Below are 57671 nucleotides of genomic sequence, written 5' to 3' on the forward strand. Positions count from 1 at the left end.
AGGTACATCCGACCGCCTTGCTGCCGCTAAACCTACTTTTTCAACAGAATCGGCCGTCAGCAGTCCGTCCCATGGTGTAGGCCTTGGATTGGCGGCAGGTCCAGGGCGATATCGCGGGCCGCCTGACGCACGGCGTCGCGCGCCGCTTCCAGCGTCGGGTTGTCGTTGTCATCGCGCCAGGCCAGGTGCAGCTCGGCGCAGATCCCCGCTGGCAGCGGCAGTTCGCGAAAGCACACATGCTGGAAGCGGATCGCGCTGGCTCCGCGCGGCACCAGCGCCAGGCCGAGGCCGGAATTCACCAGCGAGAGGATGGTCAGCGTCGAGCCCAGCGACTGGACGAATTCGGGCTGGATGCCGCTGGCGCGGAACAAACCGGTGTGCAGCTCGTTGAACGGCTGCCAGGCACCATGGGCATAGAGGATGAACGGCTCGCCGTGGAGCATTTCCAGGGTCGGCGCCGGATGCTGCGCCAGCGGGTGCCCGACCGGCGTGGCCAGCACGAAGGGCTCGCGCAGCAGGCATTCACTGACCAGTCCCGGCTGCTGCAACGGCTCGCGCACCACCGCCAGGTCGACCCGGCGCGCGCGCAGTGCCTGCAACTGCTCGAAAGTGGTGGTCTCCAGCAGGTTGATGGCCACACCTGGCCGTTCCCGGCGCACCTGGGTGATGGCGCGCGGCAGGAAGTCGTATACCGCGCTGGCAACGAAGCTGATGGTCAACGCGCCGCTCTCGCCCAGTGCAGCCAGCCGGGCACCCTGTGCGGCGCGGTGGGCCTGGTCGAGCAGGGCCTGGGCCTCGACGAAGAAGGCGCGACCGGCGGCGGTGAGCGCCACAGAACGTGTGCTGCGAGTGAACAGCGCGACGCCGAGCTGGTGTTCCAGCAACTGGATCTGCCGGCTCAGCGGCGGCTGCGTCATGTTCAGGCGCTCGGCCGCGCGACGGAAATTCAGTTCGCTGGCCAAGGTGGTAAAGCTGCGCAGTTGGGCGAGTTCGAACATTGATCCGTTCCTGGTATCAATCGAAAGCGTTAATGAATTGGACCGTATCAATCAGCCGACGGATTATCCAGCGCATCCCCTGACTGGCGAGACGGCGGCACGAATGAGCGACCTGTACGAAGCGGACCGCATTAGCTGGATCGGCCTGCGCGCAGTGGAGTTGCCGCTGCTGCGGCCGGTCAGCGACGCCAAGGTACTCACCGGGCGACAGCTGCCCCTGGCGTCGGTCAGCCTGCTGTTCGTCGAGCTGCAGTCGCAGCAGGGGCATCACGGCCTCGGTTTCAGCTACAGCCTGCGCACCGGCGGCCCCGCGCAATATGCCCACGCGCGGGAACTGGCGCCGTTGCTGCTGGGCGAAGATCCCAACGACATCGCCCGCCTGTGGAGCCGGCTGAGCTGGGCCAGCGCCTCGATCGGGCGCAGCGGCCTGGCGGTGCAGAGCATTGCCGCCTTCGATACGGCGTTTTGGGACCTCAAGGCGCGTCGCGCCGGGCTGCCACTGGCCAAGCTGCTCGGCGCCCATCGCGACGCGGTGCCTTGCTACAACACCTCCGGCGGCTACCTTCAGGCGCCCATCGAGGAGGTCATCGAAAAGGCCGAGGCGTCTAGGGCGCGAGGCATTGGCGGAATCAAGCTGAAGGTCGGCCAGCCTGACCACCGCGCCGACCTGCGCCGGGTCGCGGCGCTGCGCAGGCACTTCGGTGACGAGGTGGCGCTGATGGTCGACGTCAACCAGCAATGGGATCGCACCACCGCGGCACGCATGGGCAGGGCGCTGGAGGAGTTCGAGCTGACCTGGATCGAGGAGCCGCTGGACGCCAACGATCTGGAAGGTCACGCCGCCCTGGCCGCTCAGCTCATCACCCCGGTTGGCACTGGCGAGATGCTCGGCAGCGCGGCCGAAGCCTGTGCCTTCATCGAGCGCGGGGCGGTGGATGTGATCATGCATGACGCGCCGCGCATCGGCGGCTTCACGCCGTTCCTGCAGGTGGCCGAGGCGGCGCGGCGGCGCGGCATCGTCATGGCGCCGCACTTCGTCATGGAATTGCATATCCACCTCGCTGCGGCCTACGAACACGCCACGTGGGTCGAGCATTTCGAATGGCTCGAGCCGCTGTTCCAGGAGCGACTCGAGATCCGCGATGGCTGCATGCAGGTGCCGACCCGACCCGGCCCGGGCTGGGGCTGAGCCTCAGCGAGCAGGTGGTGGGTTGGACGCTGGCGTGCGAGACGTTCGGCACCAAGCCGTGACGGCAGCCCCTCTGCTGGCGCAGAGGGGCGCAGGTTCAGGTGCGCAGCACCTGGCCGAGAACACCGCTCCGTGGCCGCATCGCGCTGTACAGCTGCCAGAGCACGAAGGCCAGGGCCAGCCCGAGAAAGGTCGCGGCGATGGGGTTGGTGAAGAACGAGGCGAAGTTGCCGTCGGAGAGCATCAGGCCGCGGCGCAGGTTGGTCTCCGCCATTGGTCCGAGGATAAAGCCGATGATGAATGGCGCGACCGGCATGCCCGCCTTGACGAAGCCGTAGCCGAGCAGCCCGAACAGCAGGATCGACCAGACATCGAACAGCCGGCTGGAGAGGCCGACCACACAGAGCACCAGGATGATCGGCAGCAGGATGTGCTTGGGCACGTCGAGCAGCTTGATGAACAGGCGCAGGCCGTAGAACTCCATGAACAGCATCATCACCGAGGCCACCAACAGCGCGGCGAAGATGGTGTAGACCAGCGGCCCCTGGCTGATGAACAGCAGCGGGCCGGGCTGGATGCCGTGGATCAGGAAGCCGCCAAGCAGGATTGCCGTGGTGGTGTCGCCGGGAATGCCCAGGGTCATCAGCGGCATCATGGCGCCGCCGATGCCGGCGTTGTTCGCTGTCTCGCTGGCGACCACGCCGCCGATGTTGCCCTTGCCGTAGGTTTCCGGCTGCTTGGCGCGCTTCTTGGCGACGATGTAGGAGAGCAGGTTAGAGGTGCCGGCACCGATCCCCGGGAGGATGCCCACCGCCAGGCCGATCAGGCCGGAACGGGTCGCGTTGGGCAGCTCCTGGCGGAATTCCTTCAGCGAAAAGCCGAAGCCCTTGATCTGTTTCATGCTCACCGAGCCGGCCTTGCTGCGCACGGCATGTCGGCCGGTTTCGGCGAGCTTGATGACCTCGGCCACGGCGAACATGCCGATCATCACCGTCAGCATGGAAAAGCCGCCGTTCAGCTCGCTGACGCCGAAGGTGAAGCGGCGTACTGCCTCGACCGGCGCGATGCCGACGGTGGATACGGCGATGCCCAGCGTGCCGGCGAACAGCCCCTTGACCATCGAGCCGGCGGAAAGGGTGGCGATCAGCGTCAGCGAGAACACGGCGATGGCGAAGTATTCGTGCGGGCCGAAGCTCAGCGCGACCTTGGCCAGCTGCGGAGCGATGAACATCAGCGCGATGATGCTGAAGATGGTGCCGAGAAAGGAGAACACGATGCCGACGCCGAGCGCCTTCACGCCCAGGCCCTGCTCCATCAGCGGGCCGCCGTCGAACACCGTGGCGATGGACGACGGTGTGCCGGGAATCTTCAGCAGGATCGCCGAGATCAGTCCGCCGGACGTGGCGCCGATGAACAGCGCGACAAGTAGCGACAGGCCGGCTTGCGGGCCCATGCTAAAGGTCAGTGGCAAGCACAGCGCCACGGCCATGGTCGCCGACAGGCCGGGCACGGCGCCAAAGACGATGCCGACCGCGACGCCGCCGAGCATCAGCAGCATGATGTTGAGCGAGAAGACGGCACCGAAGCCTTGCTGCAGTAATTCGAGCATGGTCGATTCCTCAGAAATTCAGCAGGCCAGCGGGCAGCAACAGATCGAAGGCCTCGCGGAACAGCAGGTAGATGACGGCCGACGTGACCACCGCGATGGCCGCGTAGGGCAGGTGGCGGACCTTGTGGTCAACGGGCGTCAGGACGATGAACTGCAGGTAGAGGTACAGCGCGGTCATGATCGGAAAACCCACCGGGCCGAGCAGCACCACATAGATCAGGATCAGCCCGAGGGTCTTCAGCACGGTCAGCGGCTCGACGACGCTGGTGCTGGTTTGCTCCGGTGCGTCGGCGTCGCTCTCGGCCGTGGGCCGCGCGCGGTTGCCGAAGGCGCTGAGTGTCTGCAGCGCCCCGAGCAGGCATAGCAGGATGGCCAGCAGGGTGGGGACGGTGGCGGCATCAATGCCGTCGTGGCCGGGTACGCGGTAGGCCATCACCAGATAGGCGATGCTGGCGCCGAGCATGGCCACGCCGATGATCAGTTCTTTCTTGTTCGCAGTGGTCATGGCAAACCTCCGTGCGCGAGGAGAGACAGCCAGCCGGCGTGGCCGGCTGGCGACACGTCAGGGATCAGTTCTTGGCCTGACGCAGTTCGTCCTTGAACTGCATGAAGTCCTCGCGGGTCTTGGCCAGGATCGCCTTGGCCTCTTCGGTGCCGTAGTAGGCCACCGGCTGCTTGAACTTCTTCAGTTCCTCGGCGTACTCGGGAATCTCGGTGATCTGCTTCATCACGTCGGCCATCTTCTTCACGATCGCCGGGTCGGTGCCCTTCGGGAAAGCGACCACGTAGGGCTTGTCCATGGTGATATCCAGGCCCTGCTCCTTGAGTGTCGGCACGTCGCCGAGCAGCGGGTTGCGCTCGTCGTTGGGCTGGCCGAGCGCGACCATTTGGCCGCCGCTGACGTAGTCCTGCACCGAGCCGTAGGTGATCGCGCCGAGGTCCAGGCGGCCGCCGAGCATGCCCACCACGCGGTCGGAAACGGTGCCGCCGTCGACCATCTTCAGCTTGGTGTCGGTCAGCTTCTCCAGCATCAGCCCCTGCACGTGGGAGAAGCTGCCCATCTCGGTGCCGTAGGTGATGCTGCCCGGCTCGGCCTTCGACTTGGCGATCAGGTCCTGCATGCTGGTCACGCCGGACTGCTTGGAGGCGACGAACACGGTGCTCTTGTCGACGCCGGCGATGCATGACACGTCGAAGGTTTCGTAGCTGTCCTCGGTGAGGCCGGCGACCTCGTTGACGATCAGCTGGCCGGGGTGGGTGAAGAGGATGGTGTTGCCATCCGCCGCCGCGCCCTTGACCTGCTCGGCGGCCAGGGTGCCGCCGCCGCCGGCGATGTTGGTCACCACCATGCTCTTGCCGGTGATCTGGTTGAAGTACTTGGCCATGGTGCGGGCGTTGAAATCGGTGTCGCCGCCAGGGTTGGCGATCACCACCACCTGTACGGGGCGGGTCGGCCATTTCACCTCGGCGGCCATCGTGGTGGAGGCGGCAGCGAGACCGGCGATGCCGACGAGGGCGGAAAGCAGGGAGGCGCGGAATATTGTTTTCATTGGAGTTCTCCGGGTTTGGGCTGCGGGTTCAGGTATTGCGGCCGAGGCTGGGTTTCTTCGGGTCGTAGGTCCAGCCAGGCACCAGGTAACGCATCGCCATGGCGTCGTCGCGGGCGCCGCTGGCGACCTTCTTGTACAACTCGTGGGCGGCCATGATCCGATCCATGTCCGGCTCGATGCCCAGGCCCGGGCGGTCGGGCACGCGGACCTGGCCGCCGACGATCTGCAGTGGCTCGCGGGTCAGGCGCTCCTGGCCCTCCTGCCAGATCCAATGGGTGTCGATGGCGGTGATGCGCCCCGGCGCGGCAGCTGCGGCGTGGGTGAACATCGCCAGCGAAACATCGAAGTGGTTGTTCGAGTGCGAGCCCCAGGTCAGGCCGAACTGCTCGCACATCTGTGCCAGGCGCACCGAGCCCTGCATGGTCCAGAAGTGCGGGTCGGCGAGCGGGATGTCGACCGACTCCAGGCGCAGCGAGTGGCCCATCTGCCGCCAGTCGGTGGCGACCATGTTGGTGGCGGTGGGAATGCCGGTGGCGCGCTTGAACTCGGCCATGATCTCGCGGCCGGAATAGCCGTTCTCCGGGCCGCAGGGGTCCTCGGCGTAGGCCAGCAGGTGACCCTGGCCCTTGCACAGGGCGATGGCCTCGTCCAGCGACCAGGCGCCGTTGGGGTCGAGGGTGACGCGGGCATCGGGGAAGCGTGCTTTGATCGCGGCGATCGCCTGCATCTCCTCCGCGCCATGCATCACGCCGCCCTTGAGCTTGAAGTCGGCGAAGCCGTAGCGCGCATGCGCGGCCTCGGCCAGGCGGGCGATGGCGTCAGGGGTCAGCGCCTTCTGATGGCGCAGGTGGTACCAGTCCTCACCGGTGCTGGCCAGGTAGGGCAGGTCGGTGCGCTGGCGATCACCTATATAGAAGAGGTAGGCGAGCATCGGCACCGCATCGCGCTGCTGGCCGCTACCGAGCAGCTCGGCCACCGGCACGTCGAGGTGCTGGCCGAGCAGGTCGAGCAGCGCGGCCTCGACCGCGGTGATCACGTTGTCCAGGCGCAGGTTGATCTCGTGGGGCTGGCGCAGCACGGCGGCCTCGGCTTCGGAGGTCACCTCGTGCCGGGTTGCTTGCGGCGTCCCGGCGGCGTTGCCGGCGATGGCGCTGCGCAGGCTGTTGAGCGTGCGGTTGTAAAGGCCGATCGGCTGGCCGATGACTAGCGGCCGGCAGCGCTCCAGCGCTTGGCGGATGCCTTCGCCACCCGGCACTTCGCCGATGCCGGTGTTGCCGGCATTGTCGGTGAGCAGCACCAGGTTGCGGGTGAAGTAGGGGGCGTGGGCGCCGCAGAGGTTGAGCAGCATGCTGTCGTGGCCGGCCACCGGGATGACCTGCATGCTCTGGACGCGGGGTGTTGCACTGGACGGCTGACTCATTGTGCGCGGCCTCCGCTGCAGGCGAGGCGAGCGACCGGGGTGGGCGCTGTGCGCGCATCTGCTGAGGCAGCGCGGCGGATGGCGTTATCGGCAGCCAGCGGCTGCGCAGGGGACGGGCAATTGCGGAACATGTCCGGGGTCTCGCTATTGTTATTGTGGTCATAGGTCGTCGTACGACTATGGAGGATTTTTTACAGTTCGCTACGTCACCTGTCAAACGAAATCATCAGTGCATTTAGCTGGGTCATCCGCAGCTGCTTATGCCTTTTAAGCTGCCGCCCTCATGGTGATTGACCTGGCCGTGCGAGTGAAAAGCAGAAAGCTTTCATTCAGCTTTCAGTGCTGAAGAAAATGCGCAGAAAAAACGGTTGGAGTATTATTAGTTGTACGATAACGTATCTCAAGGCTGATGCCCTTGTACCTCCTCAACATGCATTCAGGATGCTCGAATAATGAACCCACAAGAATTGAAGGCCATCCTCTCGTCCGGCCTGCTGTCGTTCCCGGTCACCGACTTCGACGCGCAGGGCGACTTCAATCGCGCCGGCTACGTCAAGCGTCTGGAATGGCTCGGCCCCTACGGTGCCTCGGCGCTGTTCGCCGCCGGTGGCACCGGTGAGTTCTTCTCGCTGGAGCCACGCGAGTACAGCGAGATCATCAAGACAGCCGTCGACACCTGCGCCGGCACGGTGCCGATTCTCGCCGGCGTCGGTGGTCCGACCCGCCTGGCTATCCAGATGGCGCAGGAAGCCGAGCGCCTGGGTGCCAAGGGCCTGCTGCTGCTGCCGCACTACCTGACCGAGGCCAGCCAGGAAGGCGTGGCGCTGCATGTCGAGCAGGTCTGCAAGTCGGTGAACATCGGCGTGGTGGTCTACAACCGCAACGTCTGCCGTCTGACCGCGACGCATCTGGAGCAGTTGGCTGAGCGCTGCCCGAACCTGATCGGCTACAAGGATGGCCTGGGCGATATCGAGCTGATGGTGTCGATCCGCCGCTGCCTCGGCGAGCGCTTCAGCTACCTCGGCGGCCTGCCGACCGCTGAAGTCTATGCCGCGGCCTACAAGGCGCTGGGCGTGCCTGTGTATTCCTCGGCGGTGTTCAACTTCATCCCGAAGACCGCCATGGACTTCTACAAGGCTATCGCCCGCGAGGATCACGAAACTGTCGGCAAGCTGATCGACGATTTCTTCCTGCCGTACCTGGACATTCGCAATCGCTGCAAGGGCTATGCGGTCAGCATCGTCAAGGCCGGCGCACGCATTTCCGGCTACGACGCCGGCCCGGTGCGCGCGCCGCTGACCGAGCTGAAGCCCGACGAATACGAGCGCCTGGCAGTGCTGATCGAGAAGCAGGGCGCCCAGTAAGCCTTTCCGGAATCGCCCCGGCGCCGCCCTGCCGAATGGCCGCGCCGGGCATCATCAGAGGACACTTTGCATGGCTGACGTACAACGCTACGACAACTACATCGACGGCCAGTGGGTCGGCTCGGATCGCTACCAGGCCAACACCAACCCGTCCGACCTCTCTGACGTGATCGGCGAATACGCCCAGGCCGATGCCGCGCAGGTCGAGCAGGCCATCGCCGCCGCCCGTCGCGCCTTTCCGGCCTGGGCCACCTTCGGCATCCAGGCGCGCGCCGATGCGCTGGAAAAGGTCGGCGTGGAAATCCTCGCCCGCCGCGAAGAGCTCGGCACGCTGCTGGCCCGCGAAGAGGGCAAGACTCTTCCCGAAGCCATCGGCGAAGTCGCCCGCGCCGGCAACATCTTCAAGTACTTCGCCGGCGAATGCCTGCGCCAAGCTGGCGAGACGCTGCAGTCGGTGCGTCCCGGCGTCGGCGTGGAAGTCACCCGCGAACCGCTCGGCGTGATCGGCCTGATCACCCCCTGGAACTTCCCCATCGCCATCCCCGCCTGGAAGATCGCCCCGGCGCTGGCCTTCGGCAACTGCGTGGTGATCAAGCCCGCCGACCTGGTGCCGGGCTGCGCCTAGGCCATCGCCGAGATCATCTCCCGTGCGGGCTTCCCGGCCGGTGTGTTCAACCTGGTGATGGGCCGCGGCCGTGAAGTCGGCGAGGCCATCGTCAACGCCAAGGATGTCGACGCGGTGAGCTTCACCGGTTCGGTCGGCGTCGGTCGTGGCATCGCCCAGACCTGCGTGGCGCGCGGCGCCAAGGTGCAGCTGGAGATGGGCGGCAAGAACCCGCAGATCGTGCTGGACGACGCCGACCTCAAGGTCGCGGTCGAGCTGTGCACCCAGAGCGCCTTCTACTCCACCGGCCAGCGCTGCACCGCGTCGAGCCGCATCATCGTCACCGAAGGCATCTACGACCGTTTCGTCGAAGCGATGATCGAGCGCATCAAGAAGATCAAAGTCGGTTCGGCGCTGGAGCAGGGCGTCGACGTCGGTCCGGTGGTGTCCGAGGCGCAGCTGGAGCAGGACCTGCGTTATATCGAGATCGGCAAGCAGGAAGGCGCGCGCCTGGCTTGCGGCGGCGAGCGGGTGAAGTGCGGCACCGAGGGCTACTTCCTGGCGCCGACGCTGTTCGTCGACAGCAACCCGAGCATGCGCATCAGTCTCGAGGAAATCTTCGGCCCGGTGGCCAACGTGGTGAAGGTCAAGGACTACGACGAAGCGCTGGCGATGGCCAACGACACCGAGTTCGGCCTGTCCGCCGGCATCTGCACCACCTCGCTGAAGTACGCCAACCACTTCAAGCGTCACGCCCAGGCCGGCATGGTGATGATCAACCTGCCCACCGCCGGGGTGGATTACCACGTGCCGTTCGGCGGCCGCAAAGGTTCGTCCTACGGCCCGCGCGAGCAGGGTCGCTACGCCCAGGAGTTCTACACCACGGTGAAGACCACCTACATCGGCTGAGCTGAAAGCCGGTCGAAAGGCCGCGCTGCGAAACTGTGTAACGGCGCCCCGCGGGGGCGCCGCATTCCCGACAAGAACAACAGAGGGACACCCATGACCACTGCCGCAACGGGCACGCCCCGCATCACCGAACTCACCGTCGTGCCCGTCGCCGGGCAGGACAGCATGCTGATGAACCTCAGCGGCGCCCATGGCCCCTGGTTCACCCGCAACATTCTTATTCTCAAGGACAGCGCTGGCCACGTCGGCGTCGGCGAGGTGCCGGGCGGCGAAGCCATTCGCCAGACCCTGGAAGACGCCCGTGCCCTGCTGGTCGGCGAACCGATCGGCCAATACAACGCCCTGCTCAACCGTGCGCGCCGTGCCTTCGCCGACCGCGATTCCGGCGGCCGCGGCCTGCAGACCTTCGACCTGCGCATCGCCATCCATGCGGTCACGGCTCTGGAGTCGGCGCTGCTCGACCTGCTTGGCCAGCACCTCGACGTGCCGGTCGCCGCACTGCTCGGTGACGGCCAGCAGCGCGATGAAGTGGAAATGCTCGGCTACCTGTTCTTCATCGGTGATCGCAACAGGACCGACCTCGGCTATCGCGACGAAGCCAACTCCGACGACGCCTGGTTTCGTGTGCGCAACGAGGAGGCCATGACGCCGGAGCGCATCGTCCGCCAGGCCGAGGCGGCCTACGAGCGCTACGGCTTCAAGGACTTCAAGCTCAAGGGCGGCGTACTGCGCGGCGAAGAGGAAGTCGAGGCGATTCGCGCCCTGGCCCAGCGCTTCCCCGACGCCCGCGTGACGCTGGACCCCAACGGCGCCTGGTCGCTGGACGAAGCCATCGGCCTGTGTCGCGACCTGCACGGCGTGCTGGCGTACGCCGAAGACCCCTGTGGTGCCGAGAACGGCTATTCCGGTCGCGAAGTGATGGCCGAATTCCGCCGCGCCACCGGCCTGCCCACCGCGACCAACATGATCGCTACCGACTGGCGGCAGATGAGCCACACCGTGCAGCTGAACTCGGTGGACATTCCGCTGGCCGACCCGCACTTCTGGACCATGGCCGGCTCCGTGCGCGTGGCGCAGATGTGCAGCGAGTTCGGCCTGACCTGGGGCTCGCATTCGAACAACCACTTCGACATCTCCCTGGCGATGTTCACCCACGTCGCCGCCGCCGCGCCGGGCCGCGTCACCGCCATCGACACCCACTGGATCTGGCAGGACGGCCAGCACCTGACCCGCGAGCCGCTGAAGATCGTCGGCGGCAAGGTCGCGGTGCCGCAGAAGCCGGGCCTGGGCGTCGAGCTGGACTGGGATGCCTTGCGCAAGGCGCATGCGCTGTACAAGGAAAAAGGCCTCGGCGCCCGTGACGACGCCATCGCCATGCAGTACCTGATCCCCGATTGGACCTTCAACAACAAGAAGCCCTGCATGGTGCGCTGAGCGCGCTTGCCAGGCGGCTCCGGTGGACGGCTTCGGCCGTCCACCCTACGAGGCGAGCCACGTGTATGGCACCCCCGGCGATCACCGAACAGAACAACAACCGGACCCTAACCGGAGCAGACATGAGCGAAACCGTGCAACTGATTCCCCACCAGGATTCCCCGCGCTGCATCCGCCTGAATGAGGCGGACAACGTCGCCGTGGTGGTCAATGACGGCGGCGTGCCGGTCGGTGCGCAGTTCGAGGGCGGGCTGGTCACGGTCGAGGCCGTGCCGCAGAGCCACAAGGTCGCGCTGGTCGATATCGGCATAGGCGAGCCGGTGCGCCGTTATGGGCAGATCATCGGTTACGCGCTCGAACCCCTGCGCCGTGGCAGCTGGGTCAGGGAAACCCAGTTGAAGATGCCCAGCGCGCCGCCGCTGGACAGCCTGCCGCGTGCCACCGCCGTGCCGGCCGGGCTCGCGCCGCTCGAGGGCTATACCTTCGAGGGTTACCGCAACGCCGACGGCACCGTCGGCACGCGCAACATTCTCGGTATCAGCACCACGGTGCAGTGCGTCACTGGCGTGCTGGAACACGCGGTCAAGCGCATCCGCGACGAGCTGCTGCCGAAGTACCCGAACGTCGACGATGTGGTCGCCCTGACCCACAGCTACGGCTGCGGTGTCGCGATCAATGCGCGCGACGCCTACATCCCCATCCGCACCGTGCGCAACCTGGCGCGCAACCCCAATCTGGGCGGTGAGGCGCTGGTTATCAGCCTCGGCTGCGAGAAGCTGCAGGCCGAGCAGGTGATGCACGCGGACGATCCCTCGGTGGACCTGCGCGACCCCTGGCTGTACCGCCTGCAGGAGTCCAACAGCGGTTTCGGCGAGATGATCGAGCAGATCATGGCGCTGGCCGAAACGCGGCTGAAAAAACTCGACCAGCGCTGCCGCGAAACGGTGCCGGCCAGCGAGCTGATCCTCGGCATGCAGTGCGGCGGCAGCGACGCCTTCTCCGGCATCACCGCCAACCCGGCGCTGGGCTATGCGGCGGACCTGCTGGTGCGCGCCGGTGCCACGGTGATGTTCAGCAAGAACACCGAGGTGCGCGATGCGGTGTATATGCTCACCGCCCGCGCCGAAACGCCGGAAGTGGCCGATGCGCTGATCGCCGAGATGGACTGGTACGACCGCTACCTGGAGCGCGGCGCCGCCGACCGCAGCGCCAACACCACGCCCGGCAACAAGAAGGGCGGGCTGTCGAACATCGTCGAGAAATCCCTCGGCTCCATCGTCAAATCCGGCAGCGGCGCCATCAACGGCGTGGTCGGGCCGGGTGAGCGGGTCGCTCGAAAGGGCCTGATCTTCTGCGCCACCCCCGCATCCGATTTCGTCTGCGGCACGCTACAGCTGGCTGCCGGGATGAACCTGCACGTGTTCACCACCGGTCGCGGCACGCCCTACGGCCTGGCGATGGCGCCGGTGGTCAAGGTGGCGACGCGCACCGAGCTGGCCGAGCGCTGGCCGGACCTGATCGACATCGACGCCGGGCGCATCGCCAGCGGTCGCGCGAGCATCGAGGAACTCGGCTGGGAACTGTTCCACTATTACCTGGACGTCGCCAGCGGCCGCAAGCAGACCTGGGCCGAGCGCCATCGCTTGCACAATGACATCGTGCTGTTCAACCCGGCGCCCATCACCTGAGCCGGAGCGTTCCCGCTGCGCCGATCTCGCAGCGAGTGCTACTGCCCTGCAATCGTAGGAGATTGGCAACTGCTATCTTCTAAATGGGAACATTTATCAATATCATGCGCGTTCTCATCAAACAACAAGGTAGCAGTCATGAGTCGCGTTGTCGCTTCGCCCCCGTTTTCGTTGCGCCCGCTGGTGTTGGGCCTGCCGGTGCTGGTCGCATGCTTTGCTGTCGACGCTGAGGAAGCGGTCGAGCTGGAGGCACAACAGATCACCGCGCCACGCGAAGCCGAGGAGGGCGACGGCCCGGTAGAAGGTTACGTGGCCAAGCGCAGCGTCAGCGGGACCAAGACCGACACGCCGATCATCGAAATCCCACAGTCGATCAGCGTGATCACCGCCGACCGCATCCGCGACCAGGGCTCGCTGACCATCCAGGACTCGCTGCGCTACGTCGCCGGCATGCGTGGCGAGGCCTATGGTCTGGACAGTCGCGGCGACTTCGCGCTGATCCGCGGCGTCGCGCCGACGCTTTTCCTTGATGGCCTGCAGCAGAGCGTCGGCCACTATACGAACTCACGCACCGATCCTTTCACCCTGGAGCGCGTCGAGGTGATCAAGGGGCCGTCATCCATGCTCTACGGGCAGAGTTCGGTCGGCGGCCTGCTCAATTTCGTCAGCAAGCGCCCGCAGGCGGAACAGAAGAATGAGCTGCAGCTGCAGTACGGCAGCTTCGACCGCAAGCAGATCGCCTTCGACAGCACCGGCCCGCTGGATGAAGACGGCACGTTGCTCTATCGCGTGGTGGCGATCCAGCGTGACAGCCAGACCCAGGTCGATCACACCAAGGACAACCGTCTGGTGTTCATGCCGTCATTGACCTGGCGCCCGAACGAGCAGTTCGAATGGACGCTGATGGCCAACGTGCAGAAAGACGACAGCGGCACCACCAGTTCCTTCCTGCCGCACCGCGGCACGGTGCTCGGCGCGCCCTACGGCGAGATTGGCAGCGAGCGCTTCGTCAGCGAACCCGGCTTCGACGAATATGACACCGAGCAGAAAGCACTGACCTCGCAGATGAACTGGCGTGTCGACGACACCTGGACGCTGCGGCAGAACCTGCGTTGGCAGAAGAGCAAGGTCAGCTACCAGACCATGTATGGCTGGCCGCCGGTGCTCGGTGCCGACGACCGCACGGTCAATCGTGTCTATTACGTCTCCGAGCCTGAGGTAACCATCTGGAGCGCCGACCACCAAGCCGAGTCGCGCTTCGACACCGGCTCGCTGCAGCACACTGCGCTGGTCGGTGTCGACTACCGGCACGCCGTCACCGATAGCAAGACCGCTCGCGGAGCCGCCACCCCGCTGGATCTCTACGATCCGGTCTACGGCACCTTCGATCCGTCCGGCATCACGCTTTCCGATGTCCCACAGCAGCGCGTGGCCCAGCAGGGCCTCTATGTCCAGGACCAGATCCGTCTCGACAAGTGGCTGGCAACCCTGGGCCTGCGCAAGGACTGGGCCGACACGCGTGTCGAGCAGGGCACCCGGCAGAAGGATGACGCGGTCACCGGTCGCGTTGGTCTGACCTATCTGTTCGACAATGGCGTGGCGCCCTACATCAGCTACAGCGAGTCCTTCACGCCAATTATCGGGCTGGATAACTTCACTCAGCAGTCGTACAAGCCGCTCGAGGGCGAGCAGTGGGAGCTCGGTGTGAAGTACCAGCCGGTGGGCAGCAACACGCTGCTCACTGCCGCGGTGTTCGATCTGCGCGAGAAAAACCGCCAGATGCCGAACCCGGCGAATCCGCTCAGCACCATCCAGGCCGGCGAAGCGCGGGTCAAGGGACTGGAGCTGGAAGGGCTGGTGGAGATGAACTCCAACTGGGATCTGATCAGCACCTACACCTACCTCGACAGCGAAGTGGTCAAGGGCCCATCTGCCCAGCAGGGCAAGCGCATCGCCAGTGTGCCCGAGCACATGGCCTCGCTGTGGTCGCAGCACCGCTTCAGCATCGCCGGCATTCCCGGCTTCAGCGCCGGTGCCGGTGTGCGCTACGTCGGCGCCAGCTGGGATGGCACCGACAGCCTGAAGACGCCGTCGACGACCCTGTTCGACGCCATGCTCGGCTACGCCTACCAGGACTGGGCGTTCACCCTCAACGCCACCAACCTGGAAGACGAGACCTACTACACCACCTGCCTGTCGCGTGGCGACTGCTTCACCGGCAACCGCCGCACCGTGGTGGCAACCGCGAGCTACAGCTTTTGAACGTCGCTGGGCCACGCGCCACTTGCCGGCCTGCAAGGGAGGATTCGAGGTGAGTCGCAACGCATCCATCAATCGCTGGAACATCGCGTCGCGTGTGCTTGCGGCGCTGGTCGGCGGCTATGCGGTCGCCTACGCGGTGACCGCCTTTCTGGCGGTCCACCTGCCGCTGGCGCGGCCTGATCGTGTGGTGTTTTCCAGCCTGGCGAGCTTCGCCGTGTGGACCGCCGTGGTGATCTACGTGTTCGCCGCCCGCAGTGCCACGCGGGTATGGCTGTTGATCGTCGGTGTGACCGCGGTGCTGTGTCTGGCCGCGTTCTTTTCCGGCGACTGGAGGGTTCGTCCATGAAACTGCGCCAAAGCATGGCCGGTTTGCACACCTGGGGCGGCCTGCTGCCGAGCTGGCTGCTGTTAGTGATCATCTTTGCCGGCACCGTCGCCTGCTTCGACAAGGAACTCACCCGCTGGATGCGCCCGGCGCTGCATGACGGCGTGGTATCCAGCCTCGGTGCGGACGATGTGCGTGGCTGGTTGCAGCAGAACGTCAGCGACGAGTTGCATGCCTTCTGGATGCACGGCCCGACCGAGCGCGAGCCTTACTGGCGACTCGGTTGGGAAGTAGACGCCACCAAGACGATCCACAACATCGCCTTCGACCCGCGTAGCGCGCAGGCCGAGCCAATGCCGGAAACGCTGGGTGGCGAGTTCTTCTTCAAGTTGCACTACAACCTGCACGCGGGTGACATCGGCATGTACATCGTCGGCCTAGCCGGCATGTTCATGCTCGTCGCGCTGGTGTCGGGGGTGATCATCCACCGGCGCATCTTCAAGGATTTCTTCACCCTGCGGCCCAAGGCCAACGGCCAGCGTGCCTGGCTCGATGCGCACAACCTGTTCGGCGTGGTCGGTTTTCCGTTCCATCTGGTGCTGGCCTACACCGGCGTGGCGATCTTCGTCGCGTCCTACATGCCGGCCGCCGCGCAGGTGAGCTATTCCGGCAACGTCATGCAGTACTTCGGCGAGGTGATGGGCAGCTTCGAGCGCGAAGAGGTGGGCCAGCCGCCGCCGGCTCCGGTGTCCCTCGATGCGCTGATCGCCGAATCGCGCCAGCAGTGGGGCGGTGGCGAGGCGGGCTGGGTCAGCGTGCATCATCCCGATGATGCCTCGGCGGTGGTCGACGTCCGTCGTCGGGACCGTTCGCGGATCGGCTCGCCGCAGGACACCCTCAGCTATGACGCCGGCACCGGCGAGCTGCTCAATCGCCAGGACGCATCCACCGGCTACCGCGCCTACCTCTGGCTGGCGGGGCTGCACATGGCGCAGTTCGGCGGCACGCTGGTGCGCCTGCTCTATTTGCTGATGGGCCTTGCCGGTTGCGCCATGCTGGTCGGCGGGCTGCAGGTCTGGCTGGCCAAGCGCGAACAGCGCGGCGACCGCAGCGTGACCTGGGTGCGCGCGCTGAACGCCTCGGTGTTCGCCGGCCTGCCGCTGGCCAGCCTGGCGCTGCTGTGGGGCAATCGTCTGATTCCGGCAACATTCGCCGAACGCGCCGTGGCCGAAGGCTGGGTGTTCGTCGGTGCCTGGTTGCTAGCGGTGCTCTGGGCCGTTCTGCGCCGCCATCAGAGCCGCCGCCTGCTGCGCGAGCAGCTGCTGCTCGGTGCCGTGCTTGCGCTCGGCTTGCCGATCATCAACGCGCTGACCACCGATGGCCACCTGATCGCCAGCCTCGGACGTGGCGACTGGGCCCTGGCATCGGTCGATCTGTTCATGATCGTCGCGGGGCTGGTCTGTGCGGCCTGCGCCTGGCGCCTGAACGCAACGCCGGCTGCCGCTGCGGTGCGCGGTCGCTCAACCCGTGTGCAGGAGGCCTGATCATGCTGCTATTGGCATTCGCGCTGGCCTACCTGGGCATGACGCTGCTCTGCCTGACCATGAACCGCCACCGTGGTGCGCTGCTGCGCGCCGATACGCGCCTGCCGGGCCCGGCCATCATCCGTTCGCTGGCCGTTGGCTGCTTTGGCTTCGCGCTGTGGCTCGGCGTCAACAGCCAGGGCGGCGAGATTGGCACGGTCATCTGGCTGTGCCTGGTCATGCTCTCCGGCTTGCTGCTGGTGCTGCTGCTGGCCTGGCGTTCGCGCTGGGTACTGCCAGCGGTACCGCTGCTGGCGGCATGCGGGGTGGTGCAGACCGTGCTGTAAACAACCCATGGGCCGTGGCCCGCCAACGCAGAGGAAAATCGATGAGCTGCATTCTCCAGATGGGCCCCTTGTCCGAGCGAGTCCAGCAACGCCTGAACGGGCATGAGGTGCTGGCCTACTGGCAGGGCGACGCCGAAGCGCTGCTCGCCGAGCATGCCGGGCGCATCGAGATCATGCTTACCTCTGCGCGCTTCGGCTGCCCGCCCTCGCTGATCGAACGGCTGCCCCGGTTGAAGGCGATCTGCAGTTTTGGCGTCGGCCATGACGCCATCGCCGTAGAAGCCGCCAGGGCGCGCGGCATTCCGGTGAGCAATACGCCGGATGTGCTCAACGAATGCGTGGCCGATCTGGCCTTCGGCCTGATCATCGACAGCGCGCGACAGCTCGCCCTGGGCGACCGCTTCGTCCGCGAGGGGCGCTGGGCCGAGGCTAACCTCCCACTCGGCCGTCGCGTCAGCGGCAAGCGGCTGGGCATCGTCGGGCTGGGCCGCATCGGCGAGGCGGTGGCCAAGCGCTCGGCGGGCTTCGACATGGCCGTGCGTTATCACAATCGTCGGCCAGTGGCCGGTAGCCCGTACGAGTACGAAGCGAACCTGCTGGAACTCGCGCGCTGGGCGGACTTTCTTGTGCTCAGCTGTCCCGGCGGGCCGCAGACGCAGAACCTCATCGACCGCGCAGTGCTCGACGCGCTGGGTGCCAAGGGCATCCTGATCAACGTCGCGCGCGGTTCGGTGGTGGACGAGCCGGCACTGGTCGCGGCATTGCAGGAGGGTCGGCTCGGCGGTGCCGGACTGGACGTCTTCGCCGACGAACCGAGGGTCCCGGCGGCCCTCTGCGAGCTGCCCAATGTCGTGCTGCTGCCGCACATCGGCAGTGCCACCCATGAAACCCGCGGCGCCATGGAGGATCTGCTGCTGGACAACCTCGACAGCTTTCTTCGCGAGGGACGGCTGCTGACGCCGGCCTGACCGCGGCAGTCGACCGCTGGGTGGCGGCGTTTTGTCTACGCGAGAAATCGCAGCCTCATTCGCAAGCAACGTCGCTCCATCTCTGAGCGGCCACCATCAGGAGCGCGCATGGCTTCCCTCGATGAAGTGCACCTCGCCCACGCTGGTTTCCGGCTTTCGGTCTGCCCGGCGTTGGGCGGCGCAATTACCCGCTTCGCCCTGGATGATTTCGACCTGCTACGTCCCTGGGATGGCAGCGAGCAGGTGCGTCGTACCAGTTGTTTCGTGCTGGCGCCGTACTCCAACCGGGTTGGCGGCGGCATGTTCCAGGCGGACGGCGAGTCGCACCGCTTGCGGCTGAATTCCGCGGAACATGCCTTGCCGATTCACGGCGTGGGCTGGAAGCGGTCGTGGACACTGGCTGCGCAGGAGGCCGACCGACTGCTGCTGACACTGCTGCATCTGGCCGAAGGCGATGCCCGGCAGGACTGGCCGTTCTCCTTCGAGCTGGAGCATGAGCTCGGGCTCGACGAGCAGGGCGCCTGGCTGCGGCTGGCGCTGATCAACCGCAGCGAGCGGGTGATGCCGGCCGGGCTCGGCTGGCACCCGTACTTCCCGCGCCATGCAGGCGTGACGCTGCGTTTCGCTGCCGAGCAGGTCTGGCTGAGTGACGATCAGCAGTTGCCGAGCGAGGCGGTGGACATACCGTCACGCTGGGACTTCCGTCAGATGCGGGAGCTGGGCGAGCCCGAGCTGGATCACTGCTTCGCCGGTTGGGATGCCACGGCAACCTTGCAGTGGCCGACGGCAGGCGTCCGGCTCGAGCTCGAGGCGGACCCGTCGATGACGCATCTGGTGGTCTATACGCCGCCGGCCGCGCAGGGCTTCTTCGCCGTGGAGCCGGTGTCCCATCGCAACAACGCGCTGAATGCGCCGAACCCGACCAGGCATGGCGTTTTGTATCTGCAGCCGGGCGAGCGGCTGGAGCGCCGCTGCCGCCTGCGCGTCACGCGTTGCTGAAGGCGGACGAAAAAAGGCCCGTCATTCGACGGGCCAAAGATTTATCGCAACCGGAGCGAGGAGGGTTGCGTACTGCGCTACCGCTTACAGCAGAGACAACGGGTAGTTGAAGATCAGGCGGTTCTCGTCGAACTCGGTCGCGCTGTAGTCGCGACGGATGCTGGAGTTGCGCCACTTGATGTTGAGGCTCTTGAACAGCCCGCTCTGCACCGTGTAGGCCAGCTCGGACTCGCGACCCCATTCCTTGCCATCGTCCACGCCACCGGCTTCGATCTGATCGCCGCTGATGTAGCGGTTCATGATGGTCAGGCCCGGAACGCCCATGCCGGCGAAGTTGTAGTCGTGGCGCAGCTGCCAGGAACGCTCGTTGGCGTTGTCGTACGCGGAGTTGAACGAGTCGTTGGCGAGGGTGCCGCCGCTGGTGCCGTTGACGCGCATCCAACCGTTGTCGCCGCTGACCTTCTGCAGACCGACGTAGAAGGTGTTGCCACCGACCTGCAGGCCGAACAGGCCGGAGTAGGTCTTGTTGTCCAGATCGCCGGCCAGCGCGCTGCCTTCTTCCTTGCCGGTGAAGTAGCCGAGGTTGGCGGTCAGCGCCACGCCTTCGCCGAGCGGCTGGGTGTGCAGCAGCTGGAAGTAGTTCTGCTGGTAGATATCTTCCAGACGCGCATGCCAGGCGCCGACCTTGGTCTTCGCGCCCAACTCGTATTCGCCACCGACGAAGTTGAAGCGGTCGGAACTCGCGCCGCCGTAGAACATGTCGTCCATGCTGCCGTCGTCGCGCGGGCTGTTCTGCCGCATCTGCCCACCGTAGAGCGACAGACCCTTGATTTCCTTGGAGGTGATCATGCCGCCCTGGAAGGTCTGCGGCAGCGAGCGACCGTCGTCCGAACGCAGGATCGGCAGTACCACCATCCATTCACCGACGCGCACCTCGGTTTCGGAGAACTTGGCCTTCGCCGCGACTGCTAGGCGCGCGAAGTCATCCGGCGGATGCCGATCGCCGGGTGCGCCATGCACCGGCAGCAGGCCAGTGCCATAGGTACCGCCACCGCCATCGAGCTTGACCGCCAGCAGGCCCAGCGCGTCGACGCCGAAGCCCACCGGGCCGGGCGTGTAGCCGGATTGGAAATTGAGGATGAAGCTCTGCGTCCACTCTTCGCCCTTGCTCTGTGGGTAGTCGGAGTCGACGAAATTGCGGTTGATGTAGAAGTTGCGCAGGTTCAACGAAAAGTTCGCATCTTCGACAAAGCCTTCGGCTTGGGCGCCGGCAGTGAAGCCGAGCGATGCGAGGGTCATGCAGCCGCCCGCGAACAGTGCGACGGACGAGGGTGTGCGTGGGGTCATTATTGTTGTGCTCCCTTGCTTGATGGGCCGCCCCGGTGTGGCCACCGTGGGGGCGGTGGTCTATGCCTGATCGGCAAGTCTAATGACGTCAGTTGTCATATGACTGCAGGGATTATGACGATGAGCACGTCGTTGTCAATGTCGCTGAAAGTCGAAGGGGTCCCGCATGCACACACCGCTATTTCAGGATATAAGCAGAATTAGAGGCGATAGGAGGAGATTTTTAGCGCGTCGAGGAAGCACAGGCGCCGCTCGTACAGCGCCTAGGGAATCCTTATGGTTTTTGGTGGTGATCGTATGACTCAGGGGCGCTGGTAGGGAGAACCTGTTACCGGCGACAAGTCGAATGTGCCCTTCTCGACGAAGCGCTGGGTGCCGAACAGGCCACCGGCAAGCTTGCCACGCAACACATAGGGCACTTCGTCGAGACCGATGTGCTCCGCCAGCCCCAGTGCCTGGCGCGCGGCCGAGAAGGCGGAAATGGTTACCGGCACGCTGAGTACGCTCTCGCCAAAACGCGGCACCGTGCCGCGCTGGTCGCTGACGCCACTGGCCAGCCGGCGACCGTTGACCTCAAGGTCCAGCGCGACGCCGTTGTAGTCGATGGCGCCATCGTTGGGGTTCTGCAGGCGCAGCTTGACCATGAAGCGCACCTCCAGCCCTTCGCCTTGCAGCGGCTGGATGCCGGCGACCTGAACATTGAGCGGGTCGCGCGGTGAAAATGCCGCGCAGGCGCCCAGCGCCGAGGCAAGCAAGGTGATCAGCAGCAGGCGCAGTGGTCGGTGATACGTGGGGAAGATGTGCACTCAGGGTTTCCTGTCGAGGTTCTTGATGCCCTGCAGCAGCTCGATGGGCAGCGGAAAGACGATGGTAGAGCTCTTGTCACCGGCGATGTTGCTCAGTGTCTGCATGTAGCGCAGCTGCATGGCGCCCGATTGCCGGCCGAGCATCTCGGCGGCCTGCATCAGTTTCTCCGACGCCTGCAGTTCGCCCTCTGCATGAATGACCTTGGCCCGCCGCTCGCGTTCCGCCTCGGCCTGCCGGGCGATGGCGCGGATCATTGATTCATCGAGGTCGACGTGCTTGATCTCGACGTTGGCCACCTTGATCCCCCAGGCGTCGGTCTGCGCATCCAGTACCTGCTGGATATCGCTGTTGAGCCGCTCGCGCTCGGCCAGCATGTCGTCCAGTTCGTGCTTGCCGAGCACCGCACGCAGCGTGGTTTGCGCCAGCTGGCTGGTCGCCGAGTGGTAGTCCTCGACCTCGATGATCGCCTTTTGCGCATCCAGCACGCGGTAATACACCACCGCGTTGACCTTCACCGAGACGTTATCGCGGGAGATCACGTCCTGGGTCGGCACGTCGAGTACCAGCGTGCGCAGATCGACCCGTACCATCTGCTGGATGCCGGGAATCACCAGGATCAACCCTGGTCCCTTGACCTTCCAGAAGCGGCCGAGCATGAACACCACGCCGCGTTCGTATTCGCGCAGGATGCGAAAGGTCGAAGCCAGCAGGCCGAACAGCAGCACCAGCAACACCAGAAAACTCATTTCATAGCCCATGGTTCAGCTCCTCTCGATGGGTGGATGGCTGTGCGGTGACCTCCAGTTGCAGCCCGTGCCGGGCGATCACCCGTACTTGCTGGCCGACCTGCAGCGGTAAGGCGCTGCGCACCTGCCAGTTCTCGCCGTGCAGATGCACCCAGCCGCTGTGCGGGTTCTGTGGCGGCACTGCGTCGACCAGTACCACGCTGCCGATCAGTACGCTGTCGCCGCTGACCAGGCGCTGCCGCCGCGCCTTCAGCGCCATGGCGACGATGCCGAACACCAACAGCGCGCTGGCCATGCCCAACGGCACGATCAGGCTCAGCGGAATGCCGAAACCCGGCACTTCGGTATCGATCAGGATCACCGCGCCAGCGACGAACGCGGCCACGCCGCCGATGCCGAGCACGCCGAAGCTCGGCAGAAACGCTTCGGCGACCATGAACGCGATGCCGAGCAGGATCAGCGCCACGCCGGCGTAGTTCACTGGTAACAGCTGCAGCGAATACAGCGCCAGGATCAGGCAGATACCGCCGAGCACGCCGCCGGCGCCGATGCCGGGGTTGGAGAATTCGAGGATCAGCCCGTAGATGCCGATCATCATCAGGATCAGCGCCACGCTGGGGTTGGTGATCACCGCCAGCAGGCGCACCCGCCAGTCGGGTGCGTGCTCGATGAGCGGGGCGTCTGCGGTGCTTAGCGTGGCGTCACCCTCGACGGTGGTGAGGGTTTTGCCGTCGAGCTGGCGCAGCAGGTCGGCAACATCGCGCGCCAGGTAGTCGATCACCTTCTGTTCCAGCGCTTCGCTCGCCGACAGGCTGACCGCCTCGCGCACGGCCTGCTCGGCCCACTCGGCATTGCGTCCGCGCAACTGGGCCAGGCCGCGGATATAGGCGGCGGCGTCGTTGACCTGTTTGCGGCTCATGGCGTCGCCGGGGGGCTTGGATGGCTCGTCCTGCTTGCCTTGCGGCTGCTCGGGCGGTGCGCCGGGCATGCCACCGATCTGCACCGGCGTCGCCGCGCCAAGGTTGGTGCCCGGCGCCATCGCCGCGACATGGCTGGCGTAGAGCATGTAGGTGCCGGCGCTGGCGGCCCGGGCGCCACTGGGGGTGACGTAGGTGGCGACTGGGATCGGGCTGGCGAGGATCGCCTTGATGATCGCGCGCATCGACGTGTCCAGCCCGCCGGGGGTGTCCAATTCCAGCACTACCAGCTGTGCCTCCTCGTGACGGGCATGTTCGAGGCCGCGCAGCAGGTAGTCGGCGCTGGCCGGGCCGATTGCGCCGTCGACCCGCAGCAGCGTGACCGGCGCCGCAGCCAGTGCGGGGCCAGCCAGCAACAGCAGCAAGGCCAGCGACCAGCGCAGCAGGCGCATGGAGCGGAGCATGGCGCTCTCCTCGGGCAGTGCAGGATACTGCCGGTCATTTCAGCGTAGACGACGGCTGCTCGCGCGCCGATTGCTGCGCGAGTGTGTCGCGGTGCGGCGCAATCGCTGAACTCTGCTCGGTGTTAACACCTCACAGGTGCAGAGGGATGGTTGTCCGTCGCCTGCAGAAAGAGGAGATATGCCAATGATTCCTTGCCCCGACAAGCGCTCCGCGCCCGTATCGAGAAGCCGGCAGGATGGGCTGCGCTGATGCCCGCACCGCGCAGCAAGACCGTGGAGAAGATGATGGGCGCCGTGCGCTGGATCGGCTTCGCCGCCTGTTCGCTGGCGGCCGTCGGCTATGCCGCCATCGGCAACTACAACATGACCGGTGCGATGCTGGCGCTGGCCGTGCTGTCCTGGCTCAACATCCGTCGCAAGCGTTCGCCGCGGCCGCCTGAGCGCTAGCGTCGGCCTCGGCCCAATGCCCAACCCGCACCTAGTGCCAGCAGGGCGCCGGCGCCCAGGGCCAGCTTGCCAACATTTGCCGCGCTGATGGTCAGCGCATGTGACTGCGCCTGATTGCCGAAGCGGCCGTCGGTAGAGTGCAGGCCTTCGACTGGCTCGAACAGGTTGTCCGGGCGGTTTTCCGCCACGCGCTCGGGCACCAGCTGTCCGTCCCAGGCCTGCCGCGCGAGCATGCGATCGAGCAGGCCTGGCATGAACAGCGTGCCGATGATCGCCTTCAGGCTGGCCGTGCCGACCCACAGCTCCCGGGGTGCGTCACGCGCTGCACGGAGGATGGCCCGCGCCGCGACTTCCGGTGTGTGGATCGGCGGCACCGGCTGCGCGCGCCAGCCGATCTTGTTGCGTGCCCAATCGAACTGCGGGGTGTTGTGCGCAGGCAGCTGAACCATGCTCAGGCGAATGGCGCTGTTGTCGTGGATCAGCTCGCAACGCAGCGAATCGATAAAGCCGCGAATGGCGAACTTGGCTCCGCAATAGGCCGACTGCAAGGGGATGGCGCGGTAGGCCAGTGCCGAGCCGACCTGGACGATGGTGCCGCTGTTGCGTGGGCGCATGTGGCGCAGCGCAGCCAGCGTGCCGTGCACGCTGCCGAGGTAGGTCACCTCGGTGACGCGGCGGATTTCCTCGGCGGTCAGGGACGCGAAGGGGCCGAACACTGTCGCCATCGCCGCGTTCACCCAGACATCGATCGGCCCCAGTTCCGCCTCGATGCGGCTGGCCGCGGCATCCAGCGCCTTGGCATCGGCGACATCGGCGGAAATCGCCAGCACCGTCGCGCCCAGTGCTTCGAGTTGATCGCGGGTGTCGCGCAGGCCCTGTTCCCCCCGGGCGATCAGCGCCACCCGGTAGCCGGCCGTGGCAAAGGCCTCGGCGGTCGCGCGGCCGACGCCAGCGGTTGCGCCGCAGATCACCGCGATTGGTTCTGGCATGAGAAGTCCTCTGATCGTTGCAGTTGGCGGTCGCGCTCGGCGGCCCGCGGTCTGCTTAGACGACCCGTGCGGGCATGGGGGAGTTCGGATGAGCTCGAGCGAAATGCGCGGCTATCGACCAATGGCCAATGGCGTCTACGCCTTTCGTCTGAGATTGTTAGCAGGCTAAGCGATACGCTTGGCGCCGCCCCTTGGCTCAAAAGGCGAAGCGGCATGACGCAACGATGCCCACGTGAAAGACGGGCTGCGTCTTCCCCCTCCGTGCATCTAACCGATGCCCTCGGCGGCTTATCCGGTCGCCCTCGGACTTCAGCCCGCTGCCCCTCGGCAGCGGCGCTTCGCCAGAGCCTGGAAGGAACCCCTCTGCGCTGTTCCGGTCGATTCAGGTAAGCCGCATATGGCCACACATACCTGACGGAGACCATGATGGACCTCATCCGCATCATCATCGCGATACTGCTGCCACCGCTTGGCGTGTTCCTCCAGGTAGGTTTCGCCGGCGCGTTCTGGCTCAACATCCTGCTCACCCTGCTCGGCTACATCCCCGGCATCATCCACGCGGTCTGGATCATCGCTCGCCGTTGATGGTCAGCGGCCCGGCTCGACCGGGCTGCTTTTGAACTCCTTCCCCTGGCCGTGTAGAGTCGCGCTTCCTGCACTACGGAACCAATCACGCGCGAAACACTCAAGAAAACGCCGCTAACCGAGCGCGATCACCCGTGGGTGACGCCAGCGCTCAGCCGCCCGCGCCAGGTATACGGAAAGGAAACCAATGAGCGAGTCCTTCATCGATCAGAGCAATTTCAGGCGAATACTCAACCGCAACGTGGCCGTGCCACTGGGGTTCGGCTTTCTCAGCGCCTTCTTCTTCAGCGCCATCGTGTATTACCTGCTGAGCGTGAGCCAATGGGTCGAGCGTTCGGTTCAGGGCGTGGCCTACGCCCACGAGGCACAGAAGATGCTCAACGACATCGAGTCCTCGATGCGCGGCTACCTGATCGCCGGCGAGACGCGCTTTCTCGATCCCTACAAGCGCGAGTTGCCGCTGTTCGAAGAGCAGCTGGAACTGATGCGCGACTACTCTGCCGAGGACGCCGAGCAGCTCGAACGCATCGAGCGTATCGCCATGCTGCACAGCCAATGGCTGGTCTTTGCCGAGGATCTGATCGGCCAGCGCGGCCAGGGGCTGTCGATTATTGAGGAGGTGCAGAGCAAGCGTGGGCTCGAGCTGAAGGAGGATCAGCGCCGCCTGCTCAACGACTTCATTGCCCGCGAGCGTCAGCTGCGCAGCGAGCGCACCGACGTTTCGGAAGTGATCACCACCGCGCTGATCGGCGGCTTCCTGCTGTTCAGCCTGATCTTTAGCGGCATGCTCGTTTATCTCGGTCGTCGTGACCTGACCTCGCTGTCGGAGAGCTACTCGCAGTCGCTGCAGCGCCAGCAGGCGCATGCCGAGGCGCTTGAGCAGCAGGCCTGGTACCGCACCGGGCAGACCCAGCTCAGCGACTCCATCATCGGCGAGCTGGCCCTGCCGGCGCTCGGCCAGGGTGTGCTGAATTTTCTTTCGCGCTACATCGATGCGGCGGTCGGCGCGCTCTACGTGGTGCAGGATGGCAAGCTGCAGCGCGTAGCCGAATATGCCTACGACCCCGATCATCTGCAGAGTGCGCGCACGCTGGACATCGGCAACGGTCTGGTCGGCCAGGCCGCGCTGGAGCGGCGGGTGATGGCGCTCGAAGACCTGCCCGCGGACTACCTCAAGGTGACCTCCGGGCTGGGCAACACGGCGCCGCGCTCGGTACTCATCGTGCCGGTGGAAGACAGCGGCATGCTCAACGGCGTGATCGAGCTGGGCTTCCTGCGGCCGCTGCGCGAGCAGGACAGCGAGCTGCTGCGGCGCATCGTTCCCAGCATCGGTTCGGCCATCGAGGCAGCGCGCTATCGTCAGCGCCTGCAGAAGGTGCTCGCCGAAACCCAGCAGCTCAACGAGGAGCTGCAGGTGCAGCAGGAAGAGCTACGTGCCGCCAACGAGGAACTGGAAGAACAATCCAACGCCCTGCGTGAATCCCAGGCGCATATGGAAGAACAGCAGGCCGAGCTGGAACAAACCAATGAACAGCTGGCCGAGCAGACTGAAGAGCTGGCCCGCCAGCGCGACCAGATGGACGAGAAGAATCAGCGCCTGAACGAGGTACAGCTGATGCTCGAACAGCGCGCTGACGAGTTGCAGCGCGCCAGTCGCTACAAGTCCGAATTCCTTGCCAATATGTCCCATGAGCTGCGCACGCCACTGAACAGCTCGCTGATTCTGGCCAAGCTGCTGGCCGACAACCCCGAGGGCAACCTCAGCGACGATCAGGTGCAGTTCGCCCGCTCCATCTATTCGGCTGGCAACGATCTGCTCACCCTGATCAACGACATCCTCGACATCTCCAAGGTGGAAGCCGGCAAGCTCGAGGTGCATCCCGAGTTGACCATCCTCACCCGCCTGGTCGACGGCATGAAGAATCTGTTCCTGCCGCTGGCCATGGAGAAATCCCTGCAGTTCAGCGTGGAGCTTGCCGATGACCTGCCGGCCAGCCTGTTCAGCGATCGCCAGCGCCTGGAGCAGATCATCAAGAACCTGCTGGCCAATGCCTTCAAGTTCACCGAGAAAGGCTCGGTGACGCTGCGCGTCGAACCGCGCGACGACGACCTGCTGGCCTTCGCCGTGCGCGACACCGGCATCGGCATCGCCCAGGAGCAGCAGGCGGCGATCTTCGAGGCATTCCGCCAGGCTGACGGCACCACCAACCGCCGTTACGGTGGCACCGGTCTGGGCCTGTCGATCTCCCGCGAGCTGGCCAATCTGCTCGGCGGAGAAATCGAAGTGCAGAGCCAGCCGGGCGCCGGCAGCACCTTTACCCTGGTCGTGCCGCAGAACTACAGCGAAGCGCTCGTCGCCGAGCCGGGTGTGGCGCAACCGAGTCGCCAGCCGGAGCCGAGCAGCAAACCGGCGCTTGTGCCGAGCAAAGCCACGATCCGTCACGACGAGCGTGAGCTGCTGAATCGTGCCGCCGCCGCGGTACCGCAGCGCCTGGCCGATGACCGCGACAGATTCCCGTTCAAGGAGCGCTGCGTGCTGGTGATCGAGGACGAGCCGCAGTTCGCGCGCATCCTCCACGATCTTGCGCATGAACTGCAGTACAGCTGTCTACTGTCGCAGAACGCCGACGACGGCTTCGATACCGCGCTGCAGTACAAGCCGGACGCGATCCTGCTCGACATGCGCCTGCCGGATCACTCCGGCCTGACGGTGCTCGAACGGCTCAAGGAAAACCCCGCGACCCGGCATATCCCGGTGCATGTGGTATCGGTGGAGGATCGCAAGGAAGCGGCCCTGCAGATGGGCGCGGTGGGCTATGCGATGAAGCCGACCACCCGCGAAGAACTCAAGGACGTCTTCAGCCGGCTGGAGGCTAAGCTGGCGCAGAAGGTCAAGCGCATCCTGCTGGTCGAGGACGACGCGCTGCAGCGCGAGAGCATGTCGCGGCTGATCGAGGACGTCGACATCGAGATCACCGCCGTCGAGTTCGGTACCCAGGCGCTCGAACTGCTGCGCGACACGGTGTTCGACTGCATGATCATCGACCTCAAGCTGCCGGACATGGACGGCAGCGAACTGCTCGAGCGCATGGCCAAGGAGGACATCTGTTCCTTCCCGCCGGTGATCGTCTACACCGGGCGCAACCTGACCCGCGACGAGGAGGCGGCGCTGCTCAAGTACTCGCGCTCGATCATCATCAAGGGCGCGCGCTCGCCGGAGCGTCTGCTCGACGAGGTGACGCTGTTCCTGCACAAGGTCGAGTCGGACATGCCGCCGGAGCGGCAGAAGATGCTGAAAAGCGCGCGCAGCCGCGAGAAGGCCTTCGAGGGCCGCAAGATCCTGGTGGTGGACGACGACGTGCGCAACGTCTTCGCCCTGACCAGCGCGCTGGAGCAGAAGGGCGCGCTGGTGGAGATCGCCCGCAACGGCCTGGAGGCCATCGACAAGCTGCAGCACGATGCCGGCATCGACCTGGTGCTGATGGACATCATGATGCCGGAGATGGATGGCTTCACCGCCATGCAGGAAATCCGCAAGGATGTCCGCTTCGCCAAGCTGCCGATCATCGCGGTGACCGCCAAGGCGATGAAGGATGATCAGGACCGCTGCCTGCGTTCGGGCGCCAATGATTACCTGGCCAAACCCATCGACCTCGACCGGCTGTTTTCGCTGATCCGCGTCTGGCTGCCGAAAGTGGAGCTGCTGTGAAATGGGCGACCGTAACGTCGAGATCGAACTCAAGCTGCTGATCGAGGCGATCTACCTCAAGTACAGCTATGACTTCCGTGACTACTCCGGCGCTTCGCTCAAGCGCCGGGTATTGCTGGCGTTGAAGCAGTTGCAGTGCGAGAGCATCTCGGCCTTGCAGCGCAAGATCCTCTATGACCCGCAGGCCTTCATGGACCTGCTGCAGTACCTCACCATCCCGGTCAGCGAGATGTTCCGCGATCCCGGCTATTTCCGCGCGCTGCGGGAACAGGTGGTGCCGGTGCTGCGCACCTATCCGTCGCTGAAGATCTGGATCGCCGGCTGCAGCACCGGCGAAGAGGTCTACTCGATGGCCATCCTGCTCAAGGAAGAGGGGCTGCTCGAGCGCTCGATCATCTACGCCACCGACATCAACCCGCGTTCGCTGGAGCAGGCGCGCCAGGGCATCTTCGCCATCGACCACCTGCGCCAGTACACGGCGAACTACCAGCAGGCCGGCGGCACGCGCAGTTTTTCCGACTATTACACTGCCGCGTACGACTCGGCGATCATGGACAAATCGCTGAAAGAAACGGTTACGTTTGCCGACCATAGCCTGGCAACCGATAGCGTATTTTCCGAAACGCATTTGATCTCCTGCCGCAACGTGCTGATCTATTTCAACAAGCCGCTGCAGGATCGTGCCTTCGGGTTGTTTCATGAATCGCTTTGCCATCGGGGCTTTCTCGGCCTCGGCAGCAAGGAAACCGTCGAGTTTTCCGGCTACGCCAATTACTACGAGCCGTTCGATAAATCGGAAAGGATCTTCCGCAAGCTATGAGCAGCTCCGAGCAGGCGCTTCTTCAGGCGAGACGCCAGCCGCCCATCGAGGCGGTGGTGATCGGTGCGTCCGCCGGTGGGCTGGAGGCCCTCGGCACGGTGCTCGAAGGCCTGCCGAGCGGTTACCGTCCACCGATTCTAGTGGTCCAGCACATACCGGCCAGCGGGCCCACCCATCTGGCCGAGATATTCGGGCGCAGAACCCGGCTGAGGGCCAAGGAAGCGGACGACAAGGACCAGCTGCACTCCGGAATGCTGTACTTTGCCGCACCCGGTTATCACTTGTTGGTCGAGAATGACGGCAGCCTGTCGCTGAGCCAGGACGATGCGGTGCATTTTTCCCGTCCATCGATCGACGTGCTATTCGAGTCGGCAGCCGATACATGGGGCGCGCAGGTCGCTGGTGTTCTGCTGACCGGTGCCAATGAGGACGGTGCTGCCGGTCTGGAAGCGATTCATCGCTGCGGTGGGTTGACCGTGATTCAGGACCCCGCCGAAGCGGCCGTACCGACCATGCCTCGCGCCGCTCTGCGGCGCTTCGCGCCGGATTACATCTTGTCCCTACGCGACATTCACCGATTGTTGCGAGAACTGGAGTGACCATGCCCGACCGTACCGACGAGGTGAATCTGCTGATCGTCGATGACCTGCCGGAGAACCTGCTGGCTCTGGACGCGCTGCTGCAGGCGCCCGGTATAAGGGTTCATCAGGCCGAATCGGCCGAGCAGGCGCTGGAGCTGTTGCTGCGTTACGAGTTCGCACTGGCCATTCTCGATGTGCAGATGCCGGGCATGGACGGCTTCCAGCTGGCCGAGCTGATGCGTGGCACCGAACGCACCAAGCAGATCCCCATCGTCTTCGTCAGCGCCGCCGGCCGGGAACTCAACTATGCCTTCAAGGGCTACGAGAGCGGCGCGGTGGATTTCATGCAGAAGCCCCTGGATGCCCACGCCGTGCGTAGCAAGGTCAGTGTGTTCGTCGATCTGTACCGTGGGCGCAAGCGCCTGGCGCGGCAGCTGGAGGCCCTAGAACAGAGCCGGCGCGAGCAGGAAGTGCTGCTCGACGAGCTGCGCAGCACCCAGGCCGAGCTGGAGGGTGCGGTGCGCATGCGTGATGACTTCATGTCGATCGTCTCCCACGAGCTGAAGACACCGCTCAACACCCTGATTCTCGAGGTGCAGCTGCGCAAGCTGCAGCTCGGTCGCAACAACCTCGAGGCCTTCAGCGAAGAGCGCCTGCGCAACATGGTGGACAAGGACGAGCGGCAGATTCAGAGCCTGATCCGTCTGATCGACGACATGCTCGACGTCTCGCGCATCCGCACCGGCAAATTGTCGATTCGCCCGAGCCGCACCGACCTCGCGCAGCTGGTGGGCAATGTCGTGGAGAGTTTCGCGGCGCAGATGGAAGCCTGCGGCTGCGAGCTGCAGCTGGAGCGAAACGAGCCGATCATCGGTGTCTGGGACGCCTTCCGTATCGAACAGGTGCTGGCCAACCTGCTGACCAATGCCATGCGCTACGGTGCCGGCAAGCCGGTTCACGTCGGCGTTGCGTCCTGTGCGGAGGGTGCCTGCATCGAGGTGCGCGACCACGGCATCGGCATCAGCCCGCAGAGTCTGGAGCGCATCTTCTGTCAGTTCGAACGCGCCGAAGGCAGCGAAAGCAGCGCTGGCCTGGGGCTGGGCCTGTTCATCGCCGACCAGATCGTCCGTGCGCACAACGGCCGCATTCAGGTGCAGAGCGAGGAAGGCCAGGGCTCGCTGTTCCGCGTGCTGCTGCCGCTGGGCGAGTAGCTGCCGGTACGCTCGCTGGGCTGTAGGGCCGCAAGAGCGTATCTCCGCCCCAGCGGAGAAGGTGCCTTATCCATCAGCGCCGGCCCCGGCGCGATATTGATTTTCCGCCTCAGGACGAGCAGCTGATCTTCAGGTGCTTGCCCCATTCCGGCGGCCGCTCGGCGTAGCGCTGCATGCCCGGCTGTTCCTCGAAGGGGCGGCTGAGCACGGCGTGCAATTCGCGCACGGGGGCGTAATCACCTTTTTCCGCCGCCTCGATTGCCTGCTGCGCCAGGTAGTTGCGCAGGATGTACTTCGGGTTGACCGCCTGCATGCGCGCCTGTCGCTCGGCCGGCTCGCTGCCCTCGCGTGCGGTGCGCGCGCAATAGTCCGCGGCCCAGGCATCGAAGCCCTGCAGATCGACGAAGTCCTCGCGCAGGCGGCGGACCACTTGTTCGGCCGGGCTCTCGCTAAGTTCGCGGAAGAAGTTCGTGTAATCGACGGTACTGGCCTGCATCAGTTGCAGTAGGCGGCGCACCAGCGCCTCGTCATCTGCCTCGGCCTGAGCAAAACCCAGACGCCGGCGCATCAGGTCCAACCATTCGGCTTCGTACAGCGGCAGGAACAGCTCCATGGTTTCGCGCAGCACCTTGACCTCGATGAAAGGCGTCAGTGCCTGGGCCAGCGCTGCCAGGTTCCAGTGGGCGATGGGCACCTGGTTCTCGAAGGAGTAGCGACCGGTGTCGTCGGAGTGGTTGCAGATGAAGCGCGCGTCGAAGTCGTCGAGAAAGGCGTAGGGGCCGAAATCGAAGGTGATGCCGAGGATCGACATGTTGTCGGTGTTCATCACCCCATGGCAGAAGCCGTAGGCCTGCCAGCGGGCGATCAGTGCGGCAGTGCGTTCGAGCACCTCGCGGAAGAATGCGTGGAACGGCTCGGGGTGTTCCAGCAGTTCGGTGAAGTGCGCCTCGATGACGTGTTCGAGCAGTTGTTTCAGCTCGGCGTGCTGGCGGGTGTAATAGAAGAACTCGAAATGGCCGAAGCGCACATGACTGGGCGCCAGGCGCAGCAGCATGGCACCGCGCTCCGGGCGCTCGCGGTAGACCAGCGAATCCGAACCGGTGACGCACAGCGCCCGCGAGCTGGGAATGCCCAGCGCATGCAGATGTTCGCTGGCGAGGAACTCGCGAATCGACGAGCGCAGCACCGCGCGGCCGTCGCCCATGCGTGAATAGGGCGTCTTGCCGGCGCCCTTGAGGTGCAAATCCCAGTACTCGCCGGCCTCGTTGACCACTTCGCCAAGCAGCAGCCCGCGGCCATCGCCCAGCTGCGGGTTGTAGCTGCCGAACTGGTGGCCGGAATAGACCATCGCCCGCGGTTCGGCGGTCGACCAGATCTTGTGCCCGGAGAACAGTTCGGCAAACAGCGGCTGCTCGGCCTCGGCCGGGTCCATATCCAGCAACGCCATGGCCGCCTCGCTGACGACCACCAGGCGTGGGTCGCTCAGCGGCTGCGGCGAGACCTCGGTGGAAAAGGTATCGCCGAGGCGGGCGAAGCGGTTGTCGAAGGTCAGCTGGGTTAGGCTTTTCAATATCTCTCCGGCGGCGGCAGGCGGGCGAGGAGTGCCCGGCCGCAGCCGGGCGTTCTGGACGTTGGAGGGTGCGCGGTGCCCGGACGTTCCTCAGCCGCGATCATCGGTCGCCGGCTTCGGCGCGTCGTCGGCGGGCTTCGGCGTGGCACTGAGCTGCAGCTGCTGGCCGGCGAAGTTCTTCAGGAACACATCGACCTGGCGGAAGGCGATGTTGATGCCGGCCTTGGTGAATTCACGGTCGATGAAGCGGTTGATCTCATCGGTGGCCGGGTTGCGGTCGCCCAGATCACGCACGTGGATGCGGAGTTCGTGGTCCAGCGTGCTCTCGCCGAAGTTGAGGAAGAACACCTGCGGCTCCGGGTCCTTGAGTACGCGCGGGTTGGCTTGAGCAGCCTTGTAGAGCAGCGCCTTCACCTGCTCCAGATCCGAACCGTAGCCCACGCCGACCTTGACCGTCACGCGGGTCACGGTGTCGCTCAGCGACCAGTTGATCAGCTGACCGGTGATGAAGGTCTTGTTCGGGACGATGATGTCCTTGCGGTCGAAGTCGGTGATGGTGGTGGCGCGGATGCGAATCCGGCTGACCGTGCCCGACAGGTTGCCGATGGTCACCACGTCGCCGATTCGTACCGGGCGTTCGAAGAGGATGATCAGGCCGGAGATGAAGTTGGCGAAGATCTCCTGCAGGCCGAAACCCAGGCCCACCGATAGCGCGGCTACCAGCCACTGCAGTTTGTCCCAGCTGACGCCGAGGGTGGACAGCGTGGTGACGATGCCGAAGCCGGCCAGCGCATAGGACAGCAGCGTGGTGGTGGCGTAGGCGCTGCCCTGGGCCAGACGCAGCTTGGACAGCACCATGACTTCCAGCAGGCCGGGCAGGTTGCGCGCCAGGGCCACCGTGATGGCGACGATCAGCAGTGCGCCGAGCAGGTTGTTCAGGCTGATCGCCGCGGTGGTCAGGGCATCGCCGCTGCCGGTGGTGTATTCGTACAGGGTGATGTTGTCCAGGTAGGACACCACCGAGATCAGGTCGGACCAGACCCAGTACAGCGCCACGAGGAACACGCCGAACATGGTCAGGCGGGTCAGGCGCAGCGACTGCTGGTTGACCTGTTCGATGTCCAGCCCCGGTTCGCCCTGGGTTTCCACCGTGTCGCTGCCATCGTCGCCCTGCGCCTGGCGCTTGGCCAGGGCGCGCTTGTAGGCCAGCCGCCGCGCCGCGACGGTGAGGCCGCGGACCAGCGCCGCTTCGACGACGATCCAGATCATCAGCAGGTAGAGCGTGTCGATCAGGCGGTCGGTCAGCTTCAGCGCCGTGTAGTAGTAGCCAAAGCCCACTGCGACGATCAGCGCGATCGGCAGCACGCTGAACAGCAGGCCGATCATCAGGCGCAGCGGCGGCGCGTTCTGGCTCGACGGTCCCTTGAGCAGCAGGCGGTTGAGACGCCAGCTCATCAGGGCGAAGCAGGTCAGCACCACGAGAATGCCGAGCACGTCGTCGGCCAGCCGCGCCGGCTGATGCTCGGCGACGCTGACCACGGCAACCAGGGCCATGACGATCAGCCCCAGCCGGCGAATCTCGTCACGCAGGAAGGCCACCTGCGGCCGCGACCAGCCGAAGTGCAGCTCGGCCACGCGCCCTGGCGAGAGCATGCGGTAGGCGCTGTAGAACACCAGCCAGGCCTGGGCCATTTCGTACAGGGCGGCGCCGAGGACGTAGTTCTGCCCGCGCGCGTCCATCTGCAGCAGGTAGCCGCAAAGGGTCAGGAATAGCGCGCCGGGCAGCGCCAGCAGCAGGTTGAGCAGCAGCGCCAGCGGGGTGTGCAGCTGGCTGTCGTTGCGGAAATGGCCGATTTCCTCGCTCAGCGAGCTGAGCTTGGCGTCGATCTTCTTGCGCCACCAGAGCAGCGCGGCGATCAGCAGCAGCAGCGGCAGGAAGAACAGCGGGCGTTCCTTCAGCCCGGCACCCAGCTCTTGCACCGCGGACAGCCAGGGCATCGCCGCGAGCTGCGCCTTGAGTCGGCGAACCGAACCCTGCAGCCAGTCCAAATCAAGCGGCTTGTTGCTGGGAATCCAGAACATCTGCTCGTCGAGGGTATTGCTAAGCGCGCTGGCGGTGTCCTGCAGCTGCTTCTGGTTGAGCTGCAGGGTGATCGAGGCGTTGAGCAGTGAGTCCAGCTCACGGTTGAGTCGGTCGAGCAGCTCGCTGCGGGTGGTGGCCAGGTCGAGCAGGGTGCGGCGCAGTTCGGGGGTCACTTCCTCCTCTTTCTGCTCGGCCAGCAGCTGGTCGACATAGGCGGCGGCATTGCCCGCGGCTTCACGGCGCTGGTTGAGCTCGAACTGATAGAGACGGATATCGGCGATTTCGTCGGCGAGGTCCTTGTCCAGCTGCAGGCTCGGCAGCGCCTGTTTCTGCTGGTAAAGGATGCGCGACAGCAGCAGGCTGCCTTCGAGCACGGCGATCTGCTCCTCCAGCGCCTGATCGGTCTGGTTGAGGGTGTCGAGCTGCTGGCGGGTCTGCAGGTTCTGCTGGTTCAGGCGGTTGAGGCGCTCGGTGGCCCGCAGCAGGTAGTCGGACAGCTTGAGGTTCTCGGCGCTTTCGGCGGCGAGCAGCTTGTCCGAGCCGGCCTGCTGCACCCGCGCGGAGAACTCGGCGACGGTCTGCTCCGATTCGGCACGGCGCTTCTCGTTGATCAGCCCTTGCAGGGCCTGGGTGTCCTGCTCGGCACGGGCGATGCGCTCGGCCAGCAGGTCGCGGCGGGCCTTGCCCAGGTCCTGCAGCAGGCTGTTGCCGGCCAGTTCCTGGCGGCGCAGTTCGATCTGCGCGCCGAGCGAGGCGATCTCCGCCTCCAGCAGCGCGCGGCGTTCCTCGCTCAGTGGCTTGCCGGATTCGCGTCCGCCCTTGAGCAGGTTGTTGATTTCCTGGATGCGCGTCTGCGCCGTGCCGATCTGCGCCTGGGCGCGCTCGGGACGGGTCTGCGCGCTGATGATCATGCTGTTGGCGGCACTGAACTGCTTCTGCCATTCGGACAGCTCCTCGACCCGCGCGCTCAGGCGCTGCTCGAGTGCCTCCACCGACTGGCTGGCATAGCGCTTGGCGGGGTCTTCGTCCGGGCTGGCCTTGAGTTTCGCCAGCTCGCGCTGAGCCTCGGTGATTTCCTTCGGCGCCTGCGCCAGCTGCGCTTTCAGTTCGGCGAGGCGGGTTTCGCTGGTCGCGGCCTGCTCGCTCATGCGCCGGGTCTGCTCGTCCAGCGAGGGTTGTGCGGATTTCGTTTCGCCTTCGCTGGCGGGTGGGGTGCCCGTCAGGCTGTCCAGTGATTGAGCATGCAGGGGGGCGACAAACAGGCAGAACGTCGAGAGCAACAGGGCGCGCAGAAGGGACATGGGGGCAGTGACGCAGCGGATGACCAGAAAGTGCGAAAGTCTACGGGCTGCGCCTGTCCAGCGCGAGTACCGCGCAACCGGTCGAGTGATGAGCGGTGAGGCCGCGTCATCCGCCGGCCATGGTGGCTTTAGAACATCAGCTGTGGGCCTGGCTTGTCACCTTCCGGAAACTTCAGGCCGACCTTGCGCACTTCGCCGGCCTCCATTGCTGCCACGGTCCAGGTCAGCCCGTTCCATTCGATCTGGTCGCCCACCACCGGATTGCCATTGACCTGCTCGGCCATGAAGTTGCCGATGGTCTGGTTGCCGTCCACATCGCCGAGCTTGAGGCCGTAGAGCGCGGTGATGGCGCTGAGCTGGGCGTCGGCCTCGAGGATGAAGTCGCCGAAGAAACGCAGGTCCTGGCCGCGCTTGGGTGCCTGGCTGAACAGCTTGCCGAGGGCTGGCAGGTCTTCGTCATGACCGATCACGCAGAGGATATCGTCCACCTGCAGCCGCGTGCTGCCGGACGGGTGCAGCAGATTCTTGCCGCGGAAGAGGGCGGCGATGCGCGTGCCGGGTGGCATCTTCAGTTCGCGCAGGGCGGCACCGACGCACCATTTGCTGGCGCTCAGGCGGTAGACGAACATTTCCCACTGGCTGGTGGCGTGCACCTGCAGGCCCGTACGCGAAACCGGCATGGGCGACGGCGGTACCTCGACCTTGGCCTTCTTCGCCGCCCAGGCCAGCGTCGAACCCTGCAGCAGCAGCGACACCAGGACAATGAAGAACGCCACATTGAAGAACAGCTGGGCGTTTTCCAGCCCGGCCATCAGCGGGAATACCGCGAGGATCACCGGCACCGCACCACGCAGGCCGATCCAGGAGATGAACAGGCGCTCGCGCAGGTGGAAGCTGCGGAACGGCAACAGGCTGACGAACACCGCCAGCGGGCGGGCGAACAGGATCATCCACAGCGACAGCGCCAGTGCCGGCAGGGCGATGGGCAAGAGTTCGCTGGGGGTGAGCAGCAGGCCGAGCACGAGGAACATGCCGATCTGGCTGAGCCAGGCCAGGCCGTCGAACATGTGCAGGATGCCGTGGCGGTTGCGGATCGGCCGGTTACCCAGCAGCAGACCGCAGACGTAGATGGCGAGGATGCCGCTGCCGCCGATGGCGCCGGACAGGGCGAAGATCATCAGGCCGCCGGCCACTGCCAGCAGCGGGTAGAGCCCGTCGGCTACCGACAGCCGGTTGATCAGCTGCAGCAGCAGCCAGCCGCCAGCCAGACCGAGCACGGTGCCTATACCGAACTGTTGCAGCAGAGTCAGCAGGAAGTCCCAGCCGAAGGTGGTCTGCCCGGCGAGCAGCATGTCGATCAGCGCGACGGTAAGGAACATCGCCATCGGGTCGTTGCTGCCCGACTCGATTTCCAGCGTCGAACCGACCCGCTCGTTCAGGCCCTTGCCGTTGAGCAGGTTGAACACCACGGCGGCATCGGTGGAGCCGACGATCGCGCCGATAAGCAGGCCCTGCAGCAGCGGCAAATCGAACAGCCAGGCAGCGGCCAGCCCGGTAAAGCCGGAGGTGATCGCCACGCCCAGGGTCGCCAGCGAGAACGCCGGTTTCAGGGCCACGCGGAAGGTTGCGGTACGGGTACGCATGCCACCGTCGAGGAGAATCACCGCCAGCGCCAGGTTGCTGATGACGAAGGCCAGCTGATAGTCCTCGAAGACGATACCGCCTACGCCATCGACCCCGGCAAGCATCCCGACGCCGAGGAAAATCACCAGGATCGGCACGCCGAGACGCGCCGAAAGGGAACTCATCAGGATGCTCGCCGCCACCAACAAGGCACCGATAAAGAACAGGTGGTTGATGTTGCCGACGTCCAAATGAAGTCTCCGCTAGAGAAAGCTGCCGCGTGCCCATGCACGGGATATGCCAGCGATTCTAACCTGATGATTTGACAGCCTGTCAAAAAAACGCCCCGCAGGAGCGGGGCGCTGTTACAGCATGTGCGGCACGCTCTAGAACCAGGCGTCCTGCATCGTCAGGCAGGTGTCGTCGCGTGCTTCGAGGACGGCCAGCTCGTGCGCGCAAGCCGGCACTTCCCAGGTCAGAAAGTAGCGCGCGGCCTGCAGCTTGCCACGGTAGAAGTCCGCATCCGCCGGATTGCCTTCGGCCAGCCCGCGTTCGGCGCGCAGTGCCTGCTCCAGCCAGCGCCAGCCGATCACTGCATGGCCGAACACCTTCAGGTACAGCGCCGAGTTGGCCAGCGCCTGGTTGACCTTGCCGGCTGCCAGATCGCCGAGCAGCGCCTGGGTCACGCTGGTGAGGCGGGCGATGTGCTGCTCCAGTGGCTGGCGCAGTGCGGTCAGCGAGTCGTACTCGGCGGCGCGTGCGCAGCTGGCCTGGATCAACCCGAGCAGCTGGCGCAGGCCGGCACCCTTGTTCTGCATCAGCTTGCGGCCGAGCAGGTCCAGCGACTGGATGCCGTGGGTGCCTTCGTGGATCGGATTGAGGCGGTTGTCGCGGTAGTACTGTTCCACCGGGTACTCGCGGGTGTAGCCATGCCCGCCGAGAATCTGGATGGCCAGCTCGTTGGCCTTCAGGCAGTACTCCGACGGCCAGGATTTGACGATCGGCGTCAGCAGGTCGAGCAGTTCGCCGGCGTTGCGCCGCTCCTCGTCGCTCTCGGCGGTGTGCTCGTCGTCCACCAGGCGTGCCGAGTACAGGCCGAGATCGAAGGCGCCTTCGACATAGGCCTTCTGCATCAGCAGCATGCGCTTGACGTCGGTGTGCTCGATTATCGGCACCTGGGTCGAGGCCGGGTCCTTGCCGTCCGGCAGGCGGCCCTGCGGGCGCTCGCGGGCGTAGTTCAGCGAGTAGAGGTAGCCGGCGTAGCCGAGCATGATCGCGCCCATGCCGACGCCGATGCGCGCCTCGTTCATCATCTGGAACATGTAGGCCAGGCCCTTGTGCGGTTCTCCTACCAGATAGCCGACGCAGTTGCCGTTGTCGCCGAAGTTCAGCGCCGTGCTGGTGGTGCCGCGCCAACCCATCTTGTGGAACAGGCCGGCCAGCAGCACGTCGTTGCGCTCGCCCAGCGAGCCGTCGTCGTTGACCAGGAACTTCGGCACGATGAACAGGCTGATGCCCTTTACCCCGGGCGGCGCGTCCGGCAGCTTGGCCAGCACCATGTGCACGATGTTTTCCGACAGCGGGTGGTCGCCGCCGGAAATGAAGATCTTGTTGCCCTTGAGGCGATAGCTGCCGTCACCGGCCGGTTCGGCGCGGGTGCGGATGTCCGACAGCGACGAGCCGGCATGCGGCTCGGTGAGTGCCATGGTGCCGAAGAAGCGGCCCTCGAGCATCGGCTGCAGGAAGCGCTGCTTCTGCTCGTCGGAGCCGAAGGCCTCGATCAGGTGCGAGGCGCCCATGCTCAGCATTGGGTAGGAGCTGGTGGCGATGTTGGCCGACTGGAAATGCGCGAAGCAGGCCCGCGACAGCAGATTCGGCAGCTGCATGCCGCCGTCGTCGAAGCTGCGTTGCGCGTTGTGAAAGCCCGCCTCGATGAAGGCGTCCACGGCCGGCTTGACCTCGGGAATCAGCACCGCTTCGCCGTTGACGTACTGCGGCTCGTGCTCGTCGGACTTGCGGTTGTGCGGTGCGAAGTATTTCTCGGCGATGGTGCGCGCGGTGCCGATGGCGGCGTCGAAGGTTTCGCGGCTGTGATCGGCGAAGTGCTCGCGGCGGGTCAGGGCCTCGGCGTCCAGCACTTCGTAGAGTTCGAATGCCAGGTTACGCGGGCAGAGCAGGGTCTCGGTCATGGTCAACCTCCGTTTTTATCGGCCCGAGTCTAAGGACCGCGGTTTTCCATTGCCTAGCTTCATCCATTGCACTGATGAAGCGTCAACACGGGGTCGCTCCATTCAGCCGAACAGCTGGCGCATGAGCGCGGCCAGTTCGCCATCGCCCAGGCCGGCGGCATCAAGATGGCTGAGGGCGGCCTCTCGATGGGTTGCCAGCTGCTGCTCTGCCGCCTGCTGGCCAAGCAGCGAGACCACGGTCACCTTGGCCTGGTCCTGCTGGCAGTCCTTGCCGGTCTGTTCGGGCGTCAGGCCATCGGCGATATCGTCGAGCAGCTGAAACGCCAGGCCCAGTTCGTTGGCAAAGCCTTGCAGATGGCGTGTCCGCGTCCGCTCAGCCCCCGCGAGCAGGGCGGCAACTTCCAATGCGGCGGTGAACAGCGAGCCGGTTTTCAGCTGATTGGTGGCAATCACCGCATCGAGCTGCTGCGCTTCTTGTGCGCCATGCAGGTCGCGAAATTGCCCACGCACCAGGCCCTGCGCACCGACCGCTCGCGCCAGTGTGGCCACCGCGTCGTTGCGCTGCCTGGGGGTGAGCCTGGGCGCGGTGGCGGTTATGCCATAGGCATGGCTGAGCAGTGCGACCGAGGCGAGCACGGCGACATCCTCGCCGAAACGCAGATGAATGGTCGGCTGGCCGCGCCGCAGGCTGGCGTTGTCCATGCATGGCATGTCGTCGAGAAACAGCGAGGCGGCGTGGATCATCTCCAGCGCACATGCCGGGTCCAGGCCGATATCGGGGTCGACGCCGAGATCTCCCAGCGCCAGCAGCAACAACAGTGGCCTGATTCGTTTGCCGGGAGCGAGGGTGCCTTCACGTAACGCCAGCGTGACCTTGTCCAGCTCCGACTCGGGTCGCGGCAGGCGCATGGCCAGGCGCTCGTCGACCTGTCGCCGCAGGCGTAGCAGGCTGTCGCATTGCGGAAGCGGGAGGGTGGAATTCTGCGTTTGCATGGCGGTGCCCTTGCTGGCGCCTCAGTTCGAGCACCAGGGTTGTGCAATGTTGTACAACGATTGGACGTTATGACAAAAACCTGTACAACTCGTTGCCATCGCATAGCACTTTTTTCAGGGCGTCACGTCCAAACAAGTCTTCCCGGGAGCCGATTTCCATGAGCAAACAATCGTTGGTCAGCCGCAAAAACGATCATCTGGATATCGTCCTGGACCCGACGCGGGCAGCCGGTGCGACGGGTACCGGTTTCGGCGCATTTCGCTTTGAGCACTGCGCCCTGCCCGAGTTGCACCTTGATGAGATCGACCTGCATAGCGCGCTGTTCGGGCGCCAGCTGCGGGCGCCGCTGCTGATCAGCTCGATGACTGGCGGCGCCGCACGTTCTGCTGCGATTAATGCGCACCTGGCGGAAGCCGCGCAACACTTGGGTATCGCCATGGCGGTGGGTTCGCAGCGGGTTGCGCTTGAAACCGCGGGAGATCAGGGCCTGACCGTGCAGCTGCGCCAGCTGGCGCCGGACATCCTCCTGCTGGCCAACTTCGGTGCCGCGCAGCTGGTACGCGGCTACGGTGTGGACGAGGCGCGGCGGGCGGTCGAGATGATCGATGGCGATGCGCTGATCGTGCACCTGAACCCGCTGCAGGAAGCGGTGCAGCCGGGTGGCGACCGTGATTGGCGAGGCGTGCTGCGGGCGATCGAAGCGCTTGCCAGCCGCCTGGCCGCGCCTGTGGTGATCAAGGAAGTCGGTGCCGGCATATCCGCGACGGTGGCACGGCAGCTGGTCGACGCCGGCGTCGCCGCCATCGATGTCGCCGGTTCCGGCGGGACCAGCTGGGCCGCGGTGGAAGCCGAGCGCGCCAGCGATGTCAGCCAACGTGCGATCGCCCAGGCCTTCGCCGATTGGGGCATCCCCACGGCGCAGGCGCTGCAGGCCGTGCGCAAGGCCTGCCCGGATACGCCGCTGATCGCCTCCGGAGGCATTCGCGACGGCGTGGAGGCGGCCAAGGCGATCTGCCTGGGCGCCGATCTGGTCGGGCAGGCAGCGGGCGTGCTGCAAGCCGCGATGCTGAGCAGTGAGGCGGTGGTCAAGCACTTCGAAGTGCTGATCGAGCAGCTGCGCATCGCCTGCTTCTGTACAGGTTCGGCCGGCCTCGCGGAGCTGCGGCAGGCGCGGCTGCTGCAAGTGCCCACTGCCTGATGCCGGGCAGAGCCGCCAGATGACTCATTTCGCGGCAATCGCGCCGCCCTTTCTCAGCCACCTGCGCGCGTTCGAAGCAGTCGCCTGGGCGCTGACGCAGCGAGGCCACCGAGTGACTTTCGTCCAGCAGGCCGATGCCGCCGAGCTGTTGACGTTGCCCTCGGCCGGATTCGCCGCCATCGGCGCCGAGTCCCATCCGCCGGGCAGCCTGGCTGCGGTGGTCCGCCGCGCCGCGCAACCGGGGCCTTTCGGTATCCGCCGGGTCATCGCCGACATGGCGGCGAGCACTGCATTGTTCTGTCGCGAGGCGCCGGGCATGCTGCGTTCGCTGAAGGTCGACGCCGTGCTGGCCGATCAGATGGAGCCAGCGGGCGCGCTGGTGGCCGAGCATCTTGGCCTGCCGTTCGTTTCCATTGCCTGCGCCCTGCCGTTCAATCGCGAGCCGCTGGTGCCCTTGCCGGTGATGCCCTGGCGCTACCGGGCGACCGACTGGGGCGAGCAGCTCAACCTGCACAGCAGTCGTGTCTACGACCGCCTGATGCGCCCCCACGCCGAGGTGATCCAGCACTACTGTCAGGCGTTCGGCCTGGCGCCGCGCTCGACCTTGAGCGAGTGCCTGTCGCCCCTGCTGCAGATCAGCCAGACGGTGCCTGGCTTCGACTTTCCGCGCCGCCAGCTTCCGGCGCACTTCCACGGGCTCGGGCCGTTGCGTCGCCCGCTGCACGGCGAAGCCGAGCTGAACCTGCCAATCGATCCGACGCGGCCGTTCGTCTTCGCCTCGCTGGGCACCCTGCAGGGACATCGCTATACCTTGCTGCGCAATATCGCCCGCGCCTGCAAGCCACTCGGCGTACAGCTGTTGATCGCCCATTGCGGCGGGTTGAATGCCGCGCAAGCGGCGCGGCTGCAGGATGAGGGCGCGCATTGGGTCACCGACTTCGCACCCCAGCGGGCGGCATTGGCCCGGGCTGCGGCGGTCATCACCCATGCCGGGCTGAATACCGTGCTCGATGCCCTGGAGGCCGGTGTGCCGATGCTGGCGTTGCCGATTGCCTTCGATCAGCCGGGTGTCGCAGCGCGTATCGAACATGCCGGCGTCGGCCTGCGCTTGCAGCCGCAGCTGGTGAGCCCGGCGCGGATCGGCCACGCATTGCAGCGGCTGTTGAACGAAGGCGAGTTTCGCCAGCGGGCGGCGCAACTGGGGGCAGAAGTGCGTGAGGCCGGTGGTGCGGTGCGTGCCGCCGAGCTGATCGAGGCTGCGCTCGGGACAGATGGACTACGACCGGAGGTGGCGAGTGGCGCTTGATGCGGACCTGATCCTGGTTGGCGGCGGGCTGGCCAACGGGCTCCTGGCCCTGCGCCTGCGTCAGCAGCGGCCCGATCTGCGCCTGCTGCTCGTCGAGCAGGGCGACACCCTGGGCGGCAATCACACCTGGTCCTTTCACCAGCACGATCTGACGCCGGCTCAGCACCGTTGGCTGGAGCCCATGGTGGGCAAGCGCTGGCCCGGCTATGAAGTGATCTTTCCCGACCTGCAGCGCCGGCTGGGCAGCGGTTACGCGAGCATCTTCTCGGAGCGCTTTCACCAGTACCTGATGCCAGAACTGAGCGATGGCGTGCGTTTGCGCACGACCGTCGCCAGCGTGGAGTCACAAAGGGTGCGTCTGGGCTCGGGGGACATCCTGCAGGCCGGCGCGGTGATCGATGGACGCGGCGTGCGGCGGACCGGTCAGCTGGCGCTCGGCTTTCAGAAGTTTCTCGGCCAGGAACTGCGCCTGCAGCAGCCGCACGGCTTGCAGGAGCCGATCATCATGGATGCCGGTGTCGCCCAGCACGATGGCTATCGCTTCGTCTATGTGCTGCCGCTGGATGCGGACACCCTGCTGATCGAAGACACCTATTACGCCGACGGCGCTACCGTGGCCCCGGATACGCTGCGCGACAACATCGGCAGCTACGCCAGTGCGTGCGGCTGGACCATCGCCGAAATGCTGCGCGAGGAGCAGGGCGTGCTGCCCATCGTCCTCTCCGGTGACCTGCCGGCGTTCTGGGACGAGGCGCGCGGCGTGCCGCAGACCGGGCTGTCCGCGGCGTTGTTCCATCCCACCACCGGCTACTCGCTGCCCGACGCGGTGCGTCTGGCCGATCACCTGATCGCGCTGGACCGCTGGGATGCCGGCAGCCTGTTCGAAGCGATCCGCGACTACTCGTTGGCGCAGTGGCGCCAGCGCGGCTTCTTCCGACTGCTCAATCGCATGCTGTTCATGGCCGGTCCGGCGGATCGCCGCTGGGCGGTGATGCAACGTTTCTATCGCCTGCGCGAACCGCTGATCCAGCGTTTCTATGCGGCCAAGCTGACCACCCGTGATCGCTTGCGCATCGTCTCGGGCAAACCTCCTGTTCCGCTCGGCGAAGCGCTGCGCGCGCTCGCCGCCCATGATCTGCATCGCAAGGATTACCGATGAACCAAGCTAAACGAGCGGTGGTAATCGGCGCCGGCTTCGGCGGGCTGGCGCTGGCCATCCGTCTGCAGCGTGCCGGCATCCAGACCACCCTGTTGGAGAAGCGCGACAAGCCTGGTGGCCGCGCCTACGTCTATCACGATCAGGGCTTCACCTTCGACGCCGGGCCGACGGTGATCACCGATCCGCCAGCGCTGGAAGAACTCTTCAGCGGCGCTGGCAAGCGCATGGCCGATTACGTCGAGCTGCTGCCGATCAGCCCCTTCTACCGGCTGTGCTGGGAGGACGGCTACAGCTTCGATTACGTCAACGACCAGGCCCAGCTGGATCGGCAGATCCATGCGCTCAACCCCCGTGACGTCGCCGGCTATCAGCGCTTTCTCGCCTATTCGCGCGCGGTGTATGAAGAGGGCTACGTCAAACTCGGCACCGTGCCCTTCCTGTCGTTCCGCAGCATGATTGGCGTCGCTCCGCAGCTGGCCAAGCTGCAGGCCTGGCGCAACGTGTACAGCATGGTGGCCAAGTTCGTGGAGAACGACCGGCTGCGGCAGGCGCTGTCCTTTCACTCGCTGCTGGTCGGCGGCAACCCCTTCGAAACTTCATCGATCTACGCGCTGATTCATGCGCTGGAGCGCCAGGGCGGCGTCTGGTTTCCGCGCGGCGGTACCGGTGCGCTGGTGCAGGGGATGGTGAAGCTGTTCGAGGACCTGGGCGGCAAGCTGGAGCTGAACGCCGAGGTGGCGCGCATCGAGCTGGCCGAAGGGCGGGCGAAGGCGGTGATCACGGGTGATGGGCGTCGTTTCGATACGGGTGCGGTCGCCTCCAACGCCGATGTTGTAAACACCTACAAGCAGCTGCTCGGGCATGAGGCGCGCGGCCGCGATGAAGCCAAACGGCTCTCCGGCAAACGCTTCTCCATGTCCTTGTTCGTCATCCATTTCGGCCTCAAGCGACGCCACGAGCATCTGCAGCATCACACGGTGTGCTTCGGGCCACGTTACCGCGAGCTGATCAATGAGATCTTCAAGCGTGAAACCCTGGCCGACGACTTCTCTCTTTATCTGCACGCGCCCTGCGTGACCGACCCATCGCTGGCGCCGGAAGGCTGTGCCAGCCACTACGTGCTGGCGCCGGTGCCGCACCTGGGGACGGCGGATATCGATTGGGCGGTGGAGGGGCCAAAATACCGCGACCGAATTTTCGAGTACCTCGAGCGGCACTATATTCCCGGTCTGCGCGGTGATCTGGTGACCCACCGCATCTTCACCCCGCACGATTTCCGCGACGAGCTCAACGCGCACCTGGGTTCGGCGTTTTCGCTGGAGCCGATCCTCACCCAGAGCGCCTGGTTCCGCCCGCACAACCGTGATGACGTGATTCCCAACCTCTATATCGTCGGCGCCGGCACCCATCCGGGCGCGGGGGTTCCGGGCGTCGTGGGCTCAGCCAAGGCCACCGCCGGGTTAATGCTGGAGGACTTCATGTTGGGGGAGCAGGCCGGATGAATGACAAGGTCATCGACCATTCGACCCAGGCAATCAACGTCGGCTCCAAGAGTTTCGCGGCGGCGGCAAAGCTGTTCGACGAGCGCACTCGCCAGAGCGCCGTGATGCTCTACGCCTGGTGCCGTCACTGTGATGACGTGATCGACGGGCAAACGCTGGGGCATGGTCAGGTCGAGGGTGATCGATCGACTGGCGAGGTGCGGTTGGCCGAGCTGGTTGACCTGACCGAACGCGCCTATGCCGGCGAGCCGATGAGCGATCCGGCTTTTGCGGCGTTCCAGCAGGTGATTCAGCGGCACCAGATCCCCCGTGAGTACCCGCTGGAGCATCTCGCCGGCTTTCGTATGGACGTGCAGGACTACCGCTACCAGACCCTCGATGACACCTTGCTCTACTGCTACCGGGTTGCCGGTGTGGTCGGCCTGATGATGGCGCGGGTGATGGGCGCCGAAGCGGAGCCGACGCTGGAGCGCGCCTGTGATCTGGGCTTGGCCTTTCAGCTCACCAACATTGCCCGCGATATCGTCGAGGATGCGCAGATCGGCCGCGTCTACCTGCCGGCCGAGTGGCTGGCGGGGGTGGGTATTCCGGAGGACGAGGTCGCGCTGCCTCAGCATCGTGCCGCGTTGGCGACGCTGGCGGCGCGACTGGTAGATCTGGCCGAACCCTACTATCAATCAGCATCTCAGGGCTTACGGGACCTGCCGTTACGCTCGGCCTGGTCGATCGCCACGGCGCATGGCGTCTATCGGCAGATCGGCGTCGAGGTGAAAGCGCGCGGCGCAGCGGCCTGGGATAGGCGGGTGTCGACCAGCAAAGGGCAGAAGCTGCAGTTTCTGTTGGGGGGTGGCGTGCTGGCGCTGGCCTCGCGGCGGATGCAGGTCAGGCCGCGTCCTGACGGTCTCTGGAGGCGTCCTCGCTAGCGATAACGCTCGCCTTGCGCAGCGGCCCGTCATGCAGTTCTCGCAGCTGCTGCTTGAGCACCGGTAGCGGCGGCGCGTAGAGGAAGCCGAAGGACACGCAGCGCTCCTTGCCCTCGACGGCATGATGCATGCGGTGCGCCTGATAAAGGCGCTTGAGATAACCGTTGCGCGGCACGTAGCGCAGCGGCCAGCGGTGATGCACCAGGCCATCGTGGGCGACGAAATACAGAAAGCCGTAGGCCGTCATCCCGGCGCCGATCCATTCCAGCGGGTGATAACCGGCCGTGCCGAGGGCGATCAGCAGGATCGCCACGCCAGCGAACACCACCGCATACAGGTCGTTCTTCTCGAACCAGCCGCTGCGCGGCTCGTGGTGCGACTTGTGCCAGCCCCAACCCCAGCCGTGCATCACGTACTTGTGCGCCCACCAGGCGAAGACTTCCATGCCGGCGAGGGTGGCGAGGAAGACGAGCGTATTGGTCAGTGGACTCATTGGCGGCGTTCCGTGTGACGTGCGGTCGATTCTACGCCCCGTCGCGACGGCTCAGGACTCGCCGCGACGGAATGCGTAATGACTCAGGCCCGCCAGCCGGCCGCAAGTTCACGGGTCAGCTGGCCGGCAGGGATCTCCCGACAGCCGCTGACGTTCTGCCCGGCCCACAGCGGCGTGCAGTGATCCAGGCCCCGCTTCTCGGTCTGGGCGCGCAGCGCGCCGATGGCGTTGCCGGCCAGCGGGAAGGGCGGCACGCCTTCGGGCAGTGGACCCAGCTCACGCATGATGCGGTTGACGATGCCGCGTGCGGGGCGGCCACTGAACAGGGTGGTCAGCGCCGTATGCGCTGCCTGCGGGCTCTTCAGTGCGGCGCGATGCAGCGCATTGGTGCGGCTTTCCGGACACAACAGGTAGGCGGTGCCCAGTTGTACGCCAGCCGCACCGAGGGTCTGTGCCGCGGCCACTCCCTGGGCGTCGGCGATGCCTCCGGCAGCGACCACCGGCACATCCAGCGCGGCGACCAGTTGTGGCAGCAGCGCGAAGGTGCCGAGCTGGTTGGTCAGGTCTTCGCTGAGAAAGATGCCGCGGTGGCCGCCGGCTTCCAGGCCCTGGGCAATCACCAGGTCGACGTCGTGCTGCTGCAGCCAAAGGCCTTCGGCGACCGTTGTTGCGCTTGAAGCAATCTTCGCTCCGGTAGAGCGGGCGCGCTGCAACAGTTCGGGGCTAGGCAGGCCGAAGTGGAAGCTGACCAGCGCCGGCTTGTGCCGCTCCAGCACCGCGGCCATGGCCGCGTCGAACGGCTGGCGGGTGGCACCGGCGGGAATGCTCGCAGGGTCGATGTCGAATTCGGCGAACAACGGCGCCAGCATCCGGTGCCAGGCGTCGAAGGCCGTCGGGTCGGCGGCCGGCGTCTGGTGGCAGAAGAAGTTGACGTTGTACGGTCGGTCGGTCAGCGCCTCGATGGCGGTCAGCTCGGCGTCCAGCGCCTCGGCATTGAGCATGCCGGCCGGGATCGAGCCCAGCCCGCCGGCCTCACAGACCGCCGCGGCCAGCAGGTGACTCTGCGCACCGGCCATGGGTGCCTGGATGATGGGGTGCTCAATGCCGAAAAGATCACGCAGGTCCATGAGGTCAGCTCCGTTCAGTCGTCGTGGGCGCCACTGTAGCCCTAGTCGGTGGCCGGGGAAAACGACGCTGGTCATGCCGGACCTGCGCGGCGCAAGGCGGACGGGTAAACTGCGCGGCTCTCGAGGAGGATCAGATGAACTACCGCCACGCCTTCCATGCCGGCAACCACGCCGATGTGCTCAAACACCTGGTGTTGAGCCGGATCTTCGCCCTGCTGTCGCGCAAGGAGGCGCCCTTCGCCTACCTCGACAGCCATGCCGGCGTCGGCCTCTACGACCTGGCCGGCGACCAGGCCAGCCGCACCGGCGAGTGGCTGCAGGGCATCGCCCGCATCTGGCAGGCCGAGGCGCACCCGGCGCTGCTCGATGACTACCTCGGCGTGATCCGCCAGCTCAACCCGGACGGGGCGCTGCGCTATTACCCCGGCTCGCCGGAGCTGGCGCGGCAACTGACCCGCGAGCAGGATCGTCTGCAGCTCAACGAAAAGCATCCCGAGGACGGCGCGCTGCTCAAGGACAACATGGCCGGCGACCGCCGCGTGGCCGTGCACCGAGGCGAGGGCTGGCATGTGCCGCGGGCCTTGATGCCGACGCAGGAAAAGCGCGTGGTACTGCTGATCGATCCGCCGTTCGAACAGGCCGACGAACTGAGCCGCTGTGTGACGGCGCTGAAGGAAGCGCTCGGCCGTATGCGCCAGACCATCGGTGTGATCTGGTATCCGATCAAGGACGAGCGCCAGCTCAAGCGCTTCTATCAGGACCTGGCGCGCAGCGGGGCGCCCAAGTTGCTGCGTGCCGAACTGTTCGTCCACCCCGCCGACGACGCCAGCCGCCTGAGCGGTTCGGGCCTGGCCATCGTCAACCCGCCGTGGGGGCTGGAGGAAGAGCTGCGTGAGCTGTTGCCGTGGCTGGCCGAGCAGCTGGCGCAGAGTCAGGGCAGCTGGCGGCTGGACTGGCTGATCGAGGAGGCCTGAGTCGCGGAGATCGCCACCCGGTGGATCGATAAAGCGCGATCCACCCTACGCAGACGCCGGGATTCGTAGGGTGGATGTCGCTTTTTTCACATCTGCCGTCACGGGCCCGCAGCCACACCATGCCTCAGAACAACCTGAGCGGCTCTTCCTGCAGCGCCGATATCTGTTCGCGCAGGATCAGCACCTGGTCGCCCCAGTACCGTTCGCTGCCAAACCAGGGAAAGCTCATCGGAAAGGCCGGGTCGTCCCAGCGGCGAGCCAGCCAGGCGCTGTAGTGCATCAGCCGCAGGGCGCGCAGCGCCTCGATCAGCGGCAGCTCGCGGGGGGCGAAATCATGGAATTCGTTGTAGCCGTCCACCAGTTCGGCCAGCTGACCAAGACGTTCATGGCGCTCGCCGGCGAGCATCATCCACAGGTCCTGCACCGATGGGCCCATGCGGCAATCATCGAGATCGACCAGATGAAAGGCATCGTCGCGGGCGAGGATGTTGCCCGGGTGGCAATCGCCATGCAGGCGGATCGGGGTGAAGTTGGTGCTGGCGAAGACGTCTTCGACCCGCTTGAGCAGATCGCGTGCCACCGACTCGTAGGCCGGCAGCAGGCTTTTGGGCACGAAGCCGCCTTCCAGCAAGCTGTTCAGTGAATCGTGGCCGAAATTCTGTACGCCCAGCGTTTCGCGATGCTCGAACGGCCGGTTTGCACCTATCGCATGCATCCGCCCCAGCAGCTGGCCGAGACGATAGAGCTGGTCGAGATTGCCCGGCTCCGGCGCGCGGCCTCCTCTACGTGGAAATAGCGCAAAGCGGAAGCCGGCATGCTCGAATAGCGTCGTGCCGTTGCGTTCCAGCGGCGCCACCACCGGCACCTCGTGCTCGACCAGTTCCAGGCTGAACTGGTGCTCCTCGAGAATCGCCTCGTTGCTCCAGCGACCGGGACGGTAGAACTTGGCGATCAGTGGTGTTTCATCTTCGATGCCCACCTGATAGACGCGGTTCTCGTAGCTGTTGAGCGCCAGCACGCGGGCATCGCTGAGATAACCGATGCTTTCCACAGCGTCGAGGACCAGGTCCGGCGTGAGTGTATCGAAGGGATGAGACATGACCGGCTCCGCAGAATAGACCGATCAGTGTATTGCACCGGGGCTTTTAAACAACCGCGCGTCCGCCGCTATCAGTCGCCTGGCTTGGGCGTGCGTGCCAGGCAGTAGACGTCCACTCGCACCGCACCCGCACGCTTGAGCAGTCGCGCCAGCGCCTCGGCTGTCGCACCGGTGGTCAGCACGTCGTCGATCAGCGCCAGATGGCGGCCCTTGATGACGGTACCCGGCGCCAGGCAAAACGCTTGACGCAGATTTCGCCGTCGCGTGGCGGCGTCCAGTTGCTGCTGCGGGGGCGTATCGACGACGCGTTCCAGCAGATGCTCGTCGACCGGCAGTTTCAGCGCGCCGCCCAGCCACTGGGCCAGCATCTGCGCCTGATTGAAGCCGCGTTGGCGCAGGCGTCGGCGGGCCAGCGGCACCGGCACGAGAAGATCAGGCTGCGGCAGCCCGTCGGTGAAGGCGTGCTGCAGATGCAGCCCCAGCCGCTCGCCAAGCAATCGCCCAAACGGCCAGCGCGCCTGATGCTTGAAACGGGTGATCAGCGCATCCACGGGAAAGGTGAAGCGCCAGGGCACCTCGACGTGGTCATAGCTTGGCGGCCTTTTCTGGCATTCGCCGCAGACCAGCCCGTGTGTCGGCAGTGGCACGGCACAGGTTGCACACCGACCATCGAGCCAGGGCAGTTCGGCTTCGCAAGGGCCACACAGTGGGTGACCGTCGCAAGGTTCATCGCACAGCAGGCAGTGCTGTATATTAATTGACCAGTTGTAAACCATGATTCCTTTCCTGGTTGACAGCGTATCGAGCTTGGCTAAACATTCCGCATCCGTGCCAGGCCGCCGAGCCGCTATTAATTACAAGGAATGCCCATGAGTGCCACCTCCGCCTCCATTACGCGTCACGATTGGACCCTCGCCGAGGTCAAGGCGCTCTTCGAGCAACCCTTCAACGATCTGCTGTTCCAGGCGCAGACCGTGCACCGCCAGCACTTCGATGCCAACCGCGTGCAGGTTTCCACGCTGCTCTCGATCAAGACCGGCGCCTGCCCGGAAGACTGCAAGTACTGCCCGCAATCCGGGCACTACAACACCGGCCTCGATAAAGAGAAGCTGATGGAAGTGCAGAAGGTGCTGGAGGCTGCGGCCGAAGCCAAGGCCATCGGCTCGACGCGCTTCTGCATGGGTGCGGCCTGGAAGCACCCGTCGGCCAAGGACATGCCCTACGTGCTGAAGATGGTTGAAGGGGTCAAGGCGATGGGCCTGGAAACCTGCATGACCCTCGGCAAGCTCGATCAGGAGCAGACCAAGGCGCTGGCGGCGGCGGGGCTGGACTACTACAACCACAACCTCGACACCTCGCCGGAGTACTACGGCAACATCATCACCACCCGCACCTATGGCGAGCGTCTGGAAACGCTGAGCTACGTGCGCGAGGCGGGGATGAAGATCTGCTCCGGCGGCATTCTCGGCATGGGCGAGTCGCTGGACGATCGCGCCGGCCTGCTGATCCAGCTGGCCAACCTGCCTGAGCACCCGGAATCGGTGCCGATCAACATGCTGGTCAAGGTCAAGGGCACGCCGCTGGCCGAGGAACAGGACGTCGATCCGTTCGACTTCATCCGCATGCTAGCCGTGGCGCGGATCATGATGCCGAAATCCCATGTGCGGCTGTCCGCCGGTCGCGAGCAGATGAACGAACAGATGCAGGCCCTGGCCTTCTTCGCCGGCGCCAACTCGATCTTCTACGGCGAGAAGCTGCTGACCACCGCCAATCCGCAGGCGGACAAGGACATGCAGCTGTTCGCGCGTCTGGGCATCAAGCCGGAAGAGCGCCACGAGCATGCCGACGAAGTACACCAGGCGGCCATCGAGCAGGCGCTGATCGAACAGCGCGACAGCAAGCTGTTCTACAACGCCGCGGTCTGATGATCGGGTCCGGTGGATGAGTGCGGCATCGGTTGCACGCATCCGCGCTGGCCTGGCCAACCCATTTGCAGGCTGGATGACCCGCGTGTGGTCATCCACCTCCTCTCGGTGTACCCATGAGCTTCGATCTCTCCGCCCGTCTCGCCGAGCGCCGCGCGGCCCATCTCTATCGTCAACGTCCGCTGCTGGAAGCGCCGCAGCAGCCGGAGGTGATGGTCGATGGCGACCGCCTGCTGGCGTTCTGTTCCAACGATTATCTGGGCCTCGCCAATCATCCCGAGGTGATTGACGCCATGCAGCAGGGCGCTGCGAAGTGGGGTGTGGGCGGCGGCGCCTCGCATCTGGTGATCGGCCACAGCACGCCGCATCACCAGCTCGAGGAAGCCCTTGCCGAATTCACCGGCCGACCACGGGCGCTGCTGTTTTCCACCGGTTATATGGCGAATCTGGCTGCGGTGACGGCGCTGGTCGGGCAGGGCGATACGGTGCTGCATGATCGCCTCAATCACGCCTCCCTGCTCGATGCCGGTTTGCTCTCCGGCGCGCGTTTCTCGCGCTACCTGCACAACGATGCCGAAAGCCTCGCCAAGCGCCTGGAGAAAGCCAGCGGCAATACTCTGGTGGTGACCGATGGCGTATTCAGCATGGACGGCGATCTCGCAGAACTGCCGGCGATTTGTGCCACGGCGAAGCAGCGTGGCGCCTGGGTGATGGTCGACGATGCCCATGGCTTCGGCCCGCTGGGTGCGACGGGCGCCGGCATCGTCGAACATTTCGGTCTGGGCATGGATGACGTGCCGGTACTGGTCGGTACGCTGGGCAAGGCGTTTGGCACCGCAGGCGCCTTTGTCGCCGGTAGCGAGGAGCTGATCGAAACGCTGATCCAGTTCGCCCGACCGTACATCTACACCACCAGCCAGCCGCCTGCGGTGGCCTGTGCCACACTCAAAAGCCTGGAGCTTTTACGTAGTGAGGGCTGGCGCCGCGAGCACCTGAACCGGCTGGTGGCGCGTTTCCGCGAAGGCGCGGTGCAGATCGGCCTGACACTGATGGACAGCCCGACACCGATCCAGCCGGTGCTGGTCGGCAGCAGCGAACGGGCGTTGAGGCTGTCGGCATTGCTGCGCGAGCGCGGCATTCTGGTCGGCGCGATTCGCCCACCAACCGTTCCGGCCGGCAGCGCACGGCTGCGGATCACCTTCACGGCGAGCCACAGTGAGGCACAGCTGGCCCGCCTGCTGGAAACGCTGGCCGAGTGCTGGGCCCTGTTGCCCAAGGAGAACGAGGATGCGTGATCGACTGATTCTTCTGCCGGGCTGGGCGTTCAGCTCGGCCGCCCTTGAACCCCTGGCCGAGCTATTGCGCGACCGCGAGCCACGCCTGCAGGTCGACATTGCCCCGCTGCCGACGCTGGATCGCCCCGAGGCCTGGCTCGATGAGCTGGATGCGCGGCTGCCCGTCGACAGCTGGCTCGCCGGTTGGTCGCTTGGCGGCATGCTGGCGACGCAACTGGCCGCGCGGCGCGGCGACAACTGTCCGGGGCTGATCACCCTCTGCAGTAACCCCTGCTTCCGCAGCCGTGACGACTGGCCGACGGCGATGCCTGCCGAAGTGTTCGATGCCTTCGAGGAGGCCTTCCGCCTCGGGCCGGATGACACGCTCAAGCGCTTCAGCCTGCTGTGTAGCCGCAGTGCCTACGATCCGCGCACGCTGGCGCGGCAACTGCAGGTGAGCCTGCTCGAGCAGCCTTCGTCAGTGGCTGCCGCCGGGCTGCGTCTGCTCGCCGAGCTGGACGGCCGCGAGGCGCTGCAAGGTTATGTGGGGCCACAGCTGCATCTGTTCGCCGATGGTGATGCGCTGGTGCCGGCGTCAGCGGCAGATGCGCTGCTGGCCTGTCTGCCGGATGTGGAAGTCGATGTGCTGGCCAATGCCAGTCACGGCCTGCCGCTGGAGCGTGCCGACGACGTGGCGACGGCAATGCTGGCGTTTATGGGTGATGGCGAGGATGACTGAAGCATCGCTCAGCGAGCGTCCGCCGGCGCAGTTGCCTGATAAGCGCCAAGTCGCGGCATCGTTTTCCCGTGCTGCGGGCAGTTACGACAGCGTCGCCGCGCTGCAGCGACAGGTCGGCAATCAATTGCTGGCCCGACTGCCCTCCACTCGGCAACCCGGCCGCTGGCTCGATCTCGGCAGCGGCACCGGCTACTTCTCCCGCGTCCTGGCTGCGGCCTTTCCGGAGGCCGATGGCCTGGCACTGGATATCGCCGAGGGCATGCTGCGCCATGCACGGCCGCAGGGCGGCGCACGGCATTTCGTCACCGGTGACGCCGAGCGGCTGCCGCTGCGTGATGGCACTGTCGACCTGATCTATTCGAGCCTGGCCCTGCAGTGGTGCGAGGATTTCGCCAGCGTGCTGAGCGAAGTGCGGCGGGTGCTGCGTCCGGGCGGCATCTTTGCCTTCACCAGTCTGTGCAGCGGTACCCTGCAGGAGCTGCGGGACAGCTGGCAGGCGGTGGACGGCTTCGCTCACGTCAACCGCTTCCGCTCGCGGGAGGCCTACCAGACGCTGTGTAGGGGCTGCGGTCTTGGATTGGCGAGTCTCGAAGTGCGCCCGGAAGTGCTGCATTTCCCCGATCTGCGCCAGCTGACCCATGAGCTCAAGGCGCTGGGGGCGCACAACCTGAACCCGGGTCGCCCGGATGGACTGACCGGGCGTGCACGCATCCGCGCGCTGGTCGAGGCCTACGAAGGGTTCCGCCGTCCCGAGGGGCTTCCGGCGACCTACCAGGTGATCTACGGCATTCTGCACAAGGAGCCATGATGCATCGCGCTTTCTTCATTGCCGGCACCGATACCGATGTTGGCAAGACCACTATCGCCGCGGGCCTGCTGCATGCAGCGCGCCTGGCGGGGTTGTCCACCGCGGCGGTGAAGCCGGTCGCCTCAGGCTGCGAAAGGACCGAGCAGGGTTTACGTAACAGCGATGCGTTGGCCCTGCTGGCCGAGTGCAGCCTTGCGCTGGACTATGCGACGGTCAACCCGTTCGCGTTCGAGCCGGCCATTGCCCCGCACATAGCCGCCCGCGAAGCGGGTGTCGAACTGACCGCCGCTCGTCTGATCGAGGCCGTGCAACCGGTAATGGCCCGGCAGGCCGGCGTCACTCTGGTCGAGGGCGCGGGAGGCTGGCGAGTCCCGCTGAATGCGCGTGAGTATCTGTCGGCATTGCCAGTGGCGCTGGGGTTGCCGGTTATTCTGGTGGTCGGGGTGCGCCTGGGATGTATTAATCATGCGCTGCTCAGCGCTGAAGCGATTGTCCGCGACGGGTTGGTGCTGGCCGGCTGGGTGGCCAATATCGTCGACCCGGCCACATCGCGCCTGGAGGAAAACCTCGCCACGCTTTCTGAGCTGCTGCCGGCACCCTGTCTTGGTCGGGTGCCCCGTCTCGCTGAGCCGACAGCGCAGCAGGTTGCGCAATACCTCGCTTTGCCCGCGCTGCACCCGGAGTGAGTGGACGCGCACTCTGGCGGCAAGCGTCTTGCGGTACTTGCCGGCATCTGCTTGAATGCTGGCAACCTGATAGCGCGTGGAGTCACCATGCAAATCACCAATAACCTTCTGGGCGCGGGCCTCAGTGCCTACCAGGGCGGTCAGCAGCGCGTCGAGCAGGCCGCTTCTTCCATCGCCTCCGCCAACGCGCCAGTGCTGGGCAACTCCCAGGCGGTCACCGAAATCACCGAGCAGCTGATCCAGTTGAAGGTCGGTGAGCACAGTGCCAAGGCAGGTGCCCGTATGATCCAGAGCGCTGACGAAGTCCTCGGCACGCTGATCGATACCCAGGCCTGATCGCGTACTCCGGCGCTCATCGATTCTCCTTGCTGATTCGAGTCGTCATTCATGCGCTCGGCAGCTTCACTTTTCTCCTTCCTGCATCTTCGTTCCCGCCAGTCAGCTCGGCAGGCGCCGGGCTTGCTGCGTCTTTGCAACATCAGATTTCCTATTCCCGAATTTCGCCAGGCGTGGCTTTCGCTCGACCTGAATTTGGCTGATTCAGCCGATAAGTGGTGCCCTGTTCCGCCCTTGACATCGCTCAGGTCGAAACGTATGTTTCAAACGCCTGTTTGACCCCTCGGGCTGGTAGTCCGACGGTCGAAATCGAATTCAGATGACTGGGTCGCCCGGTCAGCTTGTTACAAGAACTCACCGCTGAGGTTTACGCTATGCCCGACTACAAGGCCCCCTTGCGCGATATCCGTTTCGTACGTGACGAGCTGCTCGGCTACGAAGCGCACTATCAGAGCCTTCCGGGATGTGAAGACGCCACCCCGGACATGGTCAACGCGATTCTCGATGAGGGCGCGAAGTTCTGTGAGCAGGTACTCGCTCCGCTGAATCG

The 57671-nt window shown here is 65.4% G+C and carries 47 protein-coding genes and 2 pseudogenes (1 of these 49 running past the window's edge); 30 read left to right on the forward strand and 19 right to left on the reverse strand.

What is annotated here, in order from left to right; translation table 11 throughout:
- Positions 1-56: 56 nt before the first annotated feature.
- Positions 57-998, reverse strand: a complete 942-nt coding sequence (locus RT582_RS12600) for a LysR family transcriptional regulator (protein WP_313477648.1) — start codon at positions 996-998, stop codon at positions 57-59.
- A gap of 103 nt (positions 999-1101) precedes the next feature.
- Here RT582_RS12600 and RT582_RS12605 point away from each other — a divergent pair.
- Positions 1102-2249: pseudogene (locus RT582_RS12605) on the forward strand (L-talarate/galactarate dehydratase).
- 35 nt (positions 2250-2284) lie between these two features.
- On the opposite strand, the gene RT582_RS12610 reads toward RT582_RS12605, so the two are convergent.
- The 4 genes from RT582_RS12610 to RT582_RS12625 all read right to left on the reverse strand — a co-directional run bounded on the left by RT582_RS12610 (position 2285) and on the right by RT582_RS12625 (position 6766).
- Positions 2285-3796 carry a tripartite tricarboxylate transporter permease gene (locus tag RT582_RS12610; protein WP_313477650.1) on the reverse strand — a complete coding sequence of 504 codons (1512 nt, stop codon included), beginning with the start codon at positions 3794-3796 and terminating at the stop codon, positions 2285-2287.
- 10 nt (positions 3797-3806) lie between these two features.
- Positions 3807-4301, reverse strand: a complete 495-nt coding sequence (locus tag RT582_RS12615) for a tripartite tricarboxylate transporter TctB family protein (RefSeq protein ID WP_313307399.1) — start codon at positions 4299-4301, stop codon at positions 3807-3809.
- A 64-nt stretch (positions 4302-4365) separates the two neighbouring features.
- A complete protein-coding gene (locus RT582_RS12620; RefSeq protein ID WP_313307400.1) occupies positions 4366-5346 on the reverse strand; it encodes a tripartite tricarboxylate transporter substrate binding protein in 981 nt (326 codons plus the stop codon).
- Between the two features lie 28 nt (positions 5347-5374).
- On the reverse strand, positions 5375-6766 hold the full coding sequence (locus tag RT582_RS12625) for an enolase C-terminal domain-like protein (protein ID WP_313307401.1): 1392 nt from the start codon (positions 6764-6766) through the stop codon (positions 5375-5377).
- 452 nt (positions 6767-7218) lie between these two features.
- Here RT582_RS12625 and kdgD point away from each other — a divergent pair, with 452 nt between their 5' ends.
- The 10 genes and pseudogenes from kdgD to RT582_RS12675 all read left to right on the forward strand — a co-directional run bounded on the left by kdgD (position 7219) and on the right by RT582_RS12675 (position 19189).
- Positions 7219-8130: a 5-dehydro-4-deoxyglucarate dehydratase gene (gene kdgD, locus RT582_RS12630; RefSeq protein WP_313307403.1), complete on the forward strand. Its 912-nt coding sequence runs from the start codon at positions 7219-7221 to the stop codon at positions 8128-8130.
- Between the two features lie 70 nt (positions 8131-8200).
- Positions 8201-9643: pseudogene (locus RT582_RS12635) on the forward strand (aldehyde dehydrogenase family protein).
- 93 nt (positions 9644-9736) lie between these two features.
- Positions 9737-11077 carry a glucarate dehydratase gene (gudD, locus tag RT582_RS12640; RefSeq protein ID WP_313307407.1) on the forward strand — a complete coding sequence of 447 codons (1341 nt, stop codon included), beginning with the start codon at positions 9737-9739 and terminating at the stop codon, positions 11075-11077.
- Positions 11078-11211: 134 nt separating this feature from the next.
- The gene (garD, locus tag RT582_RS12645; protein ID WP_234175227.1) at positions 11212-12765 is read left to right on the forward strand and encodes a galactarate dehydratase; all 1554 of its coding nucleotides are present in this window, start codon (positions 11212-11214) and stop codon (positions 12763-12765) included.
- A 138-nt stretch (positions 12766-12903) separates the two neighbouring features.
- The gene (locus RT582_RS12650; RefSeq protein ID WP_313477653.1) at positions 12904-15027 is read left to right on the forward strand and encodes a TonB-dependent siderophore receptor; all 2124 of its coding nucleotides are present in this window, start codon (positions 12904-12906) and stop codon (positions 15025-15027) included.
- Between the two features lie 49 nt (positions 15028-15076).
- Complete coding sequence (locus RT582_RS12655) at positions 15077-15373, forward strand: DUF3649 domain-containing protein (RefSeq protein ID WP_313477655.1); 297 nt, start codon at positions 15077-15079, stop codon at positions 15371-15373.
- Positions 15370-16896: a PepSY-associated TM helix domain-containing protein gene (locus RT582_RS12660; RefSeq protein WP_313477657.1), complete on the forward strand. Its 1527-nt coding sequence runs from the start codon at positions 15370-15372 to the stop codon at positions 16894-16896. Before RT582_RS12655 ends, RT582_RS12660 begins: the two co-directional genes overlap by 4 nt.
- Positions 16897-16898: 2 nt before the next feature.
- The gene (locus RT582_RS12665; protein ID WP_014818835.1) at positions 16899-17222 is read left to right on the forward strand and encodes a DUF3325 family protein; all 324 of its coding nucleotides are present in this window, start codon (positions 16899-16901) and stop codon (positions 17220-17222) included.
- 41 nt (positions 17223-17263) lie between these two features.
- Entirely contained in the window at positions 17264-18190 is a 927-nt protein-coding gene (locus tag RT582_RS12670) for a 2-hydroxyacid dehydrogenase (protein ID WP_313477659.1), read from the forward strand.
- A 108-nt stretch (positions 18191-18298) separates the two neighbouring features.
- Positions 18299-19189: an aldose 1-epimerase gene (locus RT582_RS12675; protein WP_278389703.1), complete on the forward strand. Its 891-nt coding sequence runs from the start codon at positions 18299-18301 to the stop codon at positions 19187-19189.
- A gap of 84 nt (positions 19190-19273) precedes the next feature.
- Here the strand turns inward: RT582_RS12675 and RT582_RS12680 are convergent, their stop codons facing one another.
- The 4 genes from RT582_RS12680 to RT582_RS12695 all read right to left on the reverse strand — a co-directional run bounded on the left by RT582_RS12680 (position 19274) and on the right by RT582_RS12695 (position 23470).
- Positions 19274-20536, reverse strand: coding sequence for an OprD family porin (locus RT582_RS12680; RefSeq protein ID WP_090520928.1), 1263 nt, complete (start codon positions 20534-20536; stop codon positions 19274-19276).
- Positions 20537-20838: 302 nt separating this feature from the next.
- Positions 20839-21342 carry an LEA type 2 family protein gene (locus tag RT582_RS12685; protein WP_279222754.1) on the reverse strand — a complete coding sequence of 168 codons (504 nt, stop codon included), beginning with the start codon at positions 21340-21342 and terminating at the stop codon, positions 20839-20841.
- Positions 21343-22101 carry a slipin family protein gene (locus RT582_RS12690; RefSeq protein WP_041015830.1) on the reverse strand — a complete coding sequence of 253 codons (759 nt, stop codon included), beginning with the start codon at positions 22099-22101 and terminating at the stop codon, positions 21343-21345.
- Positions 22091-23470 carry an NfeD family protein gene (locus tag RT582_RS12695; protein ID WP_046617586.1) on the reverse strand — a complete coding sequence of 460 codons (1380 nt, stop codon included), beginning with the start codon at positions 23468-23470 and terminating at the stop codon, positions 22091-22093. The genes RT582_RS12690 and RT582_RS12695 overlap by 11 nt, the downstream gene beginning before the upstream one ends.
- Positions 23471-23719: 249 nt before the next feature.
- Here RT582_RS12695 and RT582_RS12700 point away from each other — a divergent pair, with 249 nt between their 5' ends.
- Positions 23720-23917 (forward strand): hypothetical protein, encoded by a 198-nt coding sequence (locus tag RT582_RS12700; protein WP_014818842.1) that lies wholly within the window; start codon positions 23720-23722, stop codon positions 23915-23917.
- On the opposite strand, the gene RT582_RS12705 is transcribed toward RT582_RS12700, so the two are convergent.
- Positions 23914-24906 (reverse strand): SDR family oxidoreductase, encoded by a 993-nt coding sequence (locus tag RT582_RS12705; RefSeq protein WP_313477661.1) that lies wholly within the window; start codon positions 24904-24906, stop codon positions 23914-23916. The genes RT582_RS12700 and RT582_RS12705 overlap by 4 nt on opposite strands.
- A gap of 426 nt (positions 24907-25332) precedes the next feature.
- On the opposite strand from RT582_RS12705, the gene RT582_RS12710 reads away from it, so the two are divergent.
- The 5 genes from RT582_RS12710 (at position 25333) to RT582_RS12730 (ending at position 31812) form a co-directional block, all read left to right on the forward strand.
- Positions 25333-25491: a YqaE/Pmp3 family membrane protein gene (locus RT582_RS12710; RefSeq protein ID WP_003282625.1), complete on the forward strand. Its 159-nt coding sequence runs from the start codon at positions 25333-25335 to the stop codon at positions 25489-25491.
- Positions 25492-25678: 187 nt separating this feature from the next.
- The gene (locus tag RT582_RS12715) at positions 25679-29200 is read left to right on the forward strand and encodes a response regulator (RefSeq protein WP_313477662.1); all 3522 of its coding nucleotides are present in this window, start codon (positions 25679-25681) and stop codon (positions 29198-29200) included.
- Position 29201: 1 nt separating this feature from the next.
- Positions 29202-30020 carry a CheR family methyltransferase gene (locus RT582_RS12720; RefSeq protein ID WP_046617589.1) on the forward strand — a complete coding sequence of 273 codons (819 nt, stop codon included), beginning with the start codon at positions 29202-29204 and terminating at the stop codon, positions 30018-30020.
- A complete protein-coding gene (locus tag RT582_RS12725; RefSeq protein ID WP_234174534.1) occupies positions 30017-30619 on the forward strand; it encodes a chemotaxis protein CheB in 603 nt (200 codons plus the stop codon). Before RT582_RS12720 ends, RT582_RS12725 begins: the two co-directional genes overlap by 4 nt.
- 2 nt (positions 30620-30621) lie before the next feature.
- On the forward strand, positions 30622-31812 hold the full coding sequence (locus tag RT582_RS12730; protein WP_234174535.1) for a hybrid sensor histidine kinase/response regulator: 1191 nt from the start codon (positions 30622-30624) through the stop codon (positions 31810-31812).
- Positions 31813-31921: 109 nt separating this feature from the next.
- Here the strand turns inward: RT582_RS12730 and selO are convergent, their stop codons facing one another.
- The 5 genes from selO to RT582_RS12755 form a co-directional block, all read right to left on the reverse strand.
- Positions 31922-33382 (reverse strand): protein adenylyltransferase SelO, encoded by a 1461-nt coding sequence (selO, locus tag RT582_RS12735; protein ID WP_234174536.1) that lies wholly within the window; start codon positions 33380-33382, stop codon positions 31922-31924.
- Positions 33383-33472: 90 nt separating this feature from the next.
- Complete coding sequence (gene mscK / locus RT582_RS12740) at positions 33473-36766, reverse strand: mechanosensitive channel MscK (protein ID WP_234174537.1); 3294 nt, start codon at positions 36764-36766, stop codon at positions 33473-33475.
- Between the two features lie 128 nt (positions 36767-36894).
- The gene (locus RT582_RS12745) at positions 36895-38640 is read right to left on the reverse strand and encodes a potassium/proton antiporter (RefSeq protein WP_014818850.1); all 1746 of its coding nucleotides are present in this window, start codon (positions 38638-38640) and stop codon (positions 36895-36897) included.
- A gap of 135 nt (positions 38641-38775) precedes the next feature.
- On the reverse strand, positions 38776-40578 hold the full coding sequence (locus RT582_RS12750; protein ID WP_191122384.1) for an acyl-CoA dehydrogenase: 1803 nt from the start codon (positions 40576-40578) through the stop codon (positions 38776-38778).
- A 102-nt stretch (positions 40579-40680) separates the two neighbouring features.
- Positions 40681-41571, reverse strand: a complete 891-nt coding sequence (locus tag RT582_RS12755) for a polyprenyl synthetase family protein (RefSeq protein ID WP_014818852.1) — start codon at positions 41569-41571, stop codon at positions 40681-40683.
- A 158-nt stretch (positions 41572-41729) separates the two neighbouring features.
- On the opposite strand from RT582_RS12755, the gene fni reads away from it, so the two are divergent.
- The 5 genes from fni to RT582_RS12780 are packed head-to-tail and all read left to right on the forward strand — an operon-like array spanning position 41730 to position 47660.
- On the forward strand, positions 41730-42770 hold the full coding sequence (gene fni, locus RT582_RS12760) for a type 2 isopentenyl-diphosphate Delta-isomerase (protein WP_102832235.1): 1041 nt from the start codon (positions 41730-41732) through the stop codon (positions 42768-42770).
- A gap of 19 nt (positions 42771-42789) precedes the next feature.
- Positions 42790-44076, forward strand: coding sequence for a glycosyltransferase (locus tag RT582_RS12765; protein ID WP_234174538.1), 1287 nt, complete (start codon positions 42790-42792; stop codon positions 44074-44076).
- Positions 44066-45235 (forward strand): lycopene beta-cyclase CrtY, encoded by a 1170-nt coding sequence (crtY, locus tag RT582_RS12770; RefSeq protein WP_234174539.1) that lies wholly within the window; start codon positions 44066-44068, stop codon positions 45233-45235. Before RT582_RS12765 ends, crtY begins: the two co-directional genes overlap by 11 nt.
- Positions 45232-46737, forward strand: coding sequence for a phytoene desaturase (locus RT582_RS12775; protein ID WP_234174540.1), 1506 nt, complete (start codon positions 45232-45234; stop codon positions 46735-46737). Before crtY ends, RT582_RS12775 begins: the two co-directional genes overlap by 4 nt.
- Positions 46734-47660 carry a phytoene/squalene synthase family protein gene (locus RT582_RS12780; RefSeq protein ID WP_313477667.1) on the forward strand — a complete coding sequence of 309 codons (927 nt, stop codon included), beginning with the start codon at positions 46734-46736 and terminating at the stop codon, positions 47658-47660. The genes RT582_RS12775 and RT582_RS12780 overlap by 4 nt, the downstream gene beginning before the upstream one ends.
- Here RT582_RS12780 and RT582_RS12785 read toward each other — a convergent pair.
- Together RT582_RS12785 and RT582_RS12790 are read right to left on the reverse strand one after the other, a co-directional pair.
- Positions 47620-48153 carry a sterol desaturase family protein gene (locus tag RT582_RS12785; protein WP_102832230.1) on the reverse strand — a complete coding sequence of 178 codons (534 nt, stop codon included), beginning with the start codon at positions 48151-48153 and terminating at the stop codon, positions 47620-47622. The genes RT582_RS12780 and RT582_RS12785 overlap by 41 nt on opposite strands.
- 83 nt (positions 48154-48236) lie before the next feature.
- Positions 48237-49280, reverse strand: coding sequence for an NAD(P)H-dependent flavin oxidoreductase (locus RT582_RS12790; RefSeq protein ID WP_102832229.1), 1044 nt, complete (start codon positions 49278-49280; stop codon positions 48237-48239).
- A gap of 134 nt (positions 49281-49414) precedes the next feature.
- Between RT582_RS12790 and RT582_RS12795 the strand changes: the two genes are divergently transcribed.
- The gene (locus RT582_RS12795) at positions 49415-50254 is read left to right on the forward strand and encodes a 23S rRNA (adenine(2030)-N(6))-methyltransferase RlmJ (RefSeq protein ID WP_102832228.1); all 840 of its coding nucleotides are present in this window, start codon (positions 49415-49417) and stop codon (positions 50252-50254) included.
- Between the two features lie 124 nt (positions 50255-50378).
- Here the strand turns inward: RT582_RS12795 and RT582_RS12800 are convergent, their stop codons facing one another.
- Positions 50379-51353: a serine/threonine protein kinase gene (locus tag RT582_RS12800; RefSeq protein WP_102832227.1), complete on the reverse strand. Its 975-nt coding sequence runs from the start codon at positions 51351-51353 to the stop codon at positions 50379-50381.
- 71 nt (positions 51354-51424) lie between these two features.
- The gene (locus RT582_RS12805) at positions 51425-52129 is read right to left on the reverse strand and encodes a ComF family protein (protein ID WP_102832226.1); all 705 of its coding nucleotides are present in this window, start codon (positions 52127-52129) and stop codon (positions 51425-51427) included.
- Positions 52130-52222: 93 nt separating this feature from the next.
- Here RT582_RS12805 and bioB point away from each other — a divergent pair, with 93 nt between their 5' ends.
- The 7 genes from bioB to RT582_RS12840 all read left to right on the forward strand — a co-directional run.
- Entirely contained in the window at positions 52223-53278 is a 1056-nt protein-coding gene (gene bioB, locus RT582_RS12810; protein ID WP_090520985.1) for a biotin synthase BioB, read from the forward strand.
- A gap of 116 nt (positions 53279-53394) precedes the next feature.
- Complete coding sequence (bioF, locus tag RT582_RS12815) at positions 53395-54573, forward strand: 8-amino-7-oxononanoate synthase (protein ID WP_102832225.1); 1179 nt, start codon at positions 53395-53397, stop codon at positions 54571-54573.
- On the forward strand, positions 54566-55291 hold the full coding sequence (locus tag RT582_RS12820) for an alpha/beta fold hydrolase (RefSeq protein WP_042921896.1): 726 nt from the start codon (positions 54566-54568) through the stop codon (positions 55289-55291). Before bioF ends, RT582_RS12820 begins: the two co-directional genes overlap by 8 nt.
- The gene (gene bioC, locus RT582_RS12825) at positions 55284-56099 is read left to right on the forward strand and encodes a malonyl-ACP O-methyltransferase BioC (RefSeq protein ID WP_014818866.1); all 816 of its coding nucleotides are present in this window, start codon (positions 55284-55286) and stop codon (positions 56097-56099) included. The genes RT582_RS12820 and bioC overlap by 8 nt, the downstream gene beginning before the upstream one ends.
- Positions 56099-56785, forward strand: coding sequence for a dethiobiotin synthase (bioD, locus tag RT582_RS12830; protein ID WP_313477673.1), 687 nt, complete (start codon positions 56099-56101; stop codon positions 56783-56785). Before bioC ends, bioD begins: the two co-directional genes overlap by 1 nt.
- An 87-nt stretch (positions 56786-56872) precedes the next feature.
- On the forward strand, positions 56873-57121 hold the full coding sequence (locus RT582_RS12835) for a hypothetical protein (RefSeq protein WP_014818868.1): 249 nt from the start codon (positions 56873-56875) through the stop codon (positions 57119-57121).
- 374 nt (positions 57122-57495) lie between these two features.
- Positions 57496-57671, forward strand: the 5' end (the start) of a protein-coding gene (locus RT582_RS12840) for a phenylacyl-CoA dehydrogenase (protein WP_023445082.1). 1630 nt of this gene lie beyond the right edge of the window; 176 of the gene's 1806 nt are visible here — the first part of the coding sequence; its start codon is at positions 57496-57498; the stop codon falls past the right edge of the window.

The sequence above is a fragment of the Stutzerimonas kunmingensis genome, assembly GCF_032106285.1.
GTDB classification, from domain to species: Bacteria; Pseudomonadota; Gammaproteobacteria; order Pseudomonadales; family Pseudomonadaceae; genus Stutzerimonas; species Stutzerimonas kunmingensis_B.

What these genes read in the sequence shown, in the direction of transcription:
- RT582_RS12600 (WP_313477648.1), bottom strand. Translation starts at nt 998, where the DNA reads ATGTTCGAACTCGCCCAACTGCGCAGCTTTACCACCTTGGCCAGCGAA.
- RT582_RS12610 (WP_313477650.1), bottom strand. Translation starts at nt 3,796, where the DNA reads ATGCTCGAATTACTGCAGCAAGGCTTCGGTGCCGTCTTCTCGCTCAAC.
- RT582_RS12615 (WP_313307399.1), bottom strand. Translation starts at nt 4,301, where the DNA reads ATGACCACTGCGAACAAGAAAGAACTGATCATCGGCGTGGCCATGCTC.
- RT582_RS12620 (WP_313307400.1), bottom strand. Translation starts at nt 5,346, where the DNA reads ATGAAAACAATATTCCGCGCCTCCCTGCTTTCCGCCCTCGTCGGCATC.
- RT582_RS12625 (WP_313307401.1), bottom strand. Translation starts at nt 6,766, where the DNA reads ATGAGTCAGCCGTCCAGTGCAACACCCCGCGTCCAGAGCATGCAGGTC.
- kdgD (WP_313307403.1), top strand. Translation starts at nt 7,219, where the DNA reads ATGAACCCACAAGAATTGAAGGCCATCCTCTCGTCCGGCCTGCTGTCG.
- gudD (WP_313307407.1), top strand. Translation starts at nt 9,737, where the DNA reads ATGACCACTGCCGCAACGGGCACGCCCCGCATCACCGAACTCACCGTC.
- RT582_RS12650 (WP_313477653.1), top strand. Translation starts at nt 12,904, where the DNA reads ATGAGTCGCGTTGTCGCTTCGCCCCCGTTTTCGTTGCGCCCGCTGGTG.
- RT582_RS12660 (WP_313477657.1), top strand. Translation starts at nt 15,370, where the DNA reads ATGAAACTGCGCCAAAGCATGGCCGGTTTGCACACCTGGGGCGGCCTG.
- RT582_RS12665 (WP_014818835.1), top strand. Translation starts at nt 16,899, where the DNA reads ATGCTGCTATTGGCATTCGCGCTGGCCTACCTGGGCATGACGCTGCTC.
- RT582_RS12670 (WP_313477659.1), top strand. Translation starts at nt 17,264, where the DNA reads ATGAGCTGCATTCTCCAGATGGGCCCCTTGTCCGAGCGAGTCCAGCAA.
- RT582_RS12675 (WP_278389703.1), top strand. Translation starts at nt 18,299, where the DNA reads ATGGCTTCCCTCGATGAAGTGCACCTCGCCCACGCTGGTTTCCGGCTT.
- RT582_RS12680 (WP_090520928.1), bottom strand. Translation starts at nt 20,536, where the DNA reads ATGACCCCACGCACACCCTCGTCCGTCGCACTGTTCGCGGGCGGCTGC.
- RT582_RS12690 (WP_041015830.1), bottom strand. Translation starts at nt 22,101, where the DNA reads ATGGGCTATGAAATGAGTTTTCTGGTGTTGCTGGTGCTGCTGTTCGGC.
- RT582_RS12695 (WP_046617586.1), bottom strand. Translation starts at nt 23,470, where the DNA reads ATGCTCCGCTCCATGCGCCTGCTGCGCTGGTCGCTGGCCTTGCTGCTG.
- RT582_RS12700 (WP_014818842.1), top strand. Translation starts at nt 23,720, where the DNA reads ATGCCCGCACCGCGCAGCAAGACCGTGGAGAAGATGATGGGCGCCGTG.
- RT582_RS12705 (WP_313477661.1), bottom strand. Translation starts at nt 24,906, where the DNA reads ATGCCAGAACCAATCGCGGTGATCTGCGGCGCAACCGCTGGCGTCGGC.
- RT582_RS12710 (WP_003282625.1), top strand. Translation starts at nt 25,333, where the DNA reads ATGGACCTCATCCGCATCATCATCGCGATACTGCTGCCACCGCTTGGC.
- RT582_RS12715 (WP_313477662.1), top strand. Translation starts at nt 25,679, where the DNA reads ATGAGCGAGTCCTTCATCGATCAGAGCAATTTCAGGCGAATACTCAAC.
- RT582_RS12720 (WP_046617589.1), top strand. Translation starts at nt 29,202, where the DNA reads ATGGGCGACCGTAACGTCGAGATCGAACTCAAGCTGCTGATCGAGGCG.
- RT582_RS12725 (WP_234174534.1), top strand. Translation starts at nt 30,017, where the DNA reads ATGAGCAGCTCCGAGCAGGCGCTTCTTCAGGCGAGACGCCAGCCGCCC.
- RT582_RS12730 (WP_234174535.1), top strand. Translation starts at nt 30,622, where the DNA reads ATGCCCGACCGTACCGACGAGGTGAATCTGCTGATCGTCGATGACCTG.
- mscK (WP_234174537.1), bottom strand. Translation starts at nt 36,766, where the DNA reads ATGTCCCTTCTGCGCGCCCTGTTGCTCTCGACGTTCTGCCTGTTTGTC.
- RT582_RS12750 (WP_191122384.1), bottom strand. Translation starts at nt 40,578, where the DNA reads ATGACCGAGACCCTGCTCTGCCCGCGTAACCTGGCATTCGAACTCTAC.
- RT582_RS12755 (WP_014818852.1), bottom strand. Translation starts at nt 41,571, where the DNA reads ATGCAAACGCAGAATTCCACCCTCCCGCTTCCGCAATGCGACAGCCTG.
- fni (WP_102832235.1), top strand. Translation starts at nt 41,730, where the DNA reads ATGAGCAAACAATCGTTGGTCAGCCGCAAAAACGATCATCTGGATATC.
- RT582_RS12765 (WP_234174538.1), top strand. Translation starts at nt 42,790, where the DNA reads ATGACTCATTTCGCGGCAATCGCGCCGCCCTTTCTCAGCCACCTGCGC.
- RT582_RS12775 (WP_234174540.1), top strand. Translation starts at nt 45,232, where the DNA reads ATGAACCAAGCTAAACGAGCGGTGGTAATCGGCGCCGGCTTCGGCGGG.
- RT582_RS12780 (WP_313477667.1), top strand. Translation starts at nt 46,734, where the DNA reads ATGAATGACAAGGTCATCGACCATTCGACCCAGGCAATCAACGTCGGC.
- RT582_RS12785 (WP_102832230.1), bottom strand. Translation starts at nt 48,153, where the DNA reads ATGAGTCCACTGACCAATACGCTCGTCTTCCTCGCCACCCTCGCCGGC.
- RT582_RS12790 (WP_102832229.1), bottom strand. Translation starts at nt 49,280, where the DNA reads ATGGACCTGCGTGATCTTTTCGGCATTGAGCACCCCATCATCCAGGCA.
- RT582_RS12795 (WP_102832228.1), top strand. Translation starts at nt 49,415, where the DNA reads ATGAACTACCGCCACGCCTTCCATGCCGGCAACCACGCCGATGTGCTC.
- RT582_RS12800 (WP_102832227.1), bottom strand. Translation starts at nt 51,353, where the DNA reads ATGTCTCATCCCTTCGATACACTCACGCCGGACCTGGTCCTCGACGCT.
- RT582_RS12805 (WP_102832226.1), bottom strand. Translation starts at nt 52,129, where the DNA reads ATGGTTTACAACTGGTCAATTAATATACAGCACTGCCTGCTGTGCGAT.
- bioB (WP_090520985.1), top strand. Translation starts at nt 52,223, where the DNA reads ATGAGTGCCACCTCCGCCTCCATTACGCGTCACGATTGGACCCTCGCC.
- bioF (WP_102832225.1), top strand. Translation starts at nt 53,395, where the DNA reads ATGAGCTTCGATCTCTCCGCCCGTCTCGCCGAGCGCCGCGCGGCCCAT.
- RT582_RS12820 (WP_042921896.1), top strand. Translation starts at nt 54,566, where the DNA reads ATGCGTGATCGACTGATTCTTCTGCCGGGCTGGGCGTTCAGCTCGGCC.
- bioC (WP_014818866.1), top strand. Translation starts at nt 55,284, where the DNA reads ATGACTGAAGCATCGCTCAGCGAGCGTCCGCCGGCGCAGTTGCCTGAT.
- bioD (WP_313477673.1), top strand. Translation starts at nt 56,099, where the DNA reads ATGCATCGCGCTTTCTTCATTGCCGGCACCGATACCGATGTTGGCAAG.
- RT582_RS12835 (WP_014818868.1), top strand. Translation starts at nt 56,873, where the DNA reads ATGCAAATCACCAATAACCTTCTGGGCGCGGGCCTCAGTGCCTACCAG.